Here is a 55,272-nt window from a genome sequence, read left to right as displayed (position 1 = left end):
CAGCAGCCCGAACGCCGTGGCGGCGTCCGCGAGTCCGCCGCGGATCCGCCAGCCGGCGAGGAGCCCGACGCCCGCCAGCAGCGCGAGGACGAGCACGCTGACCAGCAGGTCGGCGAGCGTCTGACCGAGCAGCAGGCCGGTGCGGGAGACGGGCATCGAGCGGAGCCGGTCGGTCACGCCGCGTCCGACGTCCCGGGCGGCGCCGACCATGGTGGGCATGATGCCGTTGACGGCCACCATGGCGAACAGGCCGGGCATCAGGAACTCCCGGTAGTTGCCGGTGGCGGCGGCGGTCCGGTCGGCGCCGGCGGTGTCGACGGCGGAGGCCGGGACCGCGATGGCGCTGCCGAACACGTACCCGAAGACCACCACCATGACCACGGGAACGGCGAGCGAGGCGGCCAACAGCCCGGGCGAGTGCCGGTAGTGGAGGAGGACCCGGAGCATCGACGACCAGGTGTCGGAGACCAGCCGGACCGCGGTGGACGGGGTCGCCGGGGCGGGCACGGCGGGCAGGGCGGGCGGAGCCGCGGCGGCGGCCATCAGGCGGCCCGCCCCGTCGCCCCGGCGGCGGTCCCGCCGGCGGCCCTGCGGGCACCGCCGGCGCCGGCACCCTCGCCGGCGCCCCCACCGGCATCCTCGCCGGCCCCTCCGGTGAGCGCGAGGAAGACGTCGTCGAGCGACGGCGGACGCACCGCGACGTCCTGCGCCACCACCCCCACCGCGTCCAACTCCCGCACCAGTCCGGGCAGCGGCACCTCCACGCCCGGGCGCGAGACGGCCTCGACGGTCCGTTCGGCGTGGTCCACCCGCACGTCACCGGTCCCGGCGAGGGCCGCCAGCACCACGGCGGCCCGGCCGAGCTGCCCGGCGTCCGCGAGGGTGACCGAGACCCGGCTGCCGATCGCCGCCTTGAGCCGCGGGGGCGGGCCGGTGGCGATGGCGGCGCCGTGGTCCACGACCACAACGGTGTCGGCGAGCCGGTCGGCCTCCTCCAGGTACTGGGTGGTGAGCAGCACGGTGGTGCCGCCGTCCGCCAGCTCCCGCACGGCCTCCCAGATCTGCTGGCGGCTGCGCGGGTCGAGGCCGGTGGTGGGTTCGTCGAGGAAGAGCACGGACGGGGCGGTGACCAGGCTGGCGACGAGGTCGAGCCGGCGCCGCATGCCGCCGGAGTAGGTGCGGACGAGCCGGTCGGCGGCCTCGGCGAGGCCGAAGCCGTCGAGGAGCCGGTCGGCGCGGGCCCGGGCTGCGCGGGCGCCGAGGTGGTGCAGCCGGCCGAGGAGGTGGAGGTTGTCGCGGCCGGTGATGCCCTCGTCGACGGCCGCGTGCTGGCCGGCCAGGCCGATGCTGCGGCGGACGGCCTCGGGCTCGCGGACCACGTCGTGGCCGGCGACGCGGGCGGTGCCGCGGTCGGGGGCGACGAGGGTGGCGAGGACGCGGACGGCGGTGGTCTTGCCGGCGCCGTTGGGGCCGAGCAGGCCGCAGACGGTGCCGGCCGGGACGGTCAGGTCGAGCCCGCGCAGGGCGCGGGTGGTGCCGAATCGTTTCTCGACGCCCGCCATCTCGACGGCGGCGCTCCAGCTGGTGTCGGACATGGCTCTGCCCTCTTCCCTTCATTAGGTACAGCGTACGTAGAAGCGAGTGCGAGCGCATCGTACTACGTACGCCGTACGTATCTAAGATGGGGAACCGAGGTGATCAACCAGTGCCGACCAGCAACCCCCCGTCCGAGATCAACCGGCCCGGGACCCCCGCCACCGGAACGCCGGCCGTCGGGACCCCCGCCACCCGAACGCCCGCACCCGGAACGCCCGCACCCGTCGAGGCCCCGGAGCTGATCTGGCTGCGCCCCGAGCGCACCGGCCGCGGCCCCCGCCCGGCCCACAGCCGCGCGTCGATCGCCGCCGCCGCGATCACCATCGCGGACGCCGAGGGCCTGGACGCGGTCTCCATGCGACGGGTGGCCGCCGCACTCGGCGCGGGCACCATGTCGCTCTACAACTACGTGCCGAAGAAGGAGCACCTGCTCGACCTGATGCTCGACGCCGTCGTCGGCGAGTACGACTACAGCGGCCTCGCCCCCACCGGCGACTGCCGCGCCGACCTCCGCCGGCTCGGGCACGAGCAGCTCGCCGTGCTGCGCCGGCACCCCTGGCTGCCCACCCTGGTGATCGCCCGCCCGGGCCTCGGCCCGAACGCGCTGCGCTACACCGACCACTTCCTCGCCGTCACCGAGCCCAGCGGCCTGGACGGCGGCACGCGCATGGAGGCACTGGCGCTGCTCAACGGGTTCGTCTGCCAGTACGCGCAGTACGAGCGCACGGCGGCGGCCGGCGCCAAGTGGCAGGCGGACCTGGTGGGTTACCTCGCCCGCGCCGCCGGGAGCGGCGAGTTCCCGCACCTGGCGGCCGCGTTCGCCACCGCCGGGCCGCCGGCGAGCGATCCGGACGCGACCTTCGAGCGGGCGCTGGACCGCGTGATCACGGCCGCACTCGCCTCCCCGGAGGGCGGGGCGGCCGGCTCCGTGGCCGGCCGGTGACGGTCACCCGCCGCCCGAACGACCGTCAGGACCGTCAGGACCGGCTGCGGGCCGTCTCCTGACGGCTCCCCGGGACGACCAGCCAGAGCAGCCAGGCGCCGGTGCCGAGGATCAGCATGTTGACGGCGATCTGCCACGGGAGGCTGCCGAAGCCGGTCTCCCAGTAGCCGAACCAGGCCTCCAGCAGGGAGCCGGTCAGGAACCAGAGCCCCACGTCGGCGACGACGGCCACCGCCCAGACGGCCATCGGATGCCAGCGCGGGCGCGGCACCGCGTGCACGAGGGCGAGCGCCGCCGTGATGCCGAGGGCGATCGGCACGAAGTCCTGGTCCATCCGGTCGAGGTAGTTCCAGGGCAGGGTCGACCCGGTGATCCAGATCAGTGCCATGCAACCGATGAAGCGCACCAGCATCGCCGACGCCGGGTGCGGCGCCTGCCGGGCCGCGGGGGCCGGAGCCGCCGTGGGGGCCGGAGCCGATGCCGGGGCCGCGGTGACGGGAACGGGCGTGCCGTGGCCGCCCGGGGCCAGGGGCGGGTAGCCCTCGGCCGGTGCCCCGTAGCCCGGCGGCGTGCCGTAGCCCGCAACGGGTACCCCGTAGCCCGGCTGAGGTGTGCCGTAGCCGCCCTGCGGACCGTAGCCACCCTGCGGACCGTAGCCGCCCTCGGGCCCGGCACCGTAGCCGCCCGGCGCCCCGTAGCCGCCGCCGTAACCGCCCGAACCCGACCCGCCGAACCCGCCCTCGGAAGCTCCGAAGGCCCCGGTCGGCGCCTGGACACCCCCGGCGCTCCCGGCACCCCCGGCGCTCCCGACGCCTCCCCCGAACGGCTGGGCCGCTCCGGCAACCGCCCCGTGGGCCGCCCCCGGAGCTGCGGCCGCCTGCCCCGGCACCCACGCCCCGCCGGCCACCGCGGACTGCCACCCGCCGCCCGCCGACGGTTCCCCGTCCGCGGCCGTCGGCGTCGACGCCTCCGCCGGCCGCACCGGCCCCGTCACCACGCCCGTCCGCACCACCGCCTCCAGCGCGGCGAGCGCCTGCTCCGCCGTCGGCCGCCGCGCCGGGTCCTTGGCCAGCAGCGCGCCCAGCAGCGGTGCCAGCCCGGCGGCCCGCAGCGGCGGGCGCGGCTCCTTGGTGACCACGGCGACGCACAGCGCCCCGAACGTCTCCCCGCTGAACGGCGTCTCGCCCTCGACCGCCGCGTACAGCGTCGTACCGAGCGACCACAGGTCGTTGGCGGGCGCCGGCGGCTTCCCCTCCAGCTGCTCGGGGGCCATGTAGGCCGGCGTGCCGATCACCGCGCCGGTGCGGGTGAGCGCCGTGGTGGCATCCGCCATGTGCGCGATGCCGAAGTCGGTGAGGATGACCCGGTCGTCCATGAGCAGGACGTTGTCCGGCTTGAGGTCGCGGTGGACGATGCCGGCCGCGTGGGCCTGCCGGAGCGCCTTGACCATGGCCGCGCCGATCACGGCGACCCGCTCCACGGGCAGCGCGCCGTCCCGGGAGATCGCGGCGGCCAGCGAGACACCGGTGACGAACTCCATCACGATCACCGGCGTGCCCTCGTGCTCGACGACGTCGTGCACGGTGATGATCCCGGGGTGGTTGAGCCGCGCGGCGGCCCGCGCCTCGCGCAGCACGCGCTGGACGAGCTGCTCGCGTTCCGCCTCGGTGACGCCCTGCGGGAGCAGCACCTCCTTCACGGCGACGTCGCGCCCCAGGGTGGTGTCCCAACCGCGCCAGACCCGCCCCATGCCGCCCTGGCCGATCAACTCCCGCAGCTGGTAGCGACCCCCGACCAGTGCCCCGTTCACCCCTGTCACGGAGGTCACCCTAGCGTCACCGGCGCTCCCCCTTGGCTTCGCGTCGTCAAATCGTTTCCGCTCGCCACCCGGTAGCGCATACCGTGACCCGGCCGAAGATCATCGCCACGGCCGGCCCGTGCCCCTCCCACGAACAGGACGAATCACCATGCAGCGCCTCCACGGCTGGGCCGACGAGAGGTTCGGCGCCGTCGCCGACGCCTTCGCCCGCAACCACGCCGACTTCCCCGAGCTCGGCTCCGCGGTCACGGTCTTCGCGGACGGCCGGAAGGTCGTCGAGCTGTGGGGCGGGGTCGCGGACGAGCGCACCGGGCGGGCCTGGCAGGCGGACACCGTCGTCCCGGTGTTCTCCTGCGCCAAGGGCCTGGTCGCGGTCTGCGCCCACCTGCTCGCCCAGCAGGGCCGGCTCGACCTCGACGCGCCGATCGCCCGCTACTGGCCCGGGTTCGCGCGCCACGGCAAGGAGGCGGTCACCACCCGGTCGGTGCTCGGCCACCGGGCCGGCATCCCGGTGCTGGACGCCGTGCTCTCCTTCGAGGAGATCGCCGCCTGGACGCCCGTCGTCCGCGCGATCGAGGAGCAGGAGCCGCTCTGGGAGCCGGGCGCCGCGTACGAGTACCACGGCCACACGTTCGGCTTCGTGGTCGGCGAGGTGATCCGCCGGATCACCGGCCTGGTCCCGAGCCGGTTCTTCCGCGAGGCGGTCGCCGAGCCGTTCGGCGGGCTGGACGTCTGGCTCGGCCTGCCGGAGGACGAACTGCCTCGCCTGGCCCGACTGTCGGAGGCCGAGGGCCGCCCCCCGATGCCGGGCCCGGAGCACCTGCTGACGCGCATCGCGACGATGAACGGCGCGCTGGCCTTCCCCGGCCTGGACCAGCCGCACGGCTGGAACGACCCGGCCGTGCACCGGCTCGAACTGCCCGGGGCGGGTGCCGTCGCCTCGGCGACCGGCCTGGCGGGCGTGTACGCGGCGGCCGTCACAGGGATCGAGGGCGGGCCGGGCCGTCTCCTCTCCCCCGGGACGGTGACCGACGCGCTGCGCGAAGTGTCGTCCGGCGAGAGCTTCCTGGGCTTCGACTCGGGCTCCCGCTGGGGCTCCGGCGTGGTACTGGGCTCGGACGCGGCCCGCCCGATGCTCGGCGGGCGCAGCTTCGGCAACGAGGGCTCGGGCGGCCAGTTCGCCTTCGGTGACGACGAGTTCGGCATCGGCTTCGCGTACCTCTCCAACCGCATGATCGGCTACGGCGACGCCCGCGCCGACCGCCTGACCGACGCCGTCCGCACCTCCCTCGGCGCCGCCTGACGTCCGGAGGCCCTCCTCCCCCCTCCCTTCCGTCGCACCTCACCTGAGCCCCTCAGCACCCCACCGAAACCCCGTCGCCCCGGGCCGCCGTCGGCGGTAGCTTGGCGCGTCGGGTCGCCAGTGGAGCGCACCCTCGATCCGGGCCGGGGGTCCACGGAGTGCGCGGACAGGTGGAGAGCTGGCTGGACGAGGTCTGGCCGCGGACGAGGTCGGTCCTGGTCCTGGCCGGCGGGGAGTACGGGCCGCCGGCCGAGGAACGGGAGCCGCTCGCGCTGATCGACACGCGCGAGCAGCTCTCCGAGCTGCGCACCGCCACGAGCACGGGCGCGTTCCAGGGCGACATCTGCCGGTGCCCCGGCAGCCTGACGCTGAGCCTGCAGGGCGCCGACGACGAACCGCTCGGCCGGGCCACCCTGCACGGTACCGACCGGCTCTCGTGGGAGCGGCAGCGCTTCCGGGACGACCTGGTCCTGGCGGATCCGCTCGCCCCGGCCCTGCTGCTCGCCCGCCACGGCTTCTCGCTCGGACTGACCCGGTTCGCCGGGCCGCTCGCCGAGAGTCTCGGCCTGGTGGAGGGCCGCCCGGGCCGCCCGCAGTTCCGCCGGGCGGGGCGCGGCCCGCACGCCTCGGCCCTGCTCGCGACCCGCCGGGTGCCTGAGTGCCTCTGGCCGGCGCTGACCGGGGTGTCCGGGTCGGACGCCGCGAAGCTGCCGCCCGAGCAGGTCGAGGACCTGCGGGCGACACTGGCCGCGCACCACCCGGATCCGGCCGAGCGGGCCTCGCGCCTGCTGGGCTGGCTCGGGCGGCTGACCCGGCCGATGGAGGCGGAGTTCGGCGAGGGCGAGCTGGTCCGCCGCCTTCTGGACGGGCTGGACCCGGTGGCCGCCGCCTCCGCGGGGCCGTCGGACGACCACACGGCGCTCGGCCTGCTCGTCTGGGCCGACCGCAGCCGGTACAAACCGGGCGTCGCCGAACTCGTCGGGCCCGTCCTGCGCCGCAGGCTCGGCCCCCGGCCGGCCGACGACCGGCCGTGACGCGTCCCGGGCCGGCCCCGAACGGCCCGGAACGGCCCCGAGCAGTCCCGGTCCCACCGGGAGCCGTCCGGCCGGTCCTGACAGGCCGCCCGCCGGCTCCGTCGTGTTCGGGCATCACGGTTCCGGTCCCCGACGGCGGCGAGTCCGCAGGACCGACCGGTGACGGTCGGCTCGTGGCCCGATCCGGACGACCCATCACCCGCCACGACGACACCGGCCCGGTGCCGCCGGCGCCGCTGGCACCGCTGTCGGAGCGGGAGAAAGCCCGGCTCGACCGCCGCGCCGGGCCGGTGTCACTTGACCCTCACGTGGCGTGATGCTGCATTGTCGGCGGCGTGGAAGAGCACCTGATCGTGGGACGCGTGGCCGAGCTGGCGGGCGTGAGCGTCCGCACACTGCATCACTACGACGAGATCGGCCTCGTGCACCCGTCCGCGCGAACCGCGTCCGGGTACCGGGCCTACTCGCCCGAGGACGTGGAGCGGCTGCGCGAGGTGCTCGCCTACCGGCGGCTGGGCTTCGGGCTGCGCGAGATCGCGGACCTGGTCGACGACCCGAACACCGACGCGGTCGCGCACCTCCACCGGCTGCGCGGCCTGCTCGTCGAACAGCGCGACCGCGCCGCCGCGACGCTCACGGCCATAGACCGGGAACTGACGGCACGGGCCATGGGGATCAGGACCACGCCGGAGGAACAACTCAAGGTGTTCGGCGCTCAGTTGTACGAAACCATCGGATCCGCCTACCCGGCGACGCGGCGCACCGAGCCGCGGATCGCCGCGAGGATCTGGGAAGCGCTCGGGGACGCCCGGACGGTCCTGAACGTCGGGGCCGGCACCGGCTCCTACGAACCCCCGGACCGCGAGGTCACGGCGGTGGAGCCGTCGGCGGTCATGCGGGCGCAGCGTCCCGCGGGCGCGGCCCCGTGCGTGGCCGCCACCGCGGAGCGCCTGCCCTTCGCCGACCGGTCCTTCGACGCCGCGATGGCGGTCAGCACCGTCCACCACTGGCCGGACCCGATCGCCGGGCTGCGCGAGCTCAAGCGGGTGGCCCGGCGCGTGGTGGTGTTCACGTACGACGCCAGTACGACCGGTTGGCTCCAGCGGTTCTGGCTCACCCGCGACTACCTGCCCGAATTCGCCGACCTCCTCGTCGGCTGGCCCTCACTCGCCGACATGACCCGCGCGATCGGCGGCCGCGCGGAGCCGGTGCTCATCCCGTGGGACTGCGCCGACGGCTTCTTCGAGGCCTACTGGCGCCGCCCCGAGGCGTACCTGGACGAACACGTGCGCCGTGCGGTGTCCGTCTGGACCAGGGTCGGGCCGCAGGCCGAACAGCGGGCGGTGACGATGCTCCGCGACGACCTCTCCTCCGGCCGCTGGGCCGATCGCAACCGCGACCTCGTCGCCCTCGACACGGCGGAGCTCGGCCTGCGCCTCCTCGTGGCCTGAACCGCCGTACGCGAGAACGTCGAGAAGACCGCTCACGCTCCCGCCGGGGACCGACCCACCGCGCACACCGCGCACACCGGGCTCACCACCCGGCCTCCGAACAGGCAACGCGGCCGCAGGCGTCCGGACCGCCGTCGGCGTCCGCCGCTGCCCCGTGTCCGCACAGCCGCCGACCATGCGAGTTCCCGAGAGAGACCGACCTGCGAAGGGGTGGGCGTGCCGACACGAACGGCAGAGACGGTAGAGGCGACAGAGACGGCAGAGATGACAGAGACGGCAGAGGCGGAAGCGACGGCGCTACGGGGCGACCGCGCGGGGGTGTTCTGGCGCTACTGGACCGCCTCCACGGTCAGCCGCCTCGGCGACCAGGTGACGGTGGTGGCACTGCCGCTGATCGCCGTGGTCACCCTGCACGCGTCGGCGGTCCAGGTCGGTCTGATCACGGCCGCCGCCTACGTCGCCTGGCTGCTGCTCGGACTGCCCGCCGGCGTCCTCGTCCAGCGGCTGCCGCTGCGCGGCCTCCAGGTCACGATGGACCTGCTCCGCTGCGCCGCCGTCGCCTCGGTGCCGCTCGCGGCGGCCCTCGGGGTGCTCGGGCTCGCCCAGCTGATCGTCGTGGCGCTGCTGGTCGGCCTCGCGAACGTCCTCTTCGACGTGGGCAACTCGACCTTCCTGCCCTCGGTCGTCGCCAAGGAGCAGCTCACCTCCCGCAACAGCCTGATCTCCGGCAGCGTGGCCGCGACCGAGTTGGCGGGGCCGTCGTTGGGCGGTGTACTGGTGCAACTCGTGGGCGGCGCGGCGGCGATGCTGCTGGACTCGGTCAGCTACCTCGCCTCGGCCGCACTGCTGCGCAGCCTGCCCCCTGCCGAACAGCCGGGACCGTCGGCGTTCGCCTCCCGGCGCCCCGGCTTCCGCGAGCAGATCCGCGAGGGCTGGCAGTTCGTCGCCCGGCATCCGGTGATCAGGCCGTGCGTCGCCGGCGCCACCGCCGTGAACGTCGTCTACGGCGGGCTGATGACGCTCACCCCGGTCTTCCTGGTCCGCACCCTCGAAGCCCCGGCCGCCGTGGTCGGCGCCCTGATGACCGCCGGCGGCGTCGGCAGCGTCATCGGCGCCTCCCTCACCCCCCGCCTGGTGGCCCGGATCGGCAGCGGGCGTGCGCTGTGCCGGTCGGCGGTCGTCGCCGGCGCCTTCACCTTCTTCCTGCCCCTGGCCGGGTCCGGCTGGACGATGCCGGTCTTCGCCCTCGGCAGCGCCGGCTTCTACGGCGGCGTCGTGGTCACCGCCGTCGTCACCCGCACCCACCGCCAGACCCGGACCCCGCCGGAGCTGCTGTCCCGGGTGACGGCCACCGCGCGCTTCGTCTCCTGGAGCACCATCCCGGTCGGCGCCCTCGCCGCCGGCGCCGCCGCCTCGGCCTTCGGCCCCCGCACGGCACTCCTCCTGCTCGCCCTGGCCTCCGTGGCGAGCCCCGCCATCCTCCTGACCAGCCCCATCCGCCACATGCGCGATCTGGCCTGATCCTCAACAGGCTTCCTCGGAGCGGTACTTGATGCCGGTCGCGGAGCCTCCGAAAGGCACGACACCGAAGTCCTACCGGAGTACCAGCCGCATCCGGCCGCGGCCACGCAGCGGCCAGGCCGCGGTCAGACAGCGGTCGCAGCCGGGGGCCACGCCGGCCGCTCCGACCCGGCACCGGCGGGCGCCACCGAGTCGACGTACACCTGCAACTCGTACACCATGACGGCCCAGTAGCGGCCGGTCCGCTCCAGCCGGTGTTGCGTCGCTGCTGCTCTGACGCGGCGGCACTCCGCCCGGCCGTCGGACGCGTTCGTCCGACATAATTCGCTACCCGGCGGTCGGAGCGCCGTGATACACAACCGACGTGCAAAACATTTTGGAGTTTCCCGAGGTCCTGCGGCTGATCGAAGACCGCTCGGCCGCGTTCCGCGCCGCGATCGCGTCCGCCCCCGACCTCGACGTCCAGGTACCGACCTGCCCGGACTGGACGCTGCGCGAGCTGGTGCAGCACCTCGGCGACGGCCGCCGCCGCCAGGCCGCCATCGTCGCGGCGGGCCCGGGAGCCGAGCCCCCGGCGAAGACGAGCCCGAAGGGTGCCCCGACCGCGCCCCGCGACCGCGAAGCCCTGGACGCCTGGCTCGCCGAGTCGACCGAGCTCATGCTCGACGCGCTGCGCGAGGCCGGCCCGGACCGCGGCTGCTGGACCTGGTGGGGCCGCTCGCAGGCCCCGGAGACCAGCGGAGCCCTGGCCCGGCACCAGATCCAGGAGATCGCCGTCCACACCTACGACGTCCAGCTCATCCTGGGCGCCGCGGAGCCGCTGCCGACGGACGTCGCGGTCGAGGGCGTCGACGAGTTCCTGACGACCGTCTCGGCGACGAGCGTCCCCTGGCCGTTCAAGCCGGCGACCATCGACCTGCACGCGACCGAGGGCCGCTCCTGGCGCCTGACCCTCGACGCCGACGGCGTCCGCTGCGACGACCTCGCCGCCGACGCGGAGCCGGGCGTCCTGGTGATACGAGGCGCAGCGAGCGAACTGGTCCTCTACTTCTACGACCGCACCCCGCTCTACTGCCTGGAGCTCACCGGCGACACCGAGCCGATGGAGCGGCTCGCGGAGTGGGACCCGAACGCGTAGGACGCTCACCTGTGACGCTTCTGTCGGTCGTGCTCGCGCTCCAGCGGGCACAACCGGGCCCGTGGTCGCGGACATAGCGCGGCCGCGGGCCTGCCGCCACGGCCCTGTGGATGCCTCAGTCCCACCGGACGTGGAACGTGGTGGGCAGTGATCCCAGGGCGTCCAGCTCGGCGGCGAGTTCGGGCGCGGAGTGCTCGATCCGCTGCCCGTCCACCAGCGGCGCGGAACTGTAGATCTTGCGCAGCGAGAACTCCCACCCGGCGTCGTCCCCGGGAGCGCCGCCGGGCGTGACCCTCAACCGGTGCGGCTCGTACCGGATCATGGCGCTCTCCGCCCGCGTGTCCGCGCAGGAGTCGAAGGCGGCCCACAGCTGAGCGTCGGTCAGCCGGGCGAGCCGGGCCGGGGCGAGGGTCGTGCCGTCGAGCAGCCGGCGGGCCAGGCGGCGGACCACCGAGACCGGACCCACGTTGTCCCACGAGGTGTGCAGCCGGGCCTCCGCGCGGATCAGGCCGACGAGTGACGCGGCGGTCCCGCGGTCGGTCGACACCGCCGCGTCCTTGAGGCGGAGCCGGCCCAGCATCGCGGCCGGATCGGTGTCGAGGCGCCCGGCCGCACGCCCGCTGCGCACGTAGGAGTCGAGGTGGTCGAGGTTCAGCAGGCCGCTGCGGTTGGTGAGCGGCGAGGACGACTGCGGGCCGAGTTCGGCGGCGACGGCCTCGGCGCCGATCCCGTGTTCCTCCAGCACGGGACGGATCGGGTCGGTCCGCAGCAGTTGCAGGCCGATCGCGTGGTGGTCGAGGCCTGCGAGGCCCTCGAAGGTGTGGCTGAGGGGCAGGTGGCCGATGTCGTGCAACAGGGCGGCGACCCGCAGGAGTTCGTCCTCGGGGTGGAAGTGCGCGACCAGCGCGAGCGCTCCGAGGGTGTGTTCGAGTCTGGAGTACGACTGCAGGGTGCTGATCGTCGAGGCGCCGCCGTGCGCCACGAAGTGCAGGCGCCGCAGCGGTTCGGTGCGGAGCAGGGCCGCTTCCACCGGGTTCAGGCGGACGGCGATCCGCCACAACGGGTCGGTGAACACCGGGGACAGGCCCACGACGTTGGTCGGGACGGGTGATGCGGCGCCGTCTCCGGCATCCTGCGGTGGGTTCGGATCAGTTCGACCGGTCATCCGGGTGACCCTACGGCGAACGCCGTTCTCCGGCAGCCGATTTGTCACCAGAGCGGCGCCTGCCTACTGCGTCTCGTCCAGGTGGTCGGCGTAGTACTCGACCGCCCGGCGGTACTTCTGCACACCGGGGTCCGCGCTGGTCTCCCCCGTCACCTGGAGCAGCGTCCGCACCGCTTCGCGGGACTCGCCGACGTTGTACAGCGCCATCGCCAGGAAGGTGCGGAGGGCGGCGTCCCCGGGGAACTCCGCCAGGCCGCGGCGCAGTGTCGCCAGCGACGACTCGTAGCGGCCCAGCACCCGGTAGGTGCTGCCGAGTCCCAGCAGCGCTCCGTGGCGCTCGGTCTCGGACAGGCCGGAGCCGGCCAGCGCCCGTTCGTAGCAGGGCACGGCCTCGGCCTCCAGGCCGAGGGAGTCGTGCGCCCATGCCGCCTGGTAGGCGATCGCGGCGTCCTGCGGGTGGCGGTCCGACAGGCGGATCAGCTGCTCGCACGCCTCCCGGGTGCCCTCCTCCCGGAGCCGTACCGCCTGTGCCAGGGCCGTTACCGCCGTCGCCCGCTGCTCGTCGTCCATTCGCCGCACGCTGCCACGGCGTCACCCCGACCGCAACACCGGCCGGGTGGACGGCGGCGGGCACTGCTCGCCGGCGGCGGGCAGTCCTCACCGGTCCTGGCCGGTCAGGCGGGCTGCCACAGCTCGATCCGGTTGCCCTCGGGGTCGGTGACCCAGCCGAACCGGCCGACGCCCTCCATCTCCTGCTTCTCCTCGGCCACGTCGGCCCCCTTCGCGCGCAGCTGCGCGAGCATCGCGTCGAGGTCGCGGACGCGGAAGTTGAGCATGGTCTGCTGGGAACGGGGGCCGAAGTAGTCCGTCCCGGACTCGAACGCCGCGAACACCGTCGGCCCGGCTTCCTGACTCCACAGGCCGTTCTCGTCCGCGTCGAGGCCCAGGCAGTCGCGGTACCACGCGCCCAGGGAGTCCGGGTCAGCGGCCCGCAGGAAGTATCCACCGATGCCAAGCACACGTTCCATGCCGCCATCCTGCCAGGGGGAGGGTGGGCGGCCCCGGCACCACACCGTGACCCGCCGCTCCACGCCGTCGCCGACCCCACGCCTTCGCCGGCTTCGCGCCCCGGCCCCGGTCGGGCAGGGACCGCGCGGCCGTCACGGACCGTCCGCGGGGGTGGGGACGCGCGGCCCGGCGGGTGCTCCCCGGCGGAACGGCGAACTCCCCTCGTTCGGGTGGGGTTTGGGCATTCTCCTGGCGCCGTGCCCGTTCGGCGCACTACCGTCGCGGTATGACCGACCTTGTCCGCCGTCGTCACGTGGACTACGGCTACATCGCCGGCGCGGGCTGTCCCGCCGGCCGCTGACCGCGCCCGCTCCCGCCGGCCGCACGGTCCGGGCGTCGAGGCCCGTACGCCTCCGCCCGTCGGTGCCCGTCCTCCCGTTCACCTTCCTTCCCCAAGGGGACAGCCGTGTCCGCATTCAGCTCCGCCACCGAGCACTACCTCCACAACAACGCCGCCTACGCCGCCGGCTTCGAGGGTCCCCTGCCGCTGCCCCCGGCCCGTCGGACCGCCGTACTCGCCTGCATGGACGCCCGGTTGAACGTCTACGGCGTCCTCGGACTGAACGAGGGCGACTCGCACGTGATCCGCAACGCGGGCGGTGTGGCGACCGACGACGCGATCCGCTCACTGGCCATCAGCCAGCGGCTGCTCGGCACCGAGGAGATCATCCTCATCCACCACACCGACTGCGGGATGCTGACCTTCGGGGACGACGCGTTCCGCGAGTCGATCCGCGAGGAGACCGGCGTCAAACCGCCGTGGGCCGCCGAGGCCTTCGCCGATCTGGAGACGGACGTGCGGCAGTCGGTCGCCCGGATCAGGAACAGCCCGTTCGTCCCGAAGACGGAGGCGGTGCGCGGCTTCGTCTTCGACGTGGCCACCGGCAAGCTCGACGAGGTCGTGCTGTAGGGCGCCCCGCCCCCGCCGGTCCGCAGGCCGCCGCCGGACCGTTCCGCGGAACGGCAGACGCCCCCGGCGCCGTTCCTCCCGCCGAGTCCGCCGCCGGGCGGCCTGGCGGGATTCCGACCACCTGACCGGACCGCCCGTGCAGGGCTCACCTCCCCGAAGCGGTGAGCCCTGCACGGGCGCGGCCCGCGGTGAGCAGCGGTGCCCCCAGCCGTTCCCAGCCTTCCCCCACCGCCCCCGCCTCCCCCAACCGTCCGCCGCCGTCCGCCGCCGTCCCCCGCCGCGTCCGCCTTCCCCGCCGCGTCCGCCCCCGGGTCAGAACTGGTCGTCGTCCACCGCGCCGGGCGCCAACGCGGGTTCCGGGAAGGCGTGTCGGGCCTCGCCGCCGCCCCACCACACGCCGATCGCGAACACCGCGACCGCCTCCAGCAGTGCCGCCCGGTCCAGCCCGCCGCAGGGGACAGGCGTGCAGCCCATGGACTCGACCAGTGTGGTGACCAGTTCCGCCGCGCCCTCCGCGTCGGCGCAGAACGGCACGGTGAGCGGCGTGCCCACGAAGGCCGGGTGCGGCATGGTCCAGATGCTCTCGTGGCAGATGCCGAAGACCTTGGCCACCCGCGCGCCCGGGGCTGCCGCCGCGAGCCGCACCGCGACGGAGTCGCCGGCGCCGGACGTGGTCACGACCGGGCCTCCCCTGCCGGGTGCCATGGGCACGGTGCAGTCGAGGACGGTCCGGCCGGCCAGGTCCCCGGCCAGTCGGCCGACCACCTCCGTCGCGGCCTCGGCGGGCAGGGCGACCAGCACGGCCTCGCCGAACCGGGCCGCGTCCGCCAGCCCCCCGCTGCCTGCGGCGCGGATGCGGGCGGCCGTCCTCAGTGCCGCGCCGGAGTCGCGCCCGCCCACCAGGACCTCGTGCCCGGCGCGCACCCAGGCTCCGCCGAGTCCCGCCGCCATGGCGCCCGTTCCGAGAATGCCGATCCGCATGCCGAACTCCCCACCGCTGTCCCGATCACGGCCGACTGCCGCACTCCGGACAGTAGGTGGGCCGATGCACACCATCCGGTAGGTATCGGAGGGGGCAGGATGTCCACATGGGAGACAGGGGAGACAGGGGAGACACCGGGGCCCAGCGGCGCCGACGGGGGCAGATCGGACCGGACGGCGCGACCGGGTCGAGTGACGGGAACGGGCCGGGCGACGGGCCCGGCCCCATCCCCGTCGCCGCCCCCGTCCCCGGGGACGGGCCCGAGCCGGACGACCTCGGCGGGGGCGTGTTCGCGGCCGACTGCCGCGCGCGGATCGCGTTCGAGGTGATCGCGAACCGCTGGGACAGCGTCGTGGTCTACATCCTCGGCGAGCAGGGTCCGATGCGGCCGCGCGCGATGCTGTCCCGGATCGGCGGGATCAGCCCCAAGGTGCTCAACGACGCGCTGCGGCGGCTGGAGTACAACGGGCTGGTCGAGCGCCGCCGCTACGCCGAGAGCCCGCCCCGGGTCGACTACGCCCTGACGGCGGCCGGTGCGGCCCTGATCGACCCGATCCGGGCGCTGGGTGCCTGGTCCGCCGTCCACGGTGACGCCGTGCTCGCCGCACAGGACCGCTTCACCGCCGAGCACGCCGAGAGCGCGGAGAGCGCCTGACGGGCACGGGTGCACGGCGCGCAGCTGGGCGCGCGCCGCGACTTTCACGCCCCTCCCGCGCGCCTCACCCCAAGACGCGCGGGAGCATGACCCGCACCCACTCCTCCGGTTGCGACAGATGCGGAGCGTGACCGGCGCCGTGGTAGAGGTGGCGTTCCGGCTTCGGCAGCGAGAGATCGATCAGGTCCAGCACCTCCCCGTACATCGGCTGGCTGTCGTCGCTCTGGGTGAGCAGCACGGGCTCGGTGAAGCGGTTCAGCGCGGTGAGGTCGAGGTCCAGCGCGTCGGGGTCGCGCAGCTCGTCCAGGTACGTCGGTGCGTTGCGGATGTACGTGTGCCGCACCGGCGCGGGCAGCTGCTCCCACGCCCCCGGGCCGAGGGCGATGGTGTCCACGTAGAGTTCGGCGGCGGCGGCCGACTCGGCCTGTTCCAGCAGCTCCCGGACGGCGGAGATCCGCTCCGCGAAGGCCACGCCGATCGGCCGCAGTTCGGGGTCGGCGAGCAGCACGCCGGTGGCGGGCGGTTCGTGGACGGCCACGCCGCGCAACAGGTCCGGACGGGCGGCGGCCAGGCGGAGCGCGACGAGCGAACCGTAGGAGTCCCCGCAGACGTAGGCGGGTGCGAGGCCGAGGCCCCGGATCAAACCGGCCAGGTCGGCGGCGTCCTCGTAGACGGAACCCTGGGTGAGCAGGTCCTCGCTGCGGCTGTGCCCGCGCCGGTCGTAGGCGACGACGGTGGTCTGCTCGGCGAGGCCGGGCAGCACGCGGGACCAGCCGTCGGCGTCGGTCCACGATCCGTGGACCAGCACCAGGCCGGGCCCGGCGCCCCGGGTCTCGTAGTACAGCGACACCCCGTTCACCCTGATCTCGGCCATCGCGGGCCTCCCGACCTCGGTCGTGCTCCATGCCCACCCCACCCACCAGCGTGACACACCCGGTCGAACCGGTCAGATCAGTGGCCCGAAGACCCCGCGCCCCCAGTGGCCGAGCCAGGAGCCGGTCACGGAGTGCTGCGTCTGGCCGTCGGTCGACTCGTCGTACGGGAGGACGGCGGTCGGCGCGAACCAGCCCTCTCCGGGGTCTATACGCAGGCGGAGGACGCGCAGGGGGCGGCGGAGGGTGACGTAGCGGCGCAGGTCGGCGGTGGCCGGGTGGTGGCTCTCGTAGCGGTCGTGGACGGTGCGGCAGACGGACTTGATGTCGGTGTCGGTGAGGAGGAGGTAGCGGCTGCCGGGTCCGAGGTTGACGCAGAGGCGCCGGCGGGCGCTCTCGCGGTCCGCGTAGGCGAGGTTCTGGTGGTTGTCGACGTGCAGGCCGGAGCGGAGGCCCGAGTCTGGGCTGACGTGGGTGACGGGCAGGCCGGGGGCGTCGCAGGTCTCACCGAGGGTGACGGGGATCGGGTCGCCGAGCTCGTGCACGAGGGCGGTGAGGGTGGGGAGGTCGAAGACGGTGTCGGGGACGCGGAAGAGTTCGACCAGCCCGCTGTCCCGGGTGAAGATGCCGGGCGCGAACCGCTCGGGGTAGCCGTCGGGAAGCGGCTCCCAGGCTCCGTCCGGGACGACGACGGCGGTCTCGTACCCGGGCTGGAGGACGAGGCGGCGGACGCCGGCGATCTCGCAGCGCGCGTGGAGGCGTTCGGGGTACTGGTAGGCGATGGCGGCGGGGTGCATGGAGAGGTGCTACTCCCTGTTGTGGCGGCGGTTGTCGAGGAAGTCGTCGGACCAACTGACGCCCCGGTTCACGGCAGTGGCGAACGTCATCCACCAGATGAGGTCGGCGGAGACGGGTTCCACGAGCGAGGAGGCGAGGAAGGCGAGACCGGCACTGGCGGCGAGCACGATGGCGACGGCTACGACTTCGACGGGGGCGGGGCGGTTGCTGCTGTTACACATTCGGGTCAACTCCGGAGCGGTGGTGGGGGATTGTCGTCCTGGTCGAGCAGGACGCGCACCCACACGCGCTTGCCGGCGCCGCGCCTGACCACGACGCCGAAGTCGAAGGCGAGTTCGCGGACCATCTCGATGCCCCGGCCGCCCTCGCCGAACCGGCGGGGGCGGCGCTCCTGGAGCGGGAGGTCGAAGCGCGGGTCCCAGACTTCGAGCCGACAGTCGCCGTCGAACTCCTGCAGGTAGAGGCGGACTTCGCCGTGACCCTGGCAGGCGTGGACGACGGCGTTGGTCACCAGCTCGGAGACGATCAGGACGAGGCCGTCGACCCGCTCCCCCGCCCAGCCCCAGGAGGTCAGTTGGTCACGGATCTGGCGGCGAGCGGTCCGCACCGAGGTGCGGTGCTCGGTGAGGGCGGCCTCCCAGGTGCGGAGGACAGGTCTGCTCAAAGTGGACATGGCGAGCCCCTTCGGCGCGTGCAGGACACTCCGTCAGAAGCGTGTCCGTGCGGTCACGTTGAGTGTGGATCCTCGTGATTCGAAAAAGCAACAGAACGCCTTAGAAAATCGGTGGATCTTGAAAGCGGCTTGAGAACGGCCACCGCTTGGAGCAAGACTGGTCATCAACATCCGAAGGGAGGGACCCACTTGACCACCGACCTCTCCACGATCCGGCAGATCAGACTCGGCGATGAACTGCGAGCCCTGCGGCTGGAGCAGAACAAGAAGCTCCTGGAGGTGACGCGCGGTCTGAAGGGCTGGAGCGCGGCCAGGCTCAGCAAGATGGAGCGAGCCGAGCAGCCCGTCGGTCCCAAGGACCTCGCGACACTGCTGGACTACTACGGAATCGGCGGCGCGGACCGGGAGTACTACGAGAACCTCCTCGGCAGCGGCCCGCCGAAGCAGTGGTGGCGCAACCTCGACTACGCCGAAGCGATCACGCCGGCCTTCGCGGAGTACCTCGCGCTCGAAGCCGAGGCATCGCACATGCTGGACTACTTCCCTTCCGGATTCCCAGGCCTGATCCAAACCGAGCACTATGCGAAGGAGATGATCGCCGCCGGTCTCGACTCGCCCAACGAGGAACGCGTCGAGGCTGGAGCAGAGGTCCGCATCCTTCGCCAACGTCGGCTCACGGAAGATCCGGTCCTCAGCCTGGACGCCTACTTCGGCGAGGTCGCGCTGCTCATCGCAGGCGATCAGTCCGTCCTCGCGAAGCAGATCCGCCACGCCATCAAGGTCGCGCGATTCGCCAACGTCACGTTGCGCATGGTGCCGCTGAGCGCCGGACGCCCGGGCATCCTCTCATCGGGCATCACTCTCATGCGGTTCCCGGGCGATACCGAAAATGGCTTCGTATTCATCGAAGCTGTCGGCGGTATGCTCCCGCGTAGAACGGGACGCGACGTTCGACGAGCCGAGCGAGCCTTCGCGCGGGTCAAGCGGCATGCGTTGTCTCCCGACGACACCATCACCGCCCTTGAACGCAAGTTGGAAGAGCTGAAGTGAGCGAGAAGCACGACCCTTACGACCACAGTCCCGCCGACGCCGACTGGACGAAGTCCCCCTTCTCCGGCGACGGCAACGGCAACTGCGTGATCATCGCCCGCTTCCCCAACGGCGACGTCTGGCTCGGCGACGACAAGGACCTCACCCGCCCCCACCTCGCCTTCGACCACGCCGAATGGGCCGCCTTCGCCAAGGCCATCGAAGCCGGCTCCCCCAACTTCACCGCCTGACCAACGAAGGCCCTGCCCACTCCGGGCAGGGCCTTCACTCACACCCGTAGGAGACCTCCGTGACCGACCGCCACGACCCCTACGACCACAACCCCGCCGACGCGAACTGGACCAAGTCCCCCTTCTCCGGGGACTCCAACGGCAACTGCGTGATCATCGCCCGCTTCCCCAACGGCGACGTCTGGCTGGGCGACGACAAGGACCTCACCCGCCCCCACCTCGCCTTCGACCACGCCGAATGGGCCGCATTCGCCAAGGCCGTCAAAACCGGCTCCCCCGACTTCACCGCCTGACGGACGGGCGAAGGCCCTGCCCCACCGGGCAGGGCCTCTTCCGCCCCGGCTCAGCGGACGTCGAAGGAGACGATGGCGCGGGCCGGGGCGCGAAAGTCCTTGCCCTTGTCAGGAGAACGTTCGACCAGAACACCGACCACCGTGCCCGGGCTCAGTCTCTGGTAGCTCCAGGCCGGCCCCTTGAGAGCCGGACCGCAGAGCCCCTCGGGCAGCTCCCCTTCCCCCGGCCCCAGGGCGAACGGACCGCTTTCGTAACTCTCGACGAACAGGGGCTTCTGCTCCGGGACGAACCCCCCACGGCGCAGGTAGTCCGGCATCTGATCGCTCAGAAAGGAGACCCGGGCGACGCCGGCCTTGGTGAAGTAGTGGATGTCCGAAGCGTCGGCGGGAATCCCCGTTCCCCCGGGCGAGATGCTCCGGGGCAACGCGGTGTCGCTGCCCTTGCAGGCCCGGCTGTCCCCGAAGGGGCGGAACAACTGGTCCTGGAGCACCCAGACCACGCCTCCCGCCACCAGGGCGAGCACGACCACCACGAAGGCCAGACACGAGAACAGCCCCATCCGCCCGGAGGACCGCCGGGGCACGTCCTCCACGAACTCCGTCCAGGCCTCCGCGTCGTCCAGCCCTTCCGGCTCCGGCGCGAGCTCCTCGCCTTCCCCGACCTCGTCCTCGTCTCTGTCCTTGCCACCGTCCACGGCCGGCATCAACTCCCCTCCCCGCAACCGTCCAGCCGCAGCATAGTCCCGGGGCCCTGTGACGCCCGGCCCGTCACTCCGTCGGCTCGGCGTCGAACGACGTCCCTCTCGCTTGACCTCCAGCGCGTCAGTCCGGCAGCCAGTGCAGCTCGTGCGCCAGGGTTCTGGCGACGGCACGGATGCGGCGGTGCAGCGGCGACTGCTCGCGTGGGAGGACCAGGTGGACCGTCAGGCTGGGCGCGCCCCGCAGTGGTCGCCAGGTGAGACCGGCCGGTTGTGCCGTGGCCGCGGCTTCTCCGGCCGGGGCGAGGGTGACCCCGTCGCGCAGGTCGCGCTGAGACATGTCGAAAGAGACTGCGGGCGTGTGGAATCGGGGGTGCGGTCGGGCGTCTCGGAACACTGCGGACAGCTGATCGTGGATCACGGGGTTGGCCGCACGGTCCGGGAGTCGCAGCGGATACGCGGCCGCGTCGGCGATCTCGATCTCCGGGTGTCCGGCCAGCGGATGGTGCTGCGCCAACTGGACCCCGATGCGCGCACGCCGCAACAGGAACCGGCGCACGCCACGGCCCGGTTGTTCACCGCGGGTGATCCCGGCATCGATGCGGCCGTCGGCGACCGCGGGGGAGATCTCCGGTGTCGCCATCGGGACCGCGCCGACTTCGATTCCGCTGTTGTCGCGAATCAGCCTGTCCACCAGGGCCGGTACCGTCTCGGCCCCGGCGCTGAGGCTGTATCCGATGCGCAGCGTGCCCAGTTCACCGGCGGCCGCGCTCCGGGCGGTGCCCCAGGCCCGGTCCAGCGCCGCCAGCGCGGGCGGCGCGGACTCCGCCAAAGCCGCACCGGCCGTGGTCAGGACGACGTTACGCGTGTTGCGGACCAGCAGGGCCGTACCGAGTTCCGCCTCCAGTCGGCGCATCCGGGCACTGAGTGCGGGCTGCGCGACACCGATCCGTGCGGCCGCGCGGGTGAAGTTCAACTCCTGGGCCAGCACCAGGAAGTACCGCAGGCTCACCGTATCCGGCGCCACGTGCCCCTCCCCGCCGATTGATAACGATCCGTTCTGAGGCTATCCCGAGCCGGTCTTTCCCCCGACCGCACGTCGAGCCCTAACCTGCACGTGCCGGGACCGATCGATCCGCGTGTCGATTCGACGTCGGACGTGTCCGGCCGAACACAGGAGGTTTTCCATGGCCAAGGGCTACTGGGTCAGTGTCTACCCCGCCCTTTCCGATCCTGAGAGCCTGACCGCCTACGACGAGCTGGCCGGTGCGGCTGTCCGGGCCGGCGGCGGGCGCAACCTGTCCCTCCTCCCGTCCCGTGGCGGTCGAGTCGTCGCCCACGAGGCCGGAATCACGCAACGCGTCGTCCTGATCGAGTTCGACAGCTTCGAACAGGCCGTCGCGGCATACGAGAGCGAGGCGTACCAGAAGGCCCTGGCGGCCCTCCCCGACGGCTACGAGCGCGACTTCCGCATCATCGACGGCATCAACTGACCGGCCGGCCCGCCGGTCCGTCAGTCCGTCAGTCCGTCAGTCCGTCAGTCCGTAGGCTCGGCCGTGAGCGCCGTGCCCGTCCGGGTGCGCAGGTGCACGGCCGTGCGGCCGGTGCGGCGGGTCGTCACCAGTCCCGCGTCGCGCAGCGCGCCCAGGTGCTGGGAGACGGCGCCGGCGGTGACCCCCACCCGGGCGGCGAGGTCGGGGGTGCTCAGCGGTTCGCCGAGTTCGGCGAGCAGTGCGGCGCGGGTGCGGCCGAGGACGGCGGCGAGGCCGGCGGACGTCGGGCGGGGCTGTTCCCAGAGCAGCCCGACGCCGGACGCCGGGTAGCGGATGGAGGCGGCGGTGCGCGGGGAGTGGTCGACGATCACGTCCGGCCAGCCGAAGACGGACGGCATCAGCACCAGCCCGTGCCCGCCCGCCTCGACCGTCCACGCCGCACCCGAGCGGCGGCGCCCGTGCACCACCAACTCGCCCTCCCGCCACACCACATCGCCGTGCAACTGGGCGAAGAGCCCCTCCACTCCGCCGTCCACCAGCGTCACCGCCCGCCGGCCCAGGTCCGCCTCCAGCACCGCCCGCATCCGCCCCCAGTGCGGGGCCACCAGCCGGGCGTGGCAGCGCTCCAGCGCACCGGCGACGCGGTCCAGCAGCTCCGCCGGCGCCGGCAGGCTCCCGGCGGCCCGGGCGCCCAGCGCGGCGGCGCACTCCGCCGCGACGTACGCCGGGTCCGTCGCCCGCAAGCCCGTCAGCTCGGCGTCGAACGACGGCAGGCGCTCCTCGGGCACCGGGAACAGGAAGGACGGCAGGCAGCCTCCGAGCAGCGTCCGCAGCAGCGGCAGCTCAGGCTCCCCCGCCAGCACCGGTCGCGCCTCGCGCACCCACGGCCGGTGCACCTCGTGACCGGCGACACCGAGCGCCGCCCGCACCCCGAACACCGTCTCGGCCAGCGGCGACACCGCGAGCCGCACCCGCGCCACCTCGGCGGCCGAGAGCCGGATCTCCACCGCCACGCCCGCCCCGCCCCTCGATCGTTTAGCCCTGGCTGAACGATAGCCGGGCCCCGCCGGCGCCCCGCAGGCTGTCCGCCATGGAGTTCTTCACCTCGTACGACGGAACCACGCTCGCCTTCCGCACCGTCGGCGACGGCCCGCCGCTGCTCTGCCTCCCCGGCGGCCCCGGCCGCGCCGCCGAGTACCTCGGCGACCTCGGCGGGCTGTCCGCCCACCGCACCCTGATCCTGCCCGACACCCGCGGCACCGGCGCCTCGGCGGCGCCCGCCGACCCGGCCACCTACCGCGTCGACCGCCTGGTCGCCGACGTCGAGGCGCTGCGCCGCCACCTCGGCCTGGACCGCATCGACCTGCTCGGCCACTCCGCCGGCGGCAGCCTGGCCATGCTCTACGCCGCCGCCCACCCCGACCGGCTGGACAGCCTGACCCTGGTCACCCCCTCCTTCGCCGCCGTCGGGCTGCCCTCCGACACCGGCGTGGAGGAGGTGATCGCCGCCCGGGCGGCCGAACCCTGGCACGCCGAGGCCGTCACGGCGCACCGGCACATGAAGGCCGCGAACAGCTTCGCCGAGGCCGCGCCGCACCGGTTCGCCTTCGAGCCGCTGATGTACGGCCGCTGGGACGACGCCGCCAGCGCCCACGCCGCCGCCGATCCCGCCCAGCGCGCGCTCCCCGTCAGCGAGCACTACTACAAGGGCTACGCGCCCGACACCGGGGAGCTCCGGCGCCGCCTGGGCGCCGTGCACTGCCCGGTGCTGCTCCTCGTGGGCGAGGTGGACCTGTGGCCGACGGCCAGGGCCGCCGCCGACGCCGCGCCGCTCTTCGCCGACCTGACGCCGGCCGTCCAGCCGGGCGCCGGCCACTACCCGTGGCTGGACGACCCTCGGGCGTTCACGGCGACGGTCGAGGGCTTCCTGTCCGCGGCCGGCCGATAGGTCGGCCGCCGGGACCGCACCCGCGCCGGCACCTGCTCCCGCACCTGCTCCCGCGCGGCGGCGGACGCCCCCGCACCGCGGTGGTCGATCCCGGCGGTCGATCCCGGCGGTCGATCCCGGTGGTCGATCGAAGATCACCAAGCGGTAGCATCGTTCCGCAACACGACGCGAAGGGGAGCTCAGTGGCTCGGGTTGCAGTGATCGGTGGGGGCATCAGCGGGCTGGGAACGGCGCTCATGCTCGGTCGGCGGGGCCACGCGGTCACCTTGTTCGAGCAGGACGCGCGGCAGGCCGGGGACGACCTGGAACAGGACTTCTTCCACTGGAACAGGCCCCGCATCCCGCAGGCCGTCCAGCCCCACTCGCTCCTCGCTCCCGTGCGCGCCGTGCTGCGCACCGAGATACCCGACGTCCACGCGGACCTGCTGGCACGCGGGGCCCGGGAGTACCACGAGTTCGACTGGTTCGGCGAGCACCCGCCGCACCGGGACGGCGACGAGGAGCTGGTGACGCTGCGCACCCGCCGCATCGTTCTGGAGGCCGCCCTGACCGCGGCCGTGCAGCGGGAACGCACCGTCGACGTGCGGCGGGGCTGCCGGGTGCGGGCCCTCACCGTCGAGGAGGGCCGCCCCGCCCGGGTCACCGGCGTGCAGGTGGACAGCGGGACGCACCGGGCGGACCTCGTCGTCGACGCGTCCGGCCGTCGCTCGCCCGTCCCCGGCTGGCTGGTCGCGGCCGGCTGCCGCCCGCCCGTCGTCGACAGCCACCGCACCGGGCTCGCCTACCTGTGCCGCTGGTACCGCCTGCGCGGCGACGGCCCGCGCGACCCCGGGAGGGTGAAGAACGGCTCGGCCGCGCCGTACGCACTCGCCGGCGTCTTCCCCTCCGACAACGACACCCTCGCGGTGAACCTGGTGCTCTCCACGGGCGATCCGACCCGCGGCGCGCTCACCGACCCCGCCGTGTTCGAGGCCGCCGCCCGCCGCTTCCCCGCCACCGCCGCCTGGCTCGGCCTCGACCCCGAACCGCGGTCGGCCGTCCTGCCGATGGCCGGCCTGGACAACCGCTGGACGTCCCTCGCCGACGCCGAAGGGCCCGTCGTCACCGGCCTGGTCAACGCCGGGGACAGCCTCATCCACACCAACCCCACGATGGGCCACGGCGTGGCCCTCGGTCTGCTCGCCGGCCAGTACCTCGCCGGCCGCGTCGACCGGATCGCCGCCGACCCCGCCGACTACCACTCCTGGACGACGCGCGCCCTCCGCCCGTGGTTCGACGCGCAGGTCGCGTCCGACCGCGCCGCCGAGCAGCGCCTCGCCGAGAGCGCCCCGCCCCCGGAGCGGCGGGCTGCCGCGGTGGCCGCCTGCGCCTTCGACGATCCGGTCGTCATGAGGGCCCGGGCCAAGGTCCGCCACCTGCTGCAGACGGCCGACGACGCCTACGGCACCGACGAGGTGGACCGGCACGTCACCGCCTGGCTGGCCGCCAACCCCGACTTCTCGCCGGAGTACGACGGCCCGACCCGCGCCCAGTGGGAGGCGCTCATCCCGGGCTGAGCGCCTGTCCCCGCCCGGGAGCGCCGGGAGCGCCCGTCCGCCGCCGGGGTCAACTGCCCCGCCTCCGTAGCAGCAGCCTCAGCGTCTCCCGGGCGTCGCGCCGCCGCTGCGGGCTCCTGGCGAGGACCGACACCAGCGCCACGGCCGCCACGGTCGCCGCGTAGCTCGCCCCGGTGACGCCCGCCAGGACGGTGCCGCCCTGCAGCAGGTCAGGCAGGAATGACATGTGGATCCTCCGCTTCGAACCGTCGAACCTCTTGCCTCCAGTTCTGTCACGGGCCCGGCGTTCCGGCGATGTGAACTTTTCCGCACAAGTGGCAAACTGACTGGTCATCAGGCAAGCAGGCGGATTTTCCGGGCACCGGGTTCGCCGGAACACTTGGACGGAAGCATGGATCAGCAGAGTTCTTCGGCCCGTTTCTGGTCCGAGTTCCGCGCGTTGCGGGACGCGGCAGCCGACGTGCCGTTGAAGGCCATGGTCACGCTCGCGAGGGAACAGGCCACCCCGGTGGTGGTGACCGACTCCACCATCAGCGGCTGGCTGAACGCCCGGGCCATACCGAGCACCGGGTACACGGAGTACGTCCTCGCCCTCGTCCGCCACCTGCACGCCGCGTCCGGACGGCCGTGGACCCGGGCCTCCGTCGACCACTGGTCGACGCTGCTCGCCGAGGCCCGGGCGGAGCAGGACGGACGGCGCGGCGTCCGAAGGACGGACTCCGCCACCACGCCGCCGACCCGGTCGCGCCGGACGAGCCCGACGAGCCCGAAGCACGGGCAGACCCCGCCGACCGCACCGACCGCGCCGCACACGCCCGACGGCCCGCCCCTGGGCGACCGGGCCAGACGGCACCTCTACTTCAAGATCGGCAGCAGCGCCGGCACGAAGTTCAACATGATCCCGCCGATCGCCCCGTCCCACCCCTCCGAGGACCTCTCGGAGTTCCTGACGGCACTGGAACGGGTCGGCGTCCCGCAGCACCAGCGCGACCCGATCCTCGCCCGCGCCGCCGACGTGGCCGCGGTGCCCGCCGGGAAACGGGCCGTGGACGAGGTTTTCGCGTTCGCGGCGGCGGTCGACGACGTGACCGACACGCTCCGCGAGCGCTCGGTGGGCGACGAGTTCGACTGCTTCGTCCTGGCCGACCTGATCGGAAGGATCTTCCTGATCGTGCGGGCGATGTGGCCCGACGACCCGACTTCGGCGTGCGAGGTGATGCGGGCGGTCCTGTACGCGCTCGCGGAGCGCCTGGACGTCCCGGAGAGCCTGCGGCGGGAGATCCAGGGGTTCGCCACCATGGAGCTCCCCACCGCCACGATCGACGAGTTCGCCGCTGCCGCGATCCGCCTCCAGGAGCTCTGCCACCGCCTGCTCTGACCGCGCGAGCCGCCCGTCACCGCCCCGCCGCCGTACGCGCACCCGTGCGCCCGTGCCTCGTGCCTCGTGCACCGTGCGCCCGTGCCCCTGTGCCCGGCTCCCCCGCCCGCGCCGGTCCCCGAGTCCGGCGCGGGCGGCCCCCTCCTACTTGCTGTGCACGATCTGGATCAGGTTGCCGCAGGTGTCGTCGAGGACCGCCGTGGTGACCGGGCCCATCTCCCTCGGCTCCTGGGTGAAGCGCACCCCGAGCGCGCGCAGGCGCTCGTACTCCGCCGGTACGTCGTCCACCGCGAAGGAGGTCGCCGGGATGCCGTCCCGGACCAGCGCCGTCTTGTACGGATTCACGGCGGGGTGGCCGCTGGGCTCCAGCAGCAGCTCCGTCCCGTCGGGGTCCTCCGGCGAGACCACGGTCAGCCACCGGTCCTCGCCGATCGGGACCTCGGTCTTCTTCACGAAGCCGAGCACGTCCGTGTAGAAGCGCAGGGCCTTGTCCTGGTCGTCGACGAAGACGCTGGTCAGATGGATCCTCACGGGGCCCTCCGGGGCATCGGGGCCTGAGCCGCCGGTCACGCTGCGCTCAGGGGCGTTCGGTGTCCAGATCATGAAACCGGGTGCGCCGACACCGCCCGACCAACGACACGCAGCCGGGCACGCAGCGCAGCCGAGCACGCCGCGGCCGCCCCGGCTGAAGTCCGCCGAAGAATTTCGCCACGGGATGTCGAGAACCCGCGCGCGGCTCCGTCCCAGGGGCGGACACGGCCACAATGGGCCGTACCTCACCAAGGAGAACACCATGGCCAAGTACCTGCTGCTCAAGCACTACCGGGGCGCGCCGGCATCGGTCAACGACGTGCCCATGGACCAGTGGGAGCCGGAGGAGGTCTCGGCGCACCTGCAGTACATGCGCGACTTCGCCGCCCGACTCGAAACCACCGGCGAGTTCGTCGACAGCCAGGCGCTCTCCCCCGGGGGCACGTTCGTCCGCTACGACGGCGAGGGGCGGCCGCCGGTCACCGACGGCCCGTTCGCGGAGACCAAGGACCTGATCGCCGGCTGGATGGTGATCGACGTCGAGACCTACGAGCGCGCGCTCGAACTGGCCGGCGAGCTGTCCGCGGCCCCGGGCGCCGGCGGGAAGCCCATCCACGAGTGGCTCGAACTGCGCCCGTTCTACGGCGTGCAGCCGACGGCCACCGAGTGAACGCGTCGCCGCTCCGGGAGCTGGTGCCCTCGGTGATCGGTGTTCTCGTCCGTCGCGGAGCCGACTTCGCGGCGGCCGAGGACGCCGTGCAGGACGCCCTGGTCGAGGCCGTGCGCGGGTGGCCGGACGACCCGCCGCGGGACCCCAAGGGCTGGCTGGTCACGGTGGCCTGGCGCAAGTTCCTCGACGCCCGCCGCGCCGACACCGCCCGGCGGCGGCGCGAGGAACTGGTCGAGGCCGAGCCCGTGCCCGAGCCCGACCCGGGCGAGGCGGTGGACGACACGCTTCAGCTGTACTTCCTGTGCGCGCACCCGTCCCTGACCCCGGCCTCGGCCGTCGCGCTCACGCTGCGCGCGGTCGGCGGCCTGACCACGCGGCAGATCGCGCAGGCCTACCTCGTGCCGGAGGCGACCATGGCCCAGCGGATCAGCAGGGCCAAGCGGACCGTCTCCGGCGTCCGGTTCGACCGGCCCGGCGACGTCGCCACGGTGCTGCGCGTGCTCTACCTGGTCTTCAACGAGGGCTACTCCGGCGACGTCGACCTCGCCGCCGAGGCCATCCGGCTCACCCGCCGACTGGCGGCCGGGACCGACCACGAGGAGGTCGCGGGCCTGCTCGCGCTCATGCTGCTCCACCACGCCCGGCGCCCGGCACGGACCGGCCCCGACGGCAGGCTCGTGCCGCTCCCCGAGCAGGACCGCAGCCTGTGGGACACCCGGCTGATCACCGAGGGCGTCGGGTTGCTCCAGGCCGCCCTCGCCCGCGACCGCCTCGGCGAGTTCCAGGCCCAGGCGGCCATCGCCGCGCTCCACGCCGACGCCCGGACCGCCGAGGAGACCGACTGGGTGCAGATCGTCGAGTGGTACGACGAACTGGTGCGCCTCACCGGCAGCCCGGTGGCCCGCCTCAACCGGGCCGTCGCGGTGGGCGAGGCCGACGGCGCGCGGGCCGGGCTGGCCGCCCTGGCGGGGCTCGACCCCGCCCTGCCGCGGCACGCCGCCGTCGCGGCGTACCTGCACGAGCGTGACGGTGATCCGGCGACAGCGGCCCGGCTCTACGCGCAGGCCGCCCGATCGGCGCCCAACATCCCCGAACGCGACCACCTCACACGACAGGCCGCCCGGCTCAACACGCAGCTGCGCGGCTGAGCCGGGCGGCCCGTCGGGGCCGGCCCGTCGGGGCCTGCTCGACGGTGCCGGCTCGACGGGGCCGGCTCGACGGGGCCGGCTCGGCGGGGCCCGGGCGCGCGCCGTCTCAGTGCCGGTGACCGCTCCGGTGACCGCCCTGGTGACCCGGCGCCGGCGCCGGGGTGCCCGCCGCCTGGCCCGGTTCGACCACCACGAACTGGCCCATCATGCCCCCGTCCTCGTGGTACAGCAGATGGCAGTGGTACATGTACGGGGTGTCCGGGTCGGCCGGGCCGTCGAACCGCATCGCGAGCCGCATCGTCGTGCCGGACGGGACGAACACGGTGTCCTTGGGCCCGCGCAGCTGCGGCGGCGGCTGCTCGCCATCCACCTCCAGGACCCTGAACTGCACGTCGTGGACGTGGAAGTTGTGCGGCATCCCGTTGTCGTTGCGCACCACCCACGTCTCGGCGGTGCCCCGGGTGACGACCTCGTCGATCCGGTCCAACGCCATCTTGCTGCCGTTGATCCCCGACATCCGGAGGTCGAAGGCCCGCTCGCGGACCGAGTCCGCACCGGTCGGGAGGGTCGACCGCACCAGCACGGCGGGCAGTTCGGGTGACGGCCGGAGACTGTCGGCGGCGCGCAGCTGCAGGATGTCGAAGGAGTCGTCGCCGCCGCTGAACCGCTGGTTCCAGAAGTCCGTCCCCGCGTCGGGCGGGAAGCTGCGCAGCACCGTCCGCTCGCCCGGCTTCATCCGCAGCACGATCTCGGCCCGTTCCCCCGGGGAGAGCTGGATCCGCGAGGTGCCGAACGGGCGCTCCAGCAGGCCGCCGTCGGTGCCGACGAGGGCGAAGCCGCGCCCGTCGGAGAAGCCGAAGCCGTAGACCCGGGCCGTGGAGGCGTTCAGCAGCCGCAGCCGGACCGCCTCGTCGCGGACGGTGCGGTAGGGGTCCAGGGTGCCGTTGACCAAGGTCCGGTCGCCGAGGAACCCGACGCTGCTCATCAGCCTGTGGTCGTGGTCGAAGGCGTTCCCGCCGTCGCCGCCGAACCGGACGTCCTGGACGATCACCGGCAGGTCGTCCACCCCGTAGGTGCGCGGGAGCCCCGGCAGTGCCGAGGCCTCCCGGTCGTCCAGGATGAACATGCCCGCCAGCCCGCGCTGGACGTGCTTCTCGGTCGCGCCGTGCGGATGCGGGTGGTACCAGAGGGTGGCGGCCGGCTGGTCGACGGTCCACTGCGGCGTCCACTCAGCGCCGGGCGCCACCATCTGGTGCGGCCCGCCGTCCATCCGGGCCGGGAGGTGCATGCCGTGCCAGTGGACGGTGGACGCCTCGGGGAGGGTGTTGCGGATCCGGACCTTGACCGCCTCGCCCCGCTTCGCGCGCAGCGTCGGCCCGAGGTAGCTCCCGTTGAAACCCCAGGTCGGGGTCGGACGCCCGGGCCTGAACCCGGTCTGCCCGGCCTGCATGTCGAGCTCGAACACCCGGGTGCCGTCCGGCTCGGTGGCGGAGTCGGCGAGCGGCGGCACGGCGAGTTCGTTGCGGAACTCCACCGCGCCGACCGTCGACACCCTGGCGCCGCTGTACAGCCAGTAGGCGCCGCCGGACAGGAGGACGGCGAGGGCGGCGACCGTCGCGCCGGCGATCCTGAGGATCTTCAAGGCGCTTCTGCGGGAGGGGAGTCGGAGTTTCGGCATACCCGTGACGCTAGGTTCGCGCCCCTCGCCCGGACATCGGGGACGGTCCCGCGCCGTACCCCGACCCGGCCCCTAGGTCGGCACGGGTCCGACCCTGAACCACGCGCCCCGGCCGCCCCTTTGAACCGCTCCCGAAGCGTCCCCGCGAGCGTTCCGTGCCGTCCGGGTGCGGGTCCGGATGCGGGTGGGGGTGGGGGTGCGAGTGGGGGTTCGAGCGCGGCGCGGGTTACCAAGGTCCGCACACGCTCGTTTTCCGGGGTGTGAAGACCCGAGCCCCCGCCGCCTTCGCGGCCGTCCTGCTGTCCGCCGGCCTCACCGCCGCCGCGGCGACCACGACATCGGCCGCGACCGTCGCCGAACCCGCCGCCGAACCCGCCACCAGCCTCCGGCTGACCGTCACCCACGGGGAGACCCCCGTCTCCGACGCTCCTCACCTCGCCACACTGGAGTGTCCGCCCGGCAGCGCGACCACCCACCCGGACCCGGCCACCGCGTGCCGCCTCGTCGACTCGGTCGACGGCGACCTCAGCCGTCTGAACGTCGACCCCGGCGTCTGCGCCGCCGTGTACGACCCGTACACCGTCACGGCCTCGGGCACCTACCGGGGCCGGCCGCTCTCCTTCCGGCACACGTACGGCAACCGCTGCACCCTGACCCGCGCCACCGGTGCCGTGTTCGACTTCTGACCTGCCCCGGCGGCGCCCCCGCCCCGGACGAACGGCCCCCGCCCGGGTCGTGCCCCGCCCAGCCCGGGCGGGGCACGACCCGGCCTGCTCTACCCGCCCCCTCCGCCCCCGCCCCCGCCCCCGCCCCCGCCCCCGTCCGAAACAGGCTGCCTCTCCCACCTGGTGTTCCTTGTTCAACCTGCTATCTTGCTGTGCATGGTACCTGGTATGACCGACCACGACGGCAGCGGCGCAGCGGACGGCGCGGTGGCCACCCAGCTGCGCAAGGGGGTGCTGGAGTACTGCGTGCTCGCCCTGCTGCGGGACGGCCCGCGCTACGGCGTCGAGCTGCTCCAGGAGCTCGGCCGGTTCCCGATGCTGGCGACCAGCCAGGGCACGATCTACCCGCTGCTGTCCCGGCTGCGCCGCACCGGGCTGGCCGACACCTTCCTGCGCGACTCGGCCACCGGTCCGTCGCGCCGCTACTACACCCTCACCCCCGCCGGCCGCAGCGCACTCGACGAGTTCGCCGCGCTGTGGCCCGCCTTCCGCACGGCCGTCGACCACGTCCTCACCCCGGGAGAACAGTGATGAACACCCCCATGGAGCGCCCCCTGGTCCGCGCCTACCTCGACGCGGTCACCCGGCACACCTCCGCGCTGCCCGGCGAGCGCCGCCGCGAGCTCCTGGCCGACCTGCGCGAACACATCGAGGTCGCGCTCGCCGAGCACGGATCCGCCGACGAGAACGCGGTGCGGCAGGTCCTCGACCGGCTCGGCCGCCCGCAGGACGTGGCCGGCGCCGCGCTCTCCGAGGAGGGCCAGGCCGGCCCCGTGTCGGAGAGCACCGGCCGCACCACCCTCACCCTCGCCCTCGCACTCGGCGCCCTCCCCCTGCTGGCGGTCCCGGCCGTCGGGCCCGCCCTCGCGCTCGCCGCCACCGTGACCGCCCTGGTCAGGATCTGGAAGTCCCCGCAGTGGGACCGCCGGGAGAAGAAGCAGGCGATCGTGCTGCTGCTCTCGCCGGCCGTGGTCACGCCGCTGATCGCCGCAGTCCTCTCGCTGACCTCGGGCGGCCTGGACCCGCTCGCCGTCCTCGCCGCCGGTCTGGTCGGCGTCTGCCTGCCCGTCCTCGCGGTGCTCCGGCTCGCCCGCTCCGCCGCCCGCCTCCGCGCCGACATCGGCACGGGTGCCGTCACCGCCTGACCCGCGCCGGCCACCCTTCCCCCCGGCCTACCCCGCCCTCTGCGCGGCGGCCCGCAGCCGGCCGCCGCCGGGGCACCGCCGCACCGTCACACCGCCGCTGTCGTACCCGTCCGCCACCATGGCGCCCGTGAGCGAGCGAGTGGAGCGAGTGGACGAGAACGACCAGGTCCGTGTCGCCGCCCACCGGAGCCGCACCGACCGCGCCGACCCCACCGCCGAGGCCACCGCCGACTGACCCGCGGCCGCAGGGCCGCGCGACCGACCGCCCACCGGCCCTGCCACGTCCGCCCGGTGACGACGGCGATCATGACCTGTGGAATGCTCGTCCCCGCCACCGCATCGGGGGGCAGTGCGCCGGGGACGGTGCATCGAGGGCAGGGGGAGAGCCATGGAGGTAGCGGAGCTGCTGCAGGACCACCACGAGCGGGCCTGGCGGAACGCCCACCGCCTCCAGCGCTGGGGCGTGAACCTCCTCGGGGTCCTGACCGTCGTCGGGTGGATCTGGGCCATCGGCCTCGCGTTCCTCCCCGCCGACGCGGGCAGCAGCGGCTCGTCCGACTGCGGATCGCCGGTGCTCGTCGACGACTCCCCGCGCGCCTACGCCCGCGACCGCTGCGCCCGCGTCATCGACGGACGCATCCGCGGCGCGGTCGGCCTCACGGTCCTGACCGTGCCGCTCTCCGCCGCCTGGATCTGGGGGGCAGTCACGCTCCGCCTCCAGCGCACCGAGGACACGGCCGCCGCCGACCGCCGATAGCACCCGCCGAGGCGGCGCCCCCGCCCCTCGCCGGACAACGCACCCACCGGCCACCCCAGCCCGCCCAGGCCTGGCCTGGCCTGGCTGCCCCCTGCTGCCCTGACCCGCCGCTGCCCGACTCCACCGGCGAACTCACAGGCCGCCCGGCCCACCCAGGCCTGCTTCGGACTTTGCAATTTGCTACTCGGCACCACGGCGCACCCCAGCGCCCAGCACCCAGCACCCGTCCCACCGACCGCCCGACCACCACGCGACCCGCCCGCCGGCCGCCAGCCACCGCCCACCGACCCCCGGCCGCCCTATCGGTCGGGGCCACAAGCCGCCGGGCCATGCTGCCCGGCACAGCACTTTGCAAAGTTCTTCTCGGCACCCTGGCGCGCACCCCAGCGCCCAGCGCCTACCAGCCACCGACCCGCCAGCCCACCGACCCACCGACCCACCGCCCACCGGGCGGCTCGTAGGTCGCCCGGTCGCCGGGTCGCCCGGCCGCCCGACTGGGCACGGGACTTTGCAAAGTATTTCGCCGACGCCGTACCGCCTGCGAGGCTGGACCCGATCCCGCCATCAGCGACCGACCGTTTCCCGCAGGAGTTGCGACGTGCACGACCTCACGTACGACGACATCAAGTCCGCCGCCGACCGGATCGCGGGGCAGGTGCGCCCGGTCGCGCTCGCCCCGGGGCCGGGCGGAGTGTGGCTGGCGCTGGAGCACCTCCAGCACACCGGCTCGTTCAAGGCCCGGGGCGCGCAGAACTTCCTCCAGGCCCACCGCGAGGCCGGCACCCTCCCCGACGCGGGGGTCACCATCGCCTCCGGCGGAAACGCCGGACTCGCCTGCGCCTGGGCCGCCCGGCAGCAGGGCGTCCGGGCCACCGTCTTCCTGCCCGCCAACGCGCCGCACGTGAAGGTCGCCCGGCTCCGCTCGTACGAGGCGGACGTCCGGCTGGTCGGCACCGAGTACGCCGAGGCCCTGGCTGCCTGCGAGGAGTTCGCCGCCGCCTCGGGTGCGCTCGCCAGCCACGCCTACGACCACCCGCTGATCGCGGCCGGGGCTGGCACGCTGATGGAGGAGATCAAGCAGCGGATCCCGGACCTGGACACGGTGGTGGTCGCCGTCGGCGGCGGCGGGCTGTTCGCCGGGGTGGCCACCGCGGCCCACCAGCACGGCGTCCGCACCGTGGCGGTCGAGCCGGAGAACTGCCGCGCGCTGGGTGCCGCGATCGCGGCCGGCCACCCCGTGGACGTCACGGTCGACTCGGTCGCCTCCGACTCCCTCGGCGCCCGCCGCGCCACCACCCTGGCCGTGCAGGCCGCCCGCCGGGGCGACGTCCACCCGGTGCTCGTGCCGGACGACGCCATCGTCCGCACCCGTCAGGCCCTCTGGGACCACCACCGCATCGCGGTCGAGCACGCCGCCGCGACCGCCCTCGCGGCCCTGCCCGCCGCCCCGGCCCGGGACGGCGCCGTCGGCACGGGCTACCGACCCGAGGAGGGCGAGAAGGTGTGCGTCGTCCTGTGCGGCGCCAACACCGACCTCCGCACCCTCGCCGACGACGGCGAGGGCACCGGCGACGGCAACGGCAACGGCAACGGCAACGGCAACGGCAACGGCAACGGCACCCGGAACGACTAGCCACAGCCGTCCGGCAGTTCACCCCGGATCAGCACGCGCCGTCGAGGGGTGGCGTCCGCGCCGCGCGGACGCCGCCCCACCCAGTCCGCATTCCCGAAAATTTAGGTAAGCCTTGCCTATGTTCTCTAGGATGCGAGACATGAAGAAGATCATCCGCACGTTAGCGGTCACCACCGCCGCACTGCTCCTGGCCGCCCCAGGCGCCGCCGCGACCCCGGCGGCCGCGGCGGCCGGTCCCGCCTCCGGTCCCGCCTCCGATCCCGTCACCGGTCCGTCCGAAGGTGCGGCCCGGCTCGAACTCCCGCGCCCCACCGGGGACCTGGCCGTCGGCCGGGACACCCTCCACCTGGTCGACCGGGCCCGCAAGGACCCCTGGGTGCCCACCGAGGACCGGGAGCTGATGCTCTCCCTCTACTACCCGGCGGTCGCCCGCACCGGCAGCCCCGCCCCCTACATGGCCGTCCCCGAGGCCAAGGCGCTGCTCACCGACCGGGGACAACTCGGCGAGTACGCCACCCCCGAACAGGTGGCGGCGACGCGGACCAACGCCCGCACCGACGCGGTACCCCGGATCTCCTCCCACCGCTACCCGCTGGTGGTGCTCTCCCCCGGCTTCACCATGCCGCGCGCCGCGCTGACCACCCTCGCGGAGGACCTCGCCAGCCGCGGCTACGTCGTGGCCGCGGTGGACCACGCGTACGAGTCGGACGGCACCGTCTTCCCGGGCGGACGGGTCCTCACCTGCAAGGCGTGCGAGCAGGTGTTCCCGGACGGTTCGCTGCACCGGGTGTCCGACGGCCGGGCCCGCGACGTCTCCTTCGTCCTGGACCGGCTCACCGGTCCGCGCGCCGCGTGGCGATACTCCTGGCTGATCGACGCCCGGCACATCGGCATGGCCGGCCACTCCATCGGGGGCGCGGCAGCCTCGGCCACCATGGCCGCCGACCCGCGCGTGGACGCGGGCGTCAACATGGACGGCACGTTCTTCACCCCGGTGCCCGAGACGGGCCTGGGCGGGCGCCCCTTCCTGATGCTCGCCGGCGACCCCGCCCTCCTGCCGCCGGACTTCCCGGACACGTCCTGGGAGGACACCTGGCCCCGCCTGGACGGCTGGAAGCGCTGGCTGACCGTCACCGGGGCGGGCCACCCCGGGTTCACCGACTGGCCCGTGCTCGGTGACGCGGCCGGCTACTCGCACCCGGAGACCCCGCTGTCGGGCACCCGCTCGCACCAGATCACCCGGGGTTACGTCGGCGCGTTCTTCGACCTCCACCTGCGCGGCATCCAGTCGCCCCGCCTGGACGGCCCGACGGCCGCCGACCCGGAGGTCGTGTTCCACCGCACGTGAGGTCCGCGACGAGGGCACCCGCGGCGCAGCGGGTGCCCCGTCCACCCGTACGGGACGCCCGTCGACTCGCACCGGAGACCCCGTCCACCCGCACCGGGCGCCCCGTCGACTCGCATCGGCCGCCCGTCCGCCCGCGGCGGGTCAGGCGTCCAGGGGCTGCCAGGCCGGGCCGTCCCCGTCCCGGCGGACGTGCCCGAACACGACGTCGGCGAAGTGGACGCCGAAGCCGATCGTGCCGGGCTCGGCCAGTTCGGCGACGAGGCGGCGGCGGTGTTCGGCGGTCCGGACGAGGTCGTGGTCGAAGGCCGAGGACCACTCGGGGTGGTCGATCTGGATCGGCGAGTGCACGGCGTCGCCGAAGGCGATCAGGCGCCGGCCGCCCCCGGTGATGACGTACTCGGCGTGCCCGACGGTGTGGCCCGGGGTGATCCGCACGCGGACGCCGGGGAAGATCTCCTCCCCGTCCGTGATCGTCCGCACGCGCTCGGCGAGGAGGGCGACCTGCTCGGTCAGGCCCTCGGCCTCCACGAGGTCGCGGCGCTCCCACTCCGGCTCGGAGACCAGGTAGTCGGCGCGGGTGAACAGGGGCCCGTCACCGTCGGGGGCGGGGTGGCAGGCCCAGCCGAGGTGATCGGAGTGGAGGTGGGTGAAGGCCACCGCCTCGATGTCCTCGGGGCCGCGCCCGAGTTCGGCCAGGCTGCGCAGGAACGCGGCCCCGTGGATCGTGCCGAGCGGGCCCTCCGGCGCTTCGAGCGTCTGCGGGCCGAAGCCGGTGTCGATCAGCAGTGCGCGGTCGCCGTGCTCGACCAGCAGGCCGCCGACGCTCCCGACGAGGTGGCCGGTGGCGTCCAGGTATTCGGGGTGCGCGGCCCACACCTCGTCGGTGCTGTCCGGCAGCAGTGGCAGCGGTCGGAGCCGCACGTCGCCGTCCGGCACGTAGGACACCTTGATGTCGCCCAGCCGTATCGAGCGGATGACCCCGGGCCGGCGCAGTCGCGCGTTCTGATCCACCGTCACATCAGCCATGGGTTCTCTCCTGTGGTCGTCATGGGGGGGGTGGTCGCCGCGTCTCCCGCGGCGACGACGCCAACCATAAGCATCAAGCTCGAATCATTCAAGCTGTAATTATTTGGCCTTGATGGACTTGTTAGACTGGGGGCATGACGACGTCCCCCGAGCCGCAGGCCATCGCCGAGCGGCAGCTGTGCGGACTGGTGAACGGACTGGCCCAGCGGATCGCCGAGCACGTGCGCGAGCGCGCCGCCACCCTGGGCCTCACCGCGTCCCAGGCGACCGCGCTACGGGAGATGAGCGGGCCGATGACCATGCGGGAGCTCTCCGAGCGCATGAGCTGCGAGCCGTCCAACACGACGTTCGTGGTCGACAAGCTGGAGAAGCAGGGCCTGGTCGAGCGCCACCCGCACCCCACCGACCGGCGCGCCAAGCACCTCGTCCTCACGGCCGGGGGCACCGCACTGCGCGGGCGTCTCCTCGACCTCCTCCACACGCACTCCCCGCTGTCCGGCCTCACCCCGGAGGAGCAGCGCGTCCTCCAGGGCCTGCTGGAGCAGGCCATCGCCACTCGGTGAGCCGCATGCCCAGCACGCCCCGCATGCCCGGCACGCCCGGGACGCCCTGATCACCCGGCCCGGACGGGCGGCCGTGCGGGCGGCTCAGACCCCCCGCGCCGCGGCGGCGAGCCGGGTGATCTCGGCCGCGACGGCCTCCGGCTCGGCCGCGACGGTGACCTGTGCGACGCCGTCGAGGCCCGCGTGCGTGCCGACGCGGACCGACCGCTCCGCGTTCCGCAGGAGGTCGAGGTCGTTGATGTCGTTGCCGAAGGCCGCGTACTCGACGATCCCCATCGAGGCCAGGGCCTCCCACTTGTTCGTCGACCCGGGGGCGAAGTCGACGATCGCCTCGTCGAGGTGGTGGTTGACCGTCAGTCCGAGGCCGCGGCCGGCCTCGGCGAGTGCCGCCATGTCCGAAGCCCCGACGACCAGGAACTTCACCACCTCGGGAAGGTCGGCGAGGTCCACCCTGCTCGCGAGGGACCCCTGGTCGACCCGGCTCCGGATCGGGTGGTCGGCCGGCCCGGTGTAGGCGTAGTCCCAGGGCCCGTCCGCGAGGTACGTCGCCCCGTAGCGCCCGACCGCCTCCAGCAGCGCGCCGAATCCGACGGGGTCGAACGCGGCCCGGGCCCGCACCTGGTTGTCGACCGAGACGAGGCTCCCGTTCCCGCCGATCAGCGTGGCGGACGGGAATGCGCCGCCGAGTACGGGGAGGAGGTCCCGAACCGGCCGGGCGGACGCGAAGACCACGTGGAAGCCGACGCGTTCACAGGCGGCGATCGCCGCGAGGATCCGGTCGTCGATCGTCCGCCCGTCGAAGCAGAGCGTGCCGTCGATGTCGAATACCACGGTGCGGGCGCGAAGCTTGAGCATCGTCGGATTGTATCCAGTCGAACGAACGCGGTTCGGGCCGCGCCGCGTCACTCCCCGCCGTCGCCGCCGTCACCGTCACCGTCACCGTCACCGAGGGACCCTCGCGAGCTCCGCCGCCCGCTCCGCCCGGACCGGCGCACCAACTCGCCCGCCCCGAGCGTCGCGCCCGCCACGGCACGCACCCAGCGGGGTCCGCCGCGCGCCGCCCACACCAGGCACACGCACCCGCCGACGACCACCGCCAGGACGCCCAGCAGCACCAGACCGATCACGTCTTCCCCACCTTCGTACTCGTACGATCGAGGCGATCCTCCCAGACCGGGACGGGATGCGTCACAGCCCCGGCCCCCGTTCCCCGCCCTGCGACTCGGCCGCCACCGCCGACCCCGCCACCGCCGACCCCGCACCGGCCACCCCCACCGCACCCGCCGCACCCGCCGCGCCGGTCAGCTGGTCGCCCAGCGTGCTCCGGCGGTAGAGCACCTGGCGGCCGTCGCGGGCCCGGGTGAGCAGGCCGGTGGCGTGCAGGACGCGGAGGTGCTGGGAGACGGCGCTGGGGGTGACCCGGAGGCGGCGCGCGACCTCGACGGTGGGCAGGGGCTCGTCCAGGAGGGCGAGCAGCCGCGCCTTGGGGGCGCCGAGGAGCGCGACCAGTGCGGCGGCGTCCGGGGCGGGCGGCCGGAGCCAGAGCGTCCCCACACCGCGGCAGGGGTAGGCGAGGGCGGGTGCCACCTCGGGGCTGACCGGGGGCGCGGGCTTGTGCGCGAAGACCGACGGGAGGAGGAGCAGGCCCCGGCCGGACGCGGCGACGTGGTGCCGGCTGATCATGTCGGAGACGTGCAGGACGCCGTCCTGCCAGCGCAGGTTCGGGTGCATGTCGGCGAAGAGCAGGCGGGCTCCCCCGAGCGCCAGCCGGCGTGCGCGGTAGGTCATGTCGGCCTCCAGCACCAGCCGCATCTGCGGCCACTCCGGCCGGACGGCGATCTCCCAGTAGTGGTGCAGGAGTTCGCAGACGGCGTCACGGAGGCGGGCCACCGGCGCGTCGCCGCCGGCGGTGGCGTCGAGCAGGGCGGCGGGCAGCGGGTCCGGGGCGTGGGTGGCCAGCAGGTCACGGCGGACCACGTCGGGCGCGGTCCGGCGGACGGCGGCGAGCTCGTCCTCGAAGGCCGGGGCGAACACGGCCGGACGCGGGGTCAGGAAGTCGGGCAGGGTGCGCCGTGCGGCGACCAGCGAGAGCAGCAGGCCGGTGTCCAGCCCGCCGAGGCGGGTCAGGACGGCCCGCCGCCACGGCAGGTGAAGCGCGGAGAGCCCCGGCTCGCGCAGGACGCGGAGGCTGAGCACGGTCTCGTGCAGGGGTGAGAGGGCGAAGCGGGTGTCCGCGAGGTCCTCGACGCCCAGCCCGATGCTGATCATTAAGCCCCACGCTACATCGGTTGGCGGCGGCGCGGGGATGCCGTGCACTTCCGGGTATGACACACGCAGCCCCGACGCAGCGCGCCCAACACCCCGCGCAGGACGGCGGTTCGAGGTGAGCCGCCGCCTGCTCCTGCTCCTCTCGCTGACCTGTGCCGTCGGCGTGGGCACCCTCTACTTCCCGCAGGCGATCACCCCGCTGGTCGCCGCCGGCCTCGGCGAACCGGCCGACTCCGCCGCGCTCGTGGTGACCGCCACCCAGATCGGCTACACCGCCGGGATCTTCCTGCTGGTCCCGCTCGGCGACCGGCTCCCGAACCGGTCCCTCCTGGTCACCCTGCTCGGCCTCACCGGAGCCGCCCTGCTCGCCGCGGGCTGCGCCCCGGGCCTTCCGGCGCTGGTCGCCGCGAGTGCCGTCACCGGCGTCACCACGGTGGCCGCCCAGATCATCTCCCCGATGGCGGCCGGACTGGTGGCCGCCGACCGGCGCGGCGCCGTGGTGGGCACCCTGATGAGCGGGTCGATCGCGGGCATCCTGCTCGCCCGCACCTTCGGCGGAACGCTCGGCGAATGGCTGGGCTGGCGCGCGCCCTACCTGGCGGCGGGGGCGGTCGTGCTGCTGCTCGCGGCCGTCCTGGCCCGCGCCCTGCCGGCCCCGGCCGCACCGCCGCCCTCGCGGCAGCCGTACCCGGCCCTGCTGGTCGAGCCGCTGCGCCTGCTGCGCGCGGAACCGGAGCTGCGCCGCTCGTGCCTCTACCAGGCCACGGTCTTCGCGGGGTTCTCGGCCGTCTGGACGTGTCTGCCGCTGCTGCTCGCCGGCCCGGCGTACGGGCTGGGCGCGCAGGCGGTGGGGATGCTCGCGCTGGTCGGTTCGGCGACCATGCTGTGCACCCCGCTCGCCGGGCGCCTGGCGGACCGCCGGGGGCCCGACCCGGTGAACCTGGTCTGCCTCGCCGGGACCCTCCTCGCCGCCGGGGTGCTGGCCGCGGGCGGGCTCGGCGGCACACCGGGGCTGACCGTCCTGGTGCTCGGCACGCTGCTGCTGGACGTGACGATGCAGTCGGGCATGGTGGCCAACAAGACCCGGGTCTACGCGCTCCGCCCCGACGCCCGGGGCAGGCTCAACACCGCCTACATGACCTGCGCCTACCTGGGCGGCAGCGCCGGGTCCTGGCTCGGGCTGCGCGCCCACGACCTGAGCGGGTGGCCGGGTGTGTGCACGCTCGTCGCGGTGCTCGCCGCGCTCGGCCTGGCCCGCCACCTGGTGCCGCCGCGGCGGCGGGACCGGCCGGGCCGACCGGGCCGACACGCAACGGATCGGACCGCCGTCCCCGGGGCGGCCCCCGCCGGCACGGGCGGCCCGGCGGGCGGCTGAACCGGACGGCCGCCGGACGCCCCCCGAACGACCGCCGGCCGTCCGCCGGACGACCACCCGGCTCCCCGCACGGGGCACACGGCCCCCTCGGCCGGCCGGGCCCGGCCCTTCTCACCGGATGGAACAGGGGGTTCCGTTCGCGGAGGTTCCTGCCAGACTGTGCATCACATGTGCCCGACACCGCGGGCCCGTGCTCAGCGACCATGCCAGGAGGCCGACATGACCGCGCCCAGCACCACCACCCCCGACACCCCCGACACCCGCGATTCCCGCGCGACCGGCACACCCGGCACCGTGCGCACCTCGCTGGTCAGCGGTGTCATCGGCGGCGTGATCGGTGCGGTGATGAGCGCGGCCGCCAACTACCTGATCGTCGGCACTCCTGACGACGAGACGGCCAACGCCGTCAACCACGCCGTGTCGGGCCTGATCAGCGGCTTCATGGCCGGCTTCATGGGCCTGCTCGTTCACCAGCGCAAGACGGCCGCCGCCGCCCGGCAGCGGTAGCGCGCGGCGCGGCCACGGACCGACGAGGGCCGCGGCGGCCCGCCTCCGATACGGGGAGGCGGACCGCCGCGGCCCTCGCGCGCGGGTCAGTCCCAGTTGACCGTCCCGCAGCGCTTGCAGATCGTCGGCTGGCCCTCGATGAGGTTGTAGATCGGGTTCCAGTCTGCGGCGATACGGGCGAACGCGGCCGTGAAGCTGCCGCTCTTGGCACCGACCGCCTTGGCGTTGCTGATCTTCACCTGCTCGGTCAGCCCGTTGCAGTTCCTGCCCTCGCAGGGCGCCGTGATGATCCGGCCGATACCGGTGTTGATCAGACGGTCGATGATGGGAATCGGGACGGTGTAGGACACGAGAACCCCCTCGAATGACGCCTGTCATGAGCAGTCGCAAATAAGGTGCAACTGCGCCGACTTGACTTCAGATTAACCCTGGAACCGGCTATTCGAAAGGGAATTGAGGCGGCATTCGGGAAATCCTTCCGAGTGCATTCCGAAGAAATTTCGGAATTTCCCGTGAACCCGCAACGGGACCGGGACGGCGGAGCCCGAAGGACTGTGGCCCGCCCCCGGGCGAGGGGGCGGGCCACAGCGTCTGCGGTAGGCGCTCTCCTAGTCGACGGGAGAGCGCGGAGCCCGGAGCCGGGCCGACAGTTCGGCGAGGAGGTCGCGGGCCGGGCGGAGGTCCGGCTCGGCGGCCAGCGCGCGGCGGAGCAGGACGACGGCGGACGCGTCGTCGCCCGCCCGCAGCAGCTCCAGCGCCTCGTTGTAGTCGATCCGGCCCGCGTAGCGCAGGCGGACCAGCACCGCCAGGTCCTCCCGGCAGGACGGGCAGCGCAGGCTCTCCCGGTCGGCCGGAACGGCGCACTGCGGACAGGGGACGTCGATCGGCGCGGGTTCGGCTGACGCGGGTCCGACCGACGCGGGTCCGACCGACGCGGGTCCGGCTGACGCGGGATCGACCGACGCGGGGTCGACCGTGACCGGTTCGCTCATCGCGGCCCCGCCTCCTCCGGACGGACCGGGCCGAGCGGCTCGACCTGCTGCTCGCTGCCCAACTCGCGCTGCGCCTCCGCGTACAGGAGCAGCAGCGCCGACGTGTGCCGGTTGGCCGCCTCCATGTTGGCCGCCTCGACCGCCGAGTCGAGGCCGCGCAGCTCCGCCAGGATCCGCTGGGCCAGCGCCGGGGAGACCAGGTTCTGGTTCACGTAGACGTTGCACATGGTGAGCATGCGGAAGGTGTGTCCGAGCGAGTCGCACAGCTCGTCGGCGCGGGCGGCGGCGGCCATCGCGCCCTCCCAGTCGGCCGCTTCCCGGCGCAGCCGCAGTTCCGCCGCGACCGAGCGGAGCCGGTCCAGGTCGCTCGGGTCGAGGTGCTTCTCGCAGTAGTGCAGGAACAGGCTCAGGTAGGCCTCCGAACCGCGCACCCAGCGCTGGGCCTTGAGCTGGCGCTGGGCCCGCTCCAGCGCCTCGTCCACCGACTGGCCCCGGCCCTGGCCGGCGGCCAGGTCGTCGAGGGTGTCCATCAGCCGCTGGGCGTCCCGCAGTTCGGCCTCGGTGAGCTCGGTTCCCCAGCGGTCGGTGAAGCTCTCGATCTGCCGCTGCTGCTCCTCGACCTGCACCTTGAGCTCGGGGTCGAGCGTGACGCGCTCCAGCTTGACGGTCTTCTCGCCGCCGCCCTGGATGCGCACCGAGAGGGTGATGGTGCGGTCGCGGTCGAGGCCGAAGGAGACGTCGATGGGGGTGCGCCCGCCGAGTCCGGCCGGGAGCCGCAGGGTCAGGTGCCCGATCAGCTCGTTCCGCTGGGCGGTCTCGTGCTCGCCCTCGTAGACGGCGACCTCCAGCCGCTGGCGGCCGCTGCCGGAGACCACGAACTGCCGGCTGACCGGCGAACTCGTCGGGTAGCTGGTGTTCTTGGGGATGATGACGGCGAGCCGGCCGTCGTTGAGCTCGATGCCGAGGTTCTTCGGGGTGATGTCGAAGGGGTTGGTGACCTGCATCAGCTCGCCGCAGCCCGTACAGACCTCCACTCCGGGCGGGTTGACGTTGCCGCAGGCGGCGCAGCGCAGGCCCACGTCCTCGGCGGCCGTCGAGGCCACCCTGGTGTTCCCGGAGGCGGCGGAGTTCAGTGCCTCTCCGCAGAGTTCGCAGGAGGTGACGCCGGGGGCGGCGGGGGTGCCGCAGCGGGGGCAGTTGTCGGTGTGGACGACGGTGGCCGCCCGGGAGGTGGCCGGGGCCGTTCCGCCGGTCGAACCGCCGGTGTCCTGGCCGCACTTGGGGCACTCGGCGGCCGCGGTGTCCACCGGAATGTGGCAGCCGGGGCAGGAGACCCGGTCGCCGCCGAGCAGCGAGTGCGCGCAGTTGGAGCAGGCCGAGGCGGCCAGGTCGGCGGGGGCCCGGCACTCCGGGCACTCGACCTCGCCGACCAGTGCGGACTGCACGGCCGCGCCGAGTGCGACGCACTGCATCGGGTTGACGCCGCGGCGGACGCGCCGGGGTCCGAACACCTCGCCCAGCCGGCGGGCGACCAGCGGGATCGAGGTGGAGCCGCCGACCAGCAGCACTTCGTCGATGTCCCCGACGGTGAGGTTGGCCTGCATGATGGCCTTGTGGGTCAGCTCGATGGTGCGCTCGATCTGGGCCTCGATCAGTTCCTCGAAGCGGGCCCGCTCGAACTCCGTCTCCAGGACCAGCTGGCCGGCGCCGAGGCCGGGCAGGATGACCTCCGAGGACTCCTGGTGGGACAGTTCGATCTTGACGGTCTCGGCGGTGGAGGCGATCTTGGGCCGGTCCCGCAGGTCGGGCTGGTAGTCCGAGCCGTACTCGGCCCGGATGTCGTCGAGCAGCGCGGTGGTGATGGCGCGGTCGAAGTCGTCGCCGCCGAGCAGGTTGTCGCCCTCGATGCCGAGCACCGAGACCGACCCGGGGACCAGCAGCAGGATCGAGATGTCGAAGGTGCCGCCGCCGAGGTCGTAGACGAGGACGGTCCGGCCGTCGACCCCGGCCTCGGCGGTGATCCCGTACGCCAGGGCGGCGGCGGTGGGCTCGTTGATGATCCGCAGCACGTGCAGGCCGGCCATCCGGCCCGCCTCCTGGGTGGCCGCGACCTGGCGTTCGCCGAAGTAGGCGGGGACGGTGATGACCGCGCGGTGGAAGGGCTCGCCGAACCGCTGCTCGGCGTCCTCCTTGAGGCGGTGCAGGATGATCGCGGAGATCTCGATCGGGGTGTAGGAGCGGCCGTCGAACCAGACGTTGACGTCGCCGTCGGAGCCCGCGGTGACCCGGTAGTCCAGCTCGCCGAGGGCGGCCTGGACCTGCGGGTCCTTGAACTTCCGCCCCATGAAGCGCTTGACGGAGCGGATCACGTTCTCGCCGTCGAGGGCGAGGCGGCTGCGGGCGGTGGAGCCGACCAGCAGTTCGCCCTTGCGGCCGCGGCCGACGACGGAGGGTGTGGCCTCCTGGTTCTGCCGGTTGAAGACGATCTCCGGCTCGCCGCGGCGCAGGTGGGCCACCACGGAGTTGGTGGTGCCCAGATCGATACCGAGTGTGCGGTACATGTCGTTCCCCTCTTGCCCCTCGTGTTCCTAACGCTTCTTCCGCTTGCGCCGGTTGGCCGCCCGGCCGCCTCTGGGCTTCGCCGCCCTCACCCGCGCGGCCTGTTGGGGGGCCGGCTGGAGGGGGGCCTGCTGCTCGGGCGGCGTCCGTTCGGGCAACGTCCGTTCGGGAGACGTCCGTTCGGCGGCCGGCGGTTCGGTGCCGGCGCCGGGAGATCCGCCGGGCACGGTTGCGGCGGCCTGATCCGACGGGTGTTCGGGCGCGGGCCCGGGCACGTACACCGTGTCGGTGTCCGCCTCCGCGCCGGCGGCGGAGCCGACGACGGTGTCGGTGCCCGTACCCGTACCCGTGCCCGTGCCCGTGCCGATGACGGTTCCGAAGCCGGACGCCGGCACCGGCTCCGACTCCGGCTCCGCCGGAGCGTGCGCGGCCACCACGACCTGGGCCCGGCGCAGCACTTCGTCCCCCCAGAAGAAGCCGGTGACGACGGTCTCGACCACCGTCTCCGGTGCCACCCCGCGCCTCGGCTCGCTGCCCACGATCTCGGTCAGCGCCGGGTCCGCCGCCAGCCCGTCCAGCCGCATCGGGCGGACCCCGGCCTTGGCGAGCTTGCCCAGCAGGCGGCGGCGGGTGGCCTCGATCCCGGCTCCCCGGCCCAGCAGCACCAGTTCACGGTCCAGGCCGAGCGAGGCCAGGGCGTCGTCCACCTCGATCAGGGCTCCGACCAGTTCCCGCTGGGCGGCCTTGGCGGCCTGCGCCTCCTCGGCCCGGCGGCGCTGCAGCATCGAGGCGCGGAACAGCAGTTGGCCGAAGGCCTGGGGCAGGTCGACCTCAAGGGCCCGCTGCGGGACCTCCAGCGGTTTGCGCGGTGCGGGTGTCGTCACGTCGTTCACTCCGGGATCTCGATCTGCGGCAGCACCGACAGGTCGGCGGCGAAGCGCGCGGGGACGGCGGGCTCGGGGTCGACGCCGGCCGGGACGGGTTCGGCGAAGTCCGCCGCCAGTTCCGCCCCGTGCAGGGCGAGCAGTGCGGCGGCGGACGGCAGCGGCGGCCGGTCGATCACCAGCAGGGGTTCGGCCAGGGCGGGCGCCAGCAGGTCGGCCACCTGGTCCACCGGCTCGGGCGGCAGGGGCTGTTGGAGGTCCGCCTCCAGCCGCCGGTCCGGGTTGCGGAGCAGCGCCGCGGCTTCCTGGATCTGCTGGCGGGTGAAGCGGCCGGCCCGCATGGCGGGTCCTACGGCGAGGTTGATCTCGCGCACGCCGGCCGAGAGCGGGATGCCCAGGACCTCGTACGGTGACGGTTCGTGCAGTGGCATGGCGAGGGTCGTCTCTCCTTCTCTCCTCCGGACGGTCGGACCGTGCCGGACGGCGGGACCGCGCCGGACGGCGGGACCGCGCCGACCGGTCGACCCGGCGGCCGGGTCTCCGGCGGCCGACCCCCGGTGACCGGGCGGGCCGGCCACCGGATGCCGGGAATGGGTGGGCCTCAGTAGAGCGAGTTGATCTTCTTCTGGAGCTTCTTCAGCTCCCGGTCGTCGGGGCAGTACTGGACGGCCGTCTTGACCAGTTCCCGGGCCTGCCGGAACTCCCGCAGGTTGGCCCGGGCGACGGCGTAGTTGCCGTACACGACGCCGAGTTCGCGGTGGAGCTTCGCCGTCTCCTCGTGCGAGGGGGAGAACTCCAGCGCCTGCTCCAGCAGCCTGGTGGCCTCCAGGTAGCGCGTGGCCTCGTACAGGTCCGCCGCCTCGCTGCGCCAGACGCCGACCATCAGCTGGCGGATGTCGACGGAGTCGTCGTAGGACCGTGCCTTGCGGAGGATCGCGGCGCGCTCGGTGAACGGGCGGCCGGTCATCTCGTCCAGCATGTGGTTGGCCAGCATCACCGAGACCCGGCGGCGCGACTCGTGCCCGGTCTCGCCGGTCCATTCCGGGTCGGCCTCCAGGGCCGCGGCCATCCGGCTGACGGCGAGGCTGGAGCGGTCGTTCATCGCGGCGTGGCGGGCCAGCTGGCGCATCGCGAACACGTAGCCGAGCAGGTGGTCGGCGTCCGGGTTGAGCGCGTGCAGTTCCTTCCAGAGCTCGGCCGCCTCCAGCAGGTCCGCCTCCGGGGCCTCGGCGTCGGTGAGGTCGCCGGCCCGGTTGCCGAGGACGGCCTCCAGGAAGTGGCGGGCCGTCGGGTCCTCGGGGGCGAGGGCCATGCCCTTGCGGAGCAGGGTGAGGGCCCGGGAGTAGTCCTTGTTCTCGTTGTTGATCTTCCGGGCCCACTGGGCGTAGGTCGCGCCGAGGTCGCCGCGCACCTCGGGGTGGTCCGGTGCCAGCTCCAGCGCCTGCTCCAGCAGCTTCGCCGCCCCTTCCTGGTCGTCGTCGCTGGCCTTGAGCAGGGCGCGGGCGGCGCGCACTCCGGACTCGGCGGCGATGCCGGCGGCGTCCGCCGGGAGTTCGACGTCCGGCACGGTCCGGGCCCGGGCCAGGCAGTCCAGGGCCTCGCGCCACTCCTGGTGGCGGTGGTGCTCCCGGGCCTGGCCGACCAGTGCCTCCGACAGCAGGACGCGCCAGGCCTCGCCGCGCTCCTCGCCGGCGATCGCGTCCAGGGCGCTCACGGCGGCGGACTGGCGGCCCTGGAGCAGCAGGTAGCGCTGCGGGCCGAGGTCGTCGAACAGGCCGAGGGACTGGCCCAGCGGGTGGTCGTCCCGTCCGTGCCAGGCCCGCACCGCGCGTTTGAACTGCCGTTCCCAGAGCGGGACCGCGGGGTCCTCGCAGAGTTCCCGGTGGAGCACGGGGCCGATCACGAGGCGTCGGAGCGGGCGGTCCGGCAGGGCGATCCGGGCGTCCTCCCCGGCGAAGGCGGCGGCGCAGTGCGCCTCCATGCCGAGGCGGACGGTCCAGGCGTCCAGTTCGTCGCCGCTGCGGCCGCGGATCAGGTCCAGTTCGCGCAGGTCCGTGCGGAGCCGGTCGAGCAGCGCGGTCCGGGCGGCGGCGGCGCGCTGCTCGTCGACCGGCCGGCCGGTGACCCGGGCGGTCTCGGCCCAGAGGTCGGGCTGGTGCAGGGCGGCGGTGAGGCAGCCGAGGGTCCAGGCCCAGAGCCGCTCGTCGCTGCTCCGGGCGGGGTCGCCGGAGGCCGGGTCGGCGGACCCGGTGGCCGCCCCGGGCGCGGCGAGCCGGTAGCCGGCCAGGCCGAGCGCGTGCAGCAGCCGGGGGTGGGCCGGGTCCTTGAGCAGCAGTGCGCGGTAGCCGTCCCAGGCCTCCCGGTGCCGGCCCTCCGCCGCGTGCTGCCGGGCCTCGTGCTCGGCCAGCAGGCCGAGGGCGGCGGCCGCCTGCGGGTGGTCCGGCACGAGCTCCAGTGCCCGGCGCAGGTCCCCGGCGGACCGTCCCGGCTCCCCGGCCTCCAGCGCGGCCGCCGCCCGGTGGACCAGCACGGCGGCGCGCTCCCGGCCGGCCGTGTCCGGCAGCTCGGCCAGGGCGGCGTCCAGCAGGCCGAGTTCGGCGCGGAGCAGCGCGAGGTCGAGGCGGACGGGTGCGGCGGCGGGGCTGTCGCCGAGCGCGTCGGCCCAGTCCGCGAGGACGGCCTCGGCCTCCGCGGGGAGCCCGGCGCGGCGGGCGCAGTCGAGTACGGCGCGCAGCGCGGGGGCGGCGCAGTGGGCGCAGCGGGGCGAGGCGGCGGTTCCGGGCCGGTGCAGGTGGGCGGCGCAGCCCGCCCGGCCGCAGCCGCCGCAACTGCCGGACGCGGGTCGGTCGCAGGTGGTGCAGGCGCCGTGCGCCGGTTCGCCGGGGGTGGTGTCGGTTCGGGGTGTGGGCCGTGTTCCGGTCGGCGCCGGCGTGGGCGCGGGCTCGGCCCGGTGGCCGCCCGCGGTGGCCGCGGCGGCTGCGGTGGGGGCGGGGGCGGACAGGAAGTGCCGGTGCCACTCCAGCGCGCCGGACCAGTTGCCGGCCCGCTCGGCGAGCAGCGCCCGGAGCCGGGCGAGGCCGGGGTCTCCGGCGGGGTCGGGTTCGAGCGGCGCGAGCAGGGCGATCGTCTGGACCGGACGGCCGGCCAGCAGGGCGGCGGCGGCCAGGTGGTAGCGGTCGCGCGGCGTCGCGGCGGCCTCCAGCAGGCCGGGGAGCGGCTCGGCCGAGCCCTCGGCCAGGGCGAGGGCGGCGCGCAGCCGGTTCCGCCGCCGCAGGGCCACGCCGGGTGCGGGTGCTGCGGGGCCGCCGGCCTGCGCCGGGCCCGCAGCCTGCGCACCGGGGACGGGTGCTCCGGGTGCACCGGGTGCGCGCGGGTCCGCCGGGGGCAGCACCCGGCCGAAGACCAGCGGCGGATCGGCGGCCGGAGCCGGCTCCGGCGCCCCGGGAGCCGGAGCCGCACCGGGACCGGCCGCAGCACCGGCCGCGCCGCCCGCGGCCGGGCCGACCTGGTCCGCCCGGCCGCCCGGGGGTGCCGGGAGCGCCTCCACCGGCAGCGAGTCCGCCAGGGCGAGGGCCGTCCCGGCCCGCTCCCGTTCCTCGGCCCGGTCGCGTCCGGCGACCAGCAGGTGGGCGGCCTCGCGCAGGGCGGCCTCCGCCAGCGCCACCGGGTAGCCGGGCGCGGCCGGGTCGTCGGCGACGGCCTGCTGCCACAGCTCACGGGCCGCCACCGGGTCGGCGGCGAGCCGCTCCCGGGCCAGCCGGTCGCGCAGCAGCGCCAGCCGGTCGAGCAGGTCGGCCGCGCGCAGCGGCTCCCAGCGTTCGAGCGCGCCGGCCGGGTCGCCGGTCCGTGCCAGGGCCAGGCCGTGGTGGAAGGCGGCGATCTGTCCCCAGCGGGAGTCCGTCCCGGCCTCGGCCCGGAGCAGCGGTTCCGCCTCCGCCGTCCGTCCGGACGCGAGCAGCGCCGCGCCGAGCCGCACCCGGGCCGGTCGCCAGCCGGGGGTGAGGGCGAGCGCCGTCTGGTAGTCGACGGCCGCCTCGGCGGGGTGCCCGGTGCGTTCGTGCACCAGGGCGAGCCCGAGCCGGGCCGGGGCGTACGACGGCTGGGCGGCCAGTGCGGCCGTGAACTGCTCCTGGGCCCGGTCGTCGGCGCCGAGCAGCAGGGCGAGCCGGCCCAGCGCGTAGCGGGGGCGCGGGTCCGTCGGGGCCTCGGTGGCGGCGGCGTTCAGGTCGGCCCAGGCCGCCCCGGTGTCGCCGAGCCGCTGCTGGGCCAGGCCGCGGAAGAGCAGGATCTCGGTGTGCAGCGCGGGGCCGCGGGACCACGGGGACGCCTCGCCCGGTCCGCGTCGCAGCGCCTCGTCGAGGGCGGCCACGGCCGGGGTGTCCCGGTGCAGGGCGTAGAGCTGGGTGCCCCAGCGGAACCAGAGTTCGCCGCTGCCGCCGGGGGCGGCCGCGGCGAGCAGCGGTTCGGCCTCGGCCGCGCGGTCGTCCAGTCCGCGCAGCAGGGCGGCCCGGGCCAGCACCGGCCACTCCCGGGCCGGGAGCGCGGCCATGGCCTGCGCGGTCGCGGCATCGCGCCACTCGGGCGTGCCGTCGCGGCAGAGGCGTTGCAGCCAGTCGCGGGCGCGGGCGGCCGTCGCGGCGTCGGCGCCCGCCTCGGCCGCGGGGTCGAGTGCGCGGCCGGGCCCGGTGCCGGGCCCGGTGGCCGGTGCGACGGCGCCGCCCCGGGCGACGCCCGGCGCGGCCTCCGGCCCGGCGCCCTGGACGAGGCCCTGTCCGTCGGCACGGGCCGCGCTCTCGCCCGCCGCCCGTTCCATCGCCTGCAGGAAGGCGAGCAGCGGCCCGAGTTCGCCGTCCGGGGCCTGCATCCGTTCCTCGGCCATCCGCCGCAGGCTCCACCGGGGCAGCTGCCCGGCCGGGTCGGCCAGCAGCGGGAAGGCCTCGTGGTGCAGTGCGAACGTGGCGGCGGCGTCACCGTCCGCGGTGGCCGCCTCGGCCTGGCCGAGCAGGGCGAGGCCGCGCTGGGGCCGGAGCGCTTCGGGCGCCGCCGTCAGCCGCTTGGCGAGCCGCGCGTACTGGCGGCGGGCGCGCTGCGGCTTGCCCGCCGTGAGCTGGGCACCGGCGCGGGTGAGCGCCGCCGCCACCGCCGCCGGCTCGTGGGCCCTTCGGCGGCGGACCAGGACGGTGCCGCCCGCGCCTGCGAGTGCCGCCACGACCAACAGCAGCACCACGAGCTGAGCCATGCACTGTCCCCCTGCAGTCCGGAATCCCCCGACATCATGATCAACATGGGCGTGCCGATCATGAGTTGACGACTCTTCATGATGTTGCTCGGTGGCCATCAGGATAGGCCCTCCTCAGGGCGGACGAACAGAAAAGAGCACTATCCTGAGATCCGCGAGAGGCCGACGCCGAGTCGGTGCCGGGCGTCAGTCGGGGGTCGAGTGTCAGAGTCGCGTTGGGTTCCCGGGCTCCGGTTCGGGCCGGAGTTCGACCCCGAGCAGTACGAGCTCCTGGAGTTCCACCACCGGGGCGGCGAGGCCGAGGTGTGGCGTGCCGTCCGCACCGGCCACAGCGGCCTCAAGGAACTGGTCGCCGCGAAGATCATGCTGGAGCGCGACCCCTCGGAGGTCCGCCGCTGGCTCGGCCGCTGGGACGACGTCTCGCACAACGCCCACCGGCTGGGCGTGAACGACCTCGTGGTACCCAGCTTCCTGCTCGGCCCCTCCCCGCACCGGCCCGGCACCCGGCCGACCGGCGGGCTGCTCGGCTACCAGATCTCGCCGTGGGTCGAGGGCGTGCCGCTGCACACCTGGGCCCGCGCCAACCGGGGCGGGCTGCCGGCCGCCGCCGAGGTGCTGGCCAGGCTCTGCCGGATCGTCGACGAGCTGCACCGCAAGCGCTGGGTCCACCGGGACATCTCCCCCGCCAACGTCCTGGTCGACGCCGAGGGCCAGGTCAAGCTGATCGACCTCACCTTCCTCGCCCCGCTCGACCACGCGCTCACCGTCGCGGTGTTCACCCCCGGGCACGTCCCGCCGGAGGCCGAGCGGGTCGGCGGATTCCCCACCACCGCCAAGGACCTGTTCGCCGTCGGCACCCTGGCCCGCACCCTGCTGCTGCCCGACCACGGCCGGCTCGACCACCGGCTCGCCTCCGACCAGGCCCGGGGCGAGCTGCTGGCCGCCGGGTTCGGCGAGGAGCTCGCCCAGTGGGCCTGCGAGCCGCTCGCCCGCGAACCGGACCGCCGGCCCGCACCGCTCGGCCCCTGGGCGGCGCGCGGCCGCGAACTCCTGCGCGCCCACCGGGCGATGCCGCGCACCGCCTGCCTCGCCGTACTGCCCGACGCCGCCGGCCGGCCGCTGCTGGTCGCCGGCGGCGCCGACGGGGTCGTGTTCGCCGGCCCCGGCCTCGCCGGGCACCCGCCGCCGCCCGGGCCCGGGCCGCGCGCCGTCCGCACCCTGGTCTGCGGCTGGGCCGGACGGCAGGCCGAACTCGCGGTGTTCGCCGAGGACCAGACCGGCACGCTCTGGGTCGGCAACGGATCCGGCTGGTGGGAGGCGGCGCGCGGCATCGGCGGACTCGCCGGTGCGGTCAACTCGGCGGGCGAGCTGGCCGTGTGGACGGCCGTCGGCGGCACCCTGCGCTCGTACCGCTGGGCGCCCGGGCTCACCCTCACCGGCCAGGAGCTGACCGGCTGCCCGGCCGACCGCGTGCTGGCCGCCATGGAGGAACGGGCCGGCGCCTGGCTGCTCCTGGTCGAGCACCGGGAACGGCTGCTGCGCTGGCGGGTCGGAACCGACACCCCTCCCGAACCGCTGGGCCGTCCGGGCCCGATCCGCGCGGGGGCGCTCGCCCGGTCCTCGGCCGGCCCACAGGCCGCCGCGCTGCACCGGGACGGCTCGGCCCACCTGCACGGCGCGGACCCGACGGGCGCGGCGAGCGAGATCGGCGACGGCGAGCCCGCGCTCGGCATCGCGATGGCGGGCCATCGCGGCGGCCCGACCGTCGCCCTGGCCGGCGAGGGCGGCGTGCGGCTGCGCCTGCCCGCCGCCGGCAGCTCCCGGCGCCCCCGCTGGTGGCGGCCGACCCTGCGCCCCGCCACCCAGGTCGCCCTCGCCGTCGGCGACGACTGGCGGCTCTGCCTGGCCGCCGTGGTGGAGGGTGAACTCCACTGCTGGCAGGAGGACTCGGGCTACCGCTGGCAGCCGGTCGCGCTCCCCGGGCAGGGCGAGGGCTGACCCGCCCGCGCCGCGGGCGGGGAGCCCCGGCAGCTACCTCCCGCCACTGCCGGCAGACCGGTGGCGGGCCCGGGGCGGCCGGGCCCTTCCCGGTCTCCACCACGTCCCGTTCGGCGCACCGGAGTTCACACCCCGCCCCCTCCCGCCATCCGGAGTGTGCGGTTCACCTGCCGGTCGTGTGCCGGGAAAGCTATAGTCGCGGACATGACAGGCTTGCCCGGGCACCCGCCCGGCGCCGGCCGCATCCGACGGCCCCGGCCGCGCGGCGGAACCGCCGGCGAGGGACCGCCCGCCGACGACTACGCTCCCCCGAGACGGGTCCGGCCGCCACCGGCGCCACCGGATCCGCACCCGCGCCCACTCCCCACCGTCCCGCTCATCGGAGGTCGCCCGTGGCCCGGCTGCATGTCCGAACCGGCATCAACCCCGACGACCCGGACGCCCCCGTGGTGGCGCTGCTCGTCGACCCGGAGGGCCCGCCCGGCGAACAGGCCGTCGCCAGGCTGGGCTGGTACGGGCACGAGGGGGACGGTGCGCTCTTCCTGCTCCCGACCGACGGATGGGCGGAACACGCCCTCGACGGGGACCGGCTGGCCGTCGACGTCGCGGTCCACCCGTTCGCGCTGGAGCAGCTCGGCATCGACCCGGCGGGTTTCCCCGCGCGTTCCGCGATCGTCCCGGAGGCCGCGCTCGTGCTGCGTGCCGAGACGGCGGTGGACCCGCGGCTGTACGCCCTGGCCGCCGACGCCGGGACCGCCGTCTTCACGGCCGCGCCCGGCCGCACCCTCGACGAGGTGCTCGCCGCCGGCGACGACTGGCCGGTCCTGCTCGCCCCGCCGCCGTCGGCGGACGCCGAGTACTCGGGCGGCCCGCGGAGCCCGCGCAGTTGACCGGGCCGGCCGCACGCACCGGAACGCACCGGAACCCGCAGGGCTCCGCGCCCCGTCGGCACGGACGGGACGCGGAGCACCCCCGGGGAGCCCGGAGCAGACCCGGAGCACGGGACAGACCCGGTGCACGGGGCAGACCCGGAGCGCGGGACAGACCCTGACCCGGGGGCCGCGCCGCCGGGGCCGACCCCCGGGGCGCCGGCCCCGGCGGTGGCCCGGCCCCCGCGGCGGCCCGTCCCCGGCGGTGGCCCGGTCCCGGCGCCACCGCGCCCGCTCGGGCTACGCCCCGCTGTGCCGCAGCATGTCCTCCCGCTCCACGACCTTGACCCGCTCCCGCCCCTCCGCCGCGCCGAGCGCGCGCTCGTGGGCGTCGAGCAGCTGCCACCCCTCCCACGTGGTGTACCGGACGCCCTGGGCGTGCAGGTGGGCGAGGACCGCGTCCGGCTCGGGCTCGACGGCGCCGGGGAGGCGGCCCTCGGCCTGGTCGGCGAGCAGGCAGGCGACGGTCTCGTTGGCGTCGCCCTTGGTGTGCCCGATGAGGCCGACCGGGCCGCGCTTGATCCAGCCGGTGACGTAGGTGGCGGCCTGGTGCGAGCCGTCGGCCGCGAGCACCCGGCCGGCCTCGTTCGGGACGGTGCCGGACACCGGGTCGAACGGCACCTTGGGCAGCTCGTCGGAGTAGTAGCCGATCGCCCGGTAGATCGCCTGCACGTCCCAGTCGGTGTGCCGGCCGGTGCCCCGGACGTTGCCCGTGCCGTCGAG

General features: G+C 74.6%; 56 protein-coding genes (2 of these 56 only partly in view). 28 read left to right on the top strand and 28 right to left on the bottom strand.

Annotation, left to right across the window (positions count from 1 at the left end):
• Together AC067J_RS17575 and AC067J_RS17570 are read right to left on the bottom strand one after the other, a co-directional pair.
• On the bottom strand, positions 1–543 hold the 5' portion of the coding sequence (locus AC067J_RS17575; RefSeq protein WP_478300059.1) for an ABC transporter permease. It extends 345 nt beyond the left edge of the window; only the first 543 of its 888 coding nucleotides appear in the window; its start codon is at positions 541–543; its stop codon lies beyond the left edge, outside the window.
• Positions 543–1,595, bottom strand: coding sequence for an ATP-binding cassette domain-containing protein (locus tag AC067J_RS17570; protein WP_478300057.1), 1,053 nt, complete (start codon positions 1,593–1,595; stop codon positions 543–545). Before AC067J_RS17570 ends, AC067J_RS17575 begins: the two co-directional genes overlap by 1 nt.
• Before the next feature lie 239 nt (positions 1,596–1,834).
• Between AC067J_RS17570 and AC067J_RS17565 the strand changes: the two genes are divergently transcribed.
• Positions 1,835–2,539, top strand: coding sequence for a TetR/AcrR family transcriptional regulator (locus tag AC067J_RS17565; protein ID WP_478300111.1), 705 nt, complete (start codon positions 1,835–1,837; stop codon positions 2,537–2,539).
• 34 nt (positions 2,540–2,573) lie between these two features.
• Here the strand turns inward: AC067J_RS17565 and AC067J_RS17560 are convergent, their stop codons facing one another.
• Positions 2,574–4,358, bottom strand: a complete 1,785-nt coding sequence (locus AC067J_RS17560; protein WP_478300056.1) for a serine/threonine-protein kinase — start codon at positions 4,356–4,358, stop codon at positions 2,574–2,576.
• 148 nt (positions 4,359–4,506) lie between these two features.
• Between AC067J_RS17560 and AC067J_RS17555 the strand changes: the two genes are divergently transcribed.
• The 5 genes from AC067J_RS17555 to AC067J_RS17535 all read left to right on the top strand — a co-directional run bounded on the left by AC067J_RS17555 (position 4,507) and on the right by AC067J_RS17535 (position 10,805).
• The gene (locus AC067J_RS17555) at positions 4,507–5,661 is read left to right on the top strand and encodes a serine hydrolase domain-containing protein (RefSeq protein WP_478300054.1); all 1,155 of its coding nucleotides are present in this window, start codon (positions 4,507–4,509) and stop codon (positions 5,659–5,661) included.
• A 170-nt stretch (positions 5,662–5,831) separates the two neighbouring features.
• Positions 5,832–6,695, top strand: coding sequence for a hypothetical protein (locus AC067J_RS17550; protein WP_478300052.1), 864 nt, complete (start codon positions 5,832–5,834; stop codon positions 6,693–6,695).
• Positions 6,696–7,030: 335 nt separating this feature from the next.
• A complete protein-coding gene (locus tag AC067J_RS17545; protein ID WP_478300051.1) occupies positions 7,031–8,146 on the top strand; it encodes a MerR family transcriptional regulator in 1,116 nt (371 codons plus the stop codon).
• Between the two features lie 264 nt (positions 8,147–8,410).
• Positions 8,411–9,667 (top strand): MFS transporter, encoded by a 1,257-nt coding sequence (locus AC067J_RS17540; protein WP_478300049.1) that lies wholly within the window; start codon positions 8,411–8,413, stop codon positions 9,665–9,667.
• Positions 9,668–10,031: 364 nt separating this feature from the next.
• On the top strand, positions 10,032–10,805 hold the full coding sequence (locus AC067J_RS17535; RefSeq protein WP_478300047.1) for a maleylpyruvate isomerase family mycothiol-dependent enzyme: 774 nt from the start codon (positions 10,032–10,034) through the stop codon (positions 10,803–10,805).
• Between the two features lie 115 nt (positions 10,806–10,920).
• Here AC067J_RS17535 and AC067J_RS17530 read toward each other — a convergent pair whose 3' ends face one another.
• From AC067J_RS17530 to AC067J_RS17520, 3 genes are all read right to left on the bottom strand, one after another.
• The gene (locus AC067J_RS17530; RefSeq protein ID WP_478300045.1) at positions 10,921–11,970 is read right to left on the bottom strand and encodes an HD domain-containing protein; all 1,050 of its coding nucleotides are present in this window, start codon (positions 11,968–11,970) and stop codon (positions 10,921–10,923) included.
• A gap of 63 nt (positions 11,971–12,033) precedes the next feature.
• The gene (locus AC067J_RS17525) at positions 12,034–12,540 is read right to left on the bottom strand and encodes a tetratricopeptide repeat protein (protein WP_478300044.1); all 507 of its coding nucleotides are present in this window, start codon (positions 12,538–12,540) and stop codon (positions 12,034–12,036) included.
• Positions 12,541–12,644: 104 nt separating this feature from the next.
• Positions 12,645–12,998 (bottom strand): VOC family protein, encoded by a 354-nt coding sequence (locus tag AC067J_RS17520; protein ID WP_478300042.1) that lies wholly within the window; start codon positions 12,996–12,998, stop codon positions 12,645–12,647.
• A gap of 446 nt (positions 12,999–13,444) precedes the next feature.
• Between AC067J_RS17520 and AC067J_RS17515 the strand changes: the two genes are divergently transcribed.
• Complete coding sequence (locus AC067J_RS17515) at positions 13,445–13,948, top strand: beta-class carbonic anhydrase (RefSeq protein WP_478300040.1); 504 nt, start codon at positions 13,445–13,447, stop codon at positions 13,946–13,948.
• Positions 13,949–14,260: 312 nt separating this feature from the next.
• Here AC067J_RS17515 and AC067J_RS17510 read toward each other — a convergent pair whose 3' ends face one another.
• Complete coding sequence (locus AC067J_RS17510) at positions 14,261–14,929, bottom strand: NADPH-dependent F420 reductase (protein ID WP_478300038.1); 669 nt, start codon at positions 14,927–14,929, stop codon at positions 14,261–14,263.
• A 107-nt stretch (positions 14,930–15,036) separates the two neighbouring features.
• Here AC067J_RS17510 and AC067J_RS17505 point away from each other — a divergent pair, with 107 nt between their 5' ends.
• Positions 15,037–15,585: a winged helix-turn-helix transcriptional regulator gene (locus tag AC067J_RS17505; protein WP_478300036.1), complete on the top strand. Its 549-nt coding sequence runs from the start codon at positions 15,037–15,039 to the stop codon at positions 15,583–15,585.
• A gap of 64 nt (positions 15,586–15,649) precedes the next feature.
• Here the strand turns inward: AC067J_RS17505 and AC067J_RS17500 are convergent, their stop codons facing one another.
• The 4 genes from AC067J_RS17500 to AC067J_RS17485 all read right to left on the bottom strand — a co-directional run bounded on the left by AC067J_RS17500 (position 15,650) and on the right by AC067J_RS17485 (position 17,919).
• Positions 15,650–16,459 (bottom strand): alpha/beta fold hydrolase, encoded by an 810-nt coding sequence (locus AC067J_RS17500; RefSeq protein ID WP_478300034.1) that lies wholly within the window; start codon positions 16,457–16,459, stop codon positions 15,650–15,652.
• Between the two features lie 72 nt (positions 16,460–16,531).
• Positions 16,532–17,254: a hypothetical protein gene (locus AC067J_RS17495; protein ID WP_478300032.1), complete on the bottom strand. Its 723-nt coding sequence runs from the start codon at positions 17,252–17,254 to the stop codon at positions 16,532–16,534.
• A 9-nt stretch (positions 17,255–17,263) separates the two neighbouring features.
• Positions 17,264–17,476: a hypothetical protein gene (locus tag AC067J_RS17490; protein WP_478300031.1), complete on the bottom strand. Its 213-nt coding sequence runs from the start codon at positions 17,474–17,476 to the stop codon at positions 17,264–17,266.
• A gap of 5 nt (positions 17,477–17,481) precedes the next feature.
• Complete coding sequence (locus AC067J_RS17485) at positions 17,482–17,919, bottom strand: ATP-binding protein (RefSeq protein WP_478300029.1); 438 nt, start codon at positions 17,917–17,919, stop codon at positions 17,482–17,484.
• A gap of 198 nt (positions 17,920–18,117) precedes the next feature.
• Here AC067J_RS17485 and AC067J_RS17480 point away from each other — a divergent pair, with 198 nt between their 5' ends.
• The 3 genes from AC067J_RS17480 to AC067J_RS17470 are packed head-to-tail and all read left to right on the top strand — an operon-like array spanning position 18,118 to position 19,501.
• Positions 18,118–18,978: a helix-turn-helix domain-containing protein gene (locus tag AC067J_RS17480; RefSeq protein WP_478300028.1), complete on the top strand. Its 861-nt coding sequence runs from the start codon at positions 18,118–18,120 to the stop codon at positions 18,976–18,978.
• Positions 18,975–19,208 carry a DUF397 domain-containing protein gene (locus AC067J_RS17475; RefSeq protein ID WP_478300026.1) on the top strand — a complete coding sequence of 78 codons (234 nt, stop codon included), beginning with the start codon at positions 18,975–18,977 and terminating at the stop codon, positions 19,206–19,208. The genes AC067J_RS17480 and AC067J_RS17475 overlap by 4 nt, the downstream gene beginning before the upstream one ends.
• 59 nt (positions 19,209–19,267) lie before the next feature.
• A complete protein-coding gene (locus tag AC067J_RS17470; protein WP_478300025.1) occupies positions 19,268–19,501 on the top strand; it encodes a DUF397 domain-containing protein in 234 nt (77 codons plus the stop codon).
• A gap of 50 nt (positions 19,502–19,551) precedes the next feature.
• On the opposite strand, the gene AC067J_RS17465 is transcribed toward AC067J_RS17470, so the two are convergent.
• Positions 19,552–20,205, bottom strand: a complete 654-nt coding sequence (locus AC067J_RS17465) for a hypothetical protein (protein ID WP_478300023.1) — start codon at positions 20,203–20,205, stop codon at positions 19,552–19,554.
• A 118-nt stretch (positions 20,206–20,323) separates the two neighbouring features.
• Positions 20,324–21,226 carry a LysR family transcriptional regulator gene (locus AC067J_RS17460; protein ID WP_478300021.1) on the bottom strand — a complete coding sequence of 301 codons (903 nt, stop codon included), beginning with the start codon at positions 21,224–21,226 and terminating at the stop codon, positions 20,324–20,326.
• 160 nt (positions 21,227–21,386) lie between these two features.
• Here AC067J_RS17460 and AC067J_RS17455 point away from each other — a divergent pair, with 160 nt between their 5' ends.
• A complete protein-coding gene (locus AC067J_RS17455) occupies positions 21,387–21,692 on the top strand; it encodes a DUF1330 domain-containing protein (protein WP_478300020.1) in 306 nt (101 codons plus the stop codon).
• 44 nt (positions 21,693–21,736) lie between these two features.
• Here AC067J_RS17455 and AC067J_RS17450 read toward each other — a convergent pair whose 3' ends face one another.
• Positions 21,737–22,705 carry a DUF5937 family protein gene (locus AC067J_RS17450; RefSeq protein ID WP_478300018.1) on the bottom strand — a complete coding sequence of 323 codons (969 nt, stop codon included), beginning with the start codon at positions 22,703–22,705 and terminating at the stop codon, positions 21,737–21,739.
• A 77-nt stretch (positions 22,706–22,782) separates the two neighbouring features.
• Here AC067J_RS17450 and AC067J_RS17445 point away from each other — a divergent pair, with 77 nt between their 5' ends.
• Entirely contained in the window at positions 22,783–23,640 is an 858-nt protein-coding gene (locus tag AC067J_RS17445; RefSeq protein ID WP_478300016.1) for an alpha/beta fold hydrolase, read from the top strand.
• A 182-nt stretch (positions 23,641–23,822) separates the two neighbouring features.
• Complete coding sequence (locus tag AC067J_RS17440; RefSeq protein WP_478300014.1) at positions 23,823–25,196, top strand: FAD-dependent oxidoreductase; 1,374 nt, start codon at positions 23,823–23,825, stop codon at positions 25,194–25,196.
• Positions 25,197–25,245: 49 nt separating this feature from the next.
• Here AC067J_RS17440 and AC067J_RS17435 read toward each other — a convergent pair whose 3' ends face one another.
• A complete protein-coding gene (locus AC067J_RS17435; protein WP_478300012.1) occupies positions 25,246–25,422 on the bottom strand; it encodes a hypothetical protein in 177 nt (58 codons plus the stop codon).
• Between the two features lie 165 nt (positions 25,423–25,587).
• On the opposite strand from AC067J_RS17435, the gene AC067J_RS17430 reads away from it, so the two are divergent.
• Positions 25,588–26,574, top strand: coding sequence for a hypothetical protein (locus tag AC067J_RS17430; RefSeq protein ID WP_478300010.1), 987 nt, complete (start codon positions 25,588–25,590; stop codon positions 26,572–26,574).
• 144 nt (positions 26,575–26,718) lie between these two features.
• Here the strand turns inward: AC067J_RS17430 and AC067J_RS17425 are convergent, their stop codons facing one another.
• Positions 26,719–27,105, bottom strand: a complete 387-nt coding sequence (locus tag AC067J_RS17425) for a VOC family protein (protein WP_478300008.1) — start codon at positions 27,103–27,105, stop codon at positions 26,719–26,721.
• Between the two features lie 262 nt (positions 27,106–27,367).
• Between AC067J_RS17425 and AC067J_RS17420 the strand changes: the two genes are divergently transcribed.
• Positions 27,368–27,775, top strand: coding sequence for a YciI family protein (locus AC067J_RS17420; protein WP_478300007.1), 408 nt, complete (start codon positions 27,368–27,370; stop codon positions 27,773–27,775).
• On the top strand, positions 27,772–28,923 hold the full coding sequence (locus tag AC067J_RS17415; RefSeq protein ID WP_478300005.1) for an RNA polymerase sigma factor: 1,152 nt from the start codon (positions 27,772–27,774) through the stop codon (positions 28,921–28,923). The genes AC067J_RS17420 and AC067J_RS17415 overlap by 4 nt, the downstream gene beginning before the upstream one ends.
• A gap of 106 nt (positions 28,924–29,029) precedes the next feature.
• Here the strand turns inward: AC067J_RS17415 and AC067J_RS17410 are convergent, their stop codons facing one another.
• Positions 29,030–30,601 (bottom strand): multicopper oxidase family protein, encoded by a 1,572-nt coding sequence (locus tag AC067J_RS17410; protein ID WP_478300003.1) that lies wholly within the window; start codon positions 30,599–30,601, stop codon positions 29,030–29,032.
• A gap of 260 nt (positions 30,602–30,861) precedes the next feature.
• Here AC067J_RS17410 and AC067J_RS17405 point away from each other — a divergent pair, with 260 nt between their 5' ends.
• From AC067J_RS17405 to AC067J_RS17380, 6 genes are all read left to right on the top strand, one after another.
• Positions 30,862–31,287: an SSI family serine proteinase inhibitor gene (locus AC067J_RS17405; RefSeq protein WP_478300002.1), complete on the top strand. Its 426-nt coding sequence runs from the start codon at positions 30,862–30,864 to the stop codon at positions 31,285–31,287.
• A gap of 207 nt (positions 31,288–31,494) precedes the next feature.
• The gene (locus AC067J_RS17400) at positions 31,495–31,857 is read left to right on the top strand and encodes a PadR family transcriptional regulator (protein WP_478300000.1); all 363 of its coding nucleotides are present in this window, start codon (positions 31,495–31,497) and stop codon (positions 31,855–31,857) included.
• Positions 31,857–32,471, top strand: a complete 615-nt coding sequence (locus AC067J_RS17395) for an HAAS signaling domain-containing protein (protein ID WP_478299999.1) — start codon at positions 31,857–31,859, stop codon at positions 32,469–32,471. The genes AC067J_RS17400 and AC067J_RS17395 overlap by 1 nt, the downstream gene beginning before the upstream one ends.
• Positions 32,472–32,859: 388 nt before the next feature.
• The gene (locus AC067J_RS17390; RefSeq protein WP_478299997.1) at positions 32,860–33,228 is read left to right on the top strand and encodes a hypothetical protein; all 369 of its coding nucleotides are present in this window, start codon (positions 32,860–32,862) and stop codon (positions 33,226–33,228) included.
• A 598-nt stretch (positions 33,229–33,826) separates the two neighbouring features.
• Positions 33,827–34,861 carry a threonine/serine dehydratase gene (locus AC067J_RS17385; protein WP_478299995.1) on the top strand — a complete coding sequence of 345 codons (1,035 nt, stop codon included), beginning with the start codon at positions 33,827–33,829 and terminating at the stop codon, positions 34,859–34,861.
• 139 nt (positions 34,862–35,000) lie between these two features.
• Positions 35,001–36,209: an alpha/beta hydrolase family protein gene (locus tag AC067J_RS17380; RefSeq protein WP_478299994.1), complete on the top strand. Its 1,209-nt coding sequence runs from the start codon at positions 35,001–35,003 to the stop codon at positions 36,207–36,209.
• Between the two features lie 141 nt (positions 36,210–36,350).
• Here AC067J_RS17380 and AC067J_RS17375 read toward each other — a convergent pair whose 3' ends face one another.
• On the bottom strand, positions 36,351–37,235 hold the full coding sequence (locus AC067J_RS17375; protein ID WP_478299993.1) for an MBL fold metallo-hydrolase: 885 nt from the start codon (positions 37,233–37,235) through the stop codon (positions 36,351–36,353).
• 134 nt (positions 37,236–37,369) lie between these two features.
• Here AC067J_RS17375 and AC067J_RS17370 point away from each other — a divergent pair, with 134 nt between their 5' ends.
• Positions 37,370–37,798: a MarR family winged helix-turn-helix transcriptional regulator gene (locus AC067J_RS17370; protein ID WP_478299991.1), complete on the top strand. Its 429-nt coding sequence runs from the start codon at positions 37,370–37,372 to the stop codon at positions 37,796–37,798.
• Positions 37,799–37,882: 84 nt separating this feature from the next.
• Here AC067J_RS17370 and AC067J_RS17365 read toward each other — a convergent pair whose 3' ends face one another.
• From AC067J_RS17365 to AC067J_RS17355, 3 genes are all read right to left on the bottom strand, one after another.
• Positions 37,883–38,653: an HAD hydrolase family protein gene (locus tag AC067J_RS17365; protein ID WP_478299990.1), complete on the bottom strand. Its 771-nt coding sequence runs from the start codon at positions 38,651–38,653 to the stop codon at positions 37,883–37,885.
• A gap of 47 nt (positions 38,654–38,700) precedes the next feature.
• On the bottom strand, positions 38,701–38,925 hold the full coding sequence (locus AC067J_RS17360) for a hypothetical protein (RefSeq protein ID WP_478299989.1): 225 nt from the start codon (positions 38,923–38,925) through the stop codon (positions 38,701–38,703).
• A 61-nt stretch (positions 38,926–38,986) separates the two neighbouring features.
• Positions 38,987–40,066, bottom strand: coding sequence for an ArsR/SmtB family transcription factor (locus AC067J_RS17355; RefSeq protein WP_478299987.1), 1,080 nt, complete (start codon positions 40,064–40,066; stop codon positions 38,987–38,989).
• Positions 40,067–40,181: 115 nt separating this feature from the next.
• Here AC067J_RS17355 and AC067J_RS17350 point away from each other — a divergent pair, with 115 nt between their 5' ends.
• On the top strand, positions 40,182–41,441 hold the full coding sequence (locus AC067J_RS17350) for an MFS transporter (RefSeq protein WP_478299985.1): 1,260 nt from the start codon (positions 40,182–40,184) through the stop codon (positions 41,439–41,441).
• Between the two features lie 219 nt (positions 41,442–41,660).
• On the top strand, positions 41,661–41,948 hold the full coding sequence (locus AC067J_RS17345; protein ID WP_478299983.1) for a hypothetical protein: 288 nt from the start codon (positions 41,661–41,663) through the stop codon (positions 41,946–41,948).
• An 86-nt stretch (positions 41,949–42,034) separates the two neighbouring features.
• Here AC067J_RS17345 and AC067J_RS17340 read toward each other — a convergent pair whose 3' ends face one another.
• The 6 genes from AC067J_RS17340 to AC067J_RS17315 all read right to left on the bottom strand — a co-directional run bounded on the left by AC067J_RS17340 (position 42,035) and on the right by AC067J_RS17315 (position 51,622).
• Positions 42,035–42,298 (bottom strand): hypothetical protein, encoded by a 264-nt coding sequence (locus AC067J_RS17340; RefSeq protein WP_478299981.1) that lies wholly within the window; start codon positions 42,296–42,298, stop codon positions 42,035–42,037.
• 258 nt (positions 42,299–42,556) lie between these two features.
• Positions 42,557–42,940 carry a hypothetical protein gene (locus AC067J_RS17335; RefSeq protein WP_478299979.1) on the bottom strand — a complete coding sequence of 128 codons (384 nt, stop codon included), beginning with the start codon at positions 42,938–42,940 and terminating at the stop codon, positions 42,557–42,559.
• Positions 42,937–45,501 carry an Hsp70 family protein gene (locus tag AC067J_RS17330; RefSeq protein WP_478299978.1) on the bottom strand — a complete coding sequence of 855 codons (2,565 nt, stop codon included), beginning with the start codon at positions 45,499–45,501 and terminating at the stop codon, positions 42,937–42,939. The genes AC067J_RS17335 and AC067J_RS17330 overlap by 4 nt, the downstream gene beginning before the upstream one ends.
• A gap of 27 nt (positions 45,502–45,528) precedes the next feature.
• Complete coding sequence (locus tag AC067J_RS17325) at positions 45,529–46,383, bottom strand: nucleotide exchange factor GrpE (RefSeq protein WP_478299976.1); 855 nt, start codon at positions 46,381–46,383, stop codon at positions 45,529–45,531.
• Positions 46,384–46,388: 5 nt separating this feature from the next.
• A complete protein-coding gene (locus AC067J_RS17320) occupies positions 46,389–46,814 on the bottom strand; it encodes a hypothetical protein (protein WP_478299974.1) in 426 nt (141 codons plus the stop codon).
• 170 nt (positions 46,815–46,984) lie between these two features.
• Positions 46,985–51,622, bottom strand: a complete 4,638-nt coding sequence (locus AC067J_RS17315; protein WP_478299972.1) for a hypothetical protein — start codon at positions 51,620–51,622, stop codon at positions 46,985–46,987.
• Positions 51,623–51,823: 201 nt separating this feature from the next.
• Between AC067J_RS17315 and AC067J_RS17310 the strand changes: the two genes are divergently transcribed.
• Complete coding sequence (locus tag AC067J_RS17310; RefSeq protein ID WP_478299970.1) at positions 51,824–53,620, top strand: protein kinase domain-containing protein; 1,797 nt, start codon at positions 51,824–51,826, stop codon at positions 53,618–53,620.
• 392 nt (positions 53,621–54,012) lie between these two features.
• A complete protein-coding gene (locus tag AC067J_RS17305) occupies positions 54,013–54,510 on the top strand; it encodes a hypothetical protein (RefSeq protein WP_478299968.1) in 498 nt (165 codons plus the stop codon).
• A 279-nt stretch (positions 54,511–54,789) separates the two neighbouring features.
• On the opposite strand, the gene AC067J_RS17300 is transcribed toward AC067J_RS17305, so the two are convergent.
• On the bottom strand, positions 54,790–55,272 hold the 3' portion of the coding sequence (locus tag AC067J_RS17300; protein ID WP_478299966.1) for an FAD-dependent oxidoreductase. 882 nt of this gene lie beyond the right edge of the window; 483 of the gene's 1,365 nt are visible here — the last part of the coding sequence; its start codon lies off the right edge, out of view — the gene reads right to left on this strand; the stop codon is at positions 54,790–54,792.

Source organism: Kitasatospora sp. NPDC042419, assembly GCF_056437345.1.
Note: the sequence above shows the minus strand (reverse complement) of the source record. Positions and strands in the feature narration are given on the sequence as shown.

Coding starts and splice junctions, on each gene's coding strand:
- AC067J_RS17570 (WP_478300057.1), bottom strand. CDS start 1,595: ATGTCCGACACCAGCTGGAGCGCCGCCGTCGAGATGGCGGGCGTCGAG.
- AC067J_RS17555 (WP_478300054.1), top strand. CDS start 4,507: ATGCAGCGCCTCCACGGCTGGGCCGACGAGAGGTTCGGCGCCGTCGCC.
- AC067J_RS17540 (WP_478300049.1), top strand. CDS start 8,411: ATGACAGAGACGGCAGAGGCGGAAGCGACGGCGCTACGGGGCGACCGC.
- AC067J_RS17530 (WP_478300045.1), bottom strand. CDS start 11,970: ATGACCGGTCGAACTGATCCGAACCCACCGCAGGATGCCGGAGACGGC.
- AC067J_RS17525 (WP_478300044.1), bottom strand. CDS start 12,540: ATGGACGACGAGCAGCGGGCGACGGCGGTAACGGCCCTGGCACAGGCG.
- AC067J_RS17520 (WP_478300042.1), bottom strand. CDS start 12,998: ATGGAACGTGTGCTTGGCATCGGTGGATACTTCCTGCGGGCCGCTGAC.
- AC067J_RS17510 (WP_478300038.1), bottom strand. CDS start 14,929: ATGCGGATCGGCATTCTCGGAACGGGCGCCATGGCGGCGGGACTCGGC.
- AC067J_RS17505 (WP_478300036.1), top strand. CDS start 15,037: ATGGGAGACAGGGGAGACAGGGGAGACACCGGGGCCCAGCGGCGCCGA.
- AC067J_RS17500 (WP_478300034.1), bottom strand. CDS start 16,459: ATGGCCGAGATCAGGGTGAACGGGGTGTCGCTGTACTACGAGACCCGG.
- AC067J_RS17495 (WP_478300032.1), bottom strand. CDS start 17,254: ATGCACCCCGCCGCCATCGCCTACCAGTACCCCGAACGCCTCCACGCG.
- AC067J_RS17490 (WP_478300031.1), bottom strand. CDS start 17,476: ATGTGTAACAGCAGCAACCGCCCCGCCCCCGTCGAAGTCGTAGCCGTC.
- AC067J_RS17465 (WP_478300023.1), bottom strand. CDS start 20,205: ATGCCGGCCGTGGACGGTGGCAAGGACAGAGACGAGGACGAGGTCGGG.
- AC067J_RS17455 (WP_478300020.1), top strand. CDS start 21,387: ATGGCCAAGGGCTACTGGGTCAGTGTCTACCCCGCCCTTTCCGATCCT.
- AC067J_RS17445 (WP_478300016.1), top strand. CDS start 22,783: ATGGAGTTCTTCACCTCGTACGACGGAACCACGCTCGCCTTCCGCACC.
- AC067J_RS17435 (WP_478300012.1), bottom strand. CDS start 25,422: ATGTCATTCCTGCCTGACCTGCTGCAGGGCGGCACCGTCCTGGCGGGC.
- AC067J_RS17430 (WP_478300010.1), top strand. CDS start 25,588: ATGGATCAGCAGAGTTCTTCGGCCCGTTTCTGGTCCGAGTTCCGCGCG.
- AC067J_RS17420 (WP_478300007.1), top strand. CDS start 27,368: ATGGCCAAGTACCTGCTGCTCAAGCACTACCGGGGCGCGCCGGCATCG.
- AC067J_RS17410 (WP_478300003.1), bottom strand. CDS start 30,601: ATGCCGAAACTCCGACTCCCCTCCCGCAGAAGCGCCTTGAAGATCCTC.
- AC067J_RS17400 (WP_478300000.1), top strand. CDS start 31,495: ATGACCGACCACGACGGCAGCGGCGCAGCGGACGGCGCGGTGGCCACC.
- AC067J_RS17395 (WP_478299999.1), top strand. CDS start 31,857: ATGAACACCCCCATGGAGCGCCCCCTGGTCCGCGCCTACCTCGACGCG.
- AC067J_RS17390 (WP_478299997.1), top strand. CDS start 32,860: ATGGAGGTAGCGGAGCTGCTGCAGGACCACCACGAGCGGGCCTGGCGG.
- AC067J_RS17380 (WP_478299994.1), top strand. CDS start 35,001: ATGAAGAAGATCATCCGCACGTTAGCGGTCACCACCGCCGCACTGCTC.
- AC067J_RS17375 (WP_478299993.1), bottom strand. CDS start 37,235: ATGGCTGATGTGACGGTGGATCAGAACGCGCGACTGCGCCGGCCCGGG.
- AC067J_RS17370 (WP_478299991.1), top strand. CDS start 37,370: ATGACGACGTCCCCCGAGCCGCAGGCCATCGCCGAGCGGCAGCTGTGC.
- AC067J_RS17365 (WP_478299990.1), bottom strand. CDS start 38,653: ATGCTCAAGCTTCGCGCCCGCACCGTGGTATTCGACATCGACGGCACG.
- AC067J_RS17355 (WP_478299987.1), bottom strand. CDS start 40,066: ATGATCAGCATCGGGCTGGGCGTCGAGGACCTCGCGGACACCCGCTTC.
- AC067J_RS17345 (WP_478299983.1), top strand. CDS start 41,661: ATGACCGCGCCCAGCACCACCACCCCCGACACCCCCGACACCCGCGAT.
- AC067J_RS17335 (WP_478299979.1), bottom strand. CDS start 42,940: ATGAGCGAACCGGTCACGGTCGACCCCGCGTCGGTCGATCCCGCGTCA.
- AC067J_RS17330 (WP_478299978.1), bottom strand. CDS start 45,501: ATGTACCGCACACTCGGTATCGATCTGGGCACCACCAACTCCGTGGTG.
- AC067J_RS17320 (WP_478299974.1), bottom strand. CDS start 46,814: ATGCCACTGCACGAACCGTCACCGTACGAGGTCCTGGGCATCCCGCTC.
- AC067J_RS17315 (WP_478299972.1), bottom strand. CDS start 51,622: ATGGCTCAGCTCGTGGTGCTGCTGTTGGTCGTGGCGGCACTCGCAGGC.